The sequence below is a fragment of the Bacillus sp. FJAT-45350 genome, from assembly GCF_002335805.1.
Taxonomy (GTDB): domain Bacteria; phylum Bacillota; class Bacilli; order Bacillales; family NISU01; genus FJAT-45350.
Map to the genome: position 1 here is coordinate 2620611 of NZ_NISU01000001.1, position 57671 is coordinate 2678281.

The window sequence follows — 57671 nt, forward strand, 5'->3', positions numbered from 1 at the left end:
TATCGTATTCCTTTCGTAGCTCAGTTAATATATCTAGAGTTTGCTGACAATGTGTGTAGTCTTCCATATCAATTCTTACAAAATTATTATAGTTCCTTGCTCGCTCAACAATTCGACGCATGTTCTCTAGGCAGAATTCCTTACTTATATCTAGACCCAATTGAGTGAGCTTTAAAGATAGATTACAATCTACTTTTCCTTTAGCGATTTTATCTAATGTTTCAATACAATAGTTCGTTGCTTCTTCTGCTTCTTTTTTCGTCGTAACAAATTCCCCTAAATGATCTAATGTACAAGATAACCCTCTATCATTTAACTCATTAACCTTTTCAATTGCACTTTCTATTGTTGTACCGGCTACTACCTGTGATGCACCAAGCTTAAGACCCCACTTTTTAGCCGCTGCGTTCATTGGTCTATTTTGTGAGAGATAAATAAAAAAGGCTTTTAATGGCTTATTTAGTACCATTTGCTTCACCCCCGATAGAAAGTGAATCTAATACATTTCTGATATTGTTTTAGCTTGCATATAAAGAGGTAGGTAATCAGGTCCCCCAGCCTTCGAATCTGTACCTGACAATTTAAATCCTCCAAATGGGTGGTACCCAACAATGGCACCTGTACAGTTTCTATTAAAATATAAATTCCCTACATGAAAATCTCGCTTAGCCTGTTCTATATGAGCTCGATTATTTGATATGACCGCTCCTGTTAGTCCATATTCAGTATTATTCGCTATCTCAATCGCTTCCTCAAAGTTCTGAGCTTTACTAAAAGCTACAACTGGTCCAAATATTTCTTCCTGCATAATACTTGCATTCGGTGCGACATCAGCAAAAACTGTCGGTTCAATAAAGAAACCTTTAGAAGAATTCCCATTTCCTCCTGCTATTAATCGACCTTCTTTTTTACCTATTTCAATGTAGCTCATGATTTTATCAAACGCCTTTTGGTCAATGACTGGACCCATGTAATGTTCTTGAATGACTGGGTCTCCAAGAGTTAATTTATTCGTTAACTTCTCTACCCTTTGAAGCACTTCGTCATATACCTCTTGATGGACAACAGCACGAGATCCAGCTGAACATTTTTGTCCTGAGAAACCAAAGGCAGAAATAACAATTGCTTCAGCGGCTAATTCAAGATCAGCTTCCTTATCAACAACGACAGTATCTTTACCTCCCATTTCTACAATGACACGCTTTAAATGTTGCTGACCATGTTGGACAACACCAGCTTTTTCGTAAATGCTTACACCTACATCCCTTGAGCCAGTGAAGGTGATTACACTCGTTTTGGGATGTTCGACAATATAATCACCAACCTCAGCCCCGCTACCTGGAATGAAATTTACAACACCATTTGGTAAGCCCGCTTCTTCTAGCACCTCTACAAACTTTGCCGCTACTACAGGTGTCGTACTAGCCGGTTTAAGTAATACTGTATTTCCTGTTACGATAGGTGCCACAGTCGTTCCAGCCATTATCGCAAAAGCAAAATTCCATGGTGAAATAGTTACCGTCACACCAATAGGAGTGTAGAAGTAGCGATTATGTTCTCCTTCTCGGCTTAACACCGCTTTGCCATCCTTTAACTCAATCATCTGTCGGGCGTAGTACTCCAGAAAATCTATCGCTTCTGCTGTATCTGCATCTGCTTCCTTCCATGGCTTTCCCGCTTCTTTTACAAGCCAGGCTGAAAACTCATGCTTTCTACGACGAACAATTGCAGCTGCTCGTATTAAGATATTTGCCCGTTCCTCTGGGTTTACATTTCTCCATTTACGAAATACTCCATGAGCTACTGATATTGCTTTTTCTGCTATATCCTTATTTGCTTTCGAAACTACACCAATGATTTCTTCTTTATTTGAAGGATTTGTAGAAATTATCTTCTCGTTTGTTGTCACTCTTTCTCCATTTATAATCAGGGGATACTCTTTACCTAACTCAGATTCTACTTTCGAAATAGCAGCTTTAAATTCCTCGACATTCCGTTGATTAGTAAAGTCTGTAAAGGGTTCATGCCTATAAGGTGTAACCATAAAAAGCCCTCCTTAATAAAATAGTAAGTGCCTATAATACATACCTATGATCAAATAGTGTAAAATCAACTTAAAAGCATCTGAAAAATTACAAAATATGAATTACGAATTTTAGAGTCGTCTAAAATTCCTTCCATTCTTTAAAAATAGAAACCTAATTAATTCATAATTCATAATTCATAATTCATAATTCATAATTCAACCAGAGAGGGGTTGTTGTTATGGCTGTTGTTTTGTTTGATGGTGAGTGTCATTTATGCAATCGTAGTGTACAGTTCATAATAAAAAGGGATCCAAAGGGATATTTTCAATTTACAACTCTACAGAGTGGCGTTGGGAAAGAGTTGGTAAAAAAACATAATCTACCTTCAACTCTAGATAGTATCGTAGTCATTGATAATGATAGGTATTACGTGAAATCAGATGGGGCACTACACATTTGTCGTCATTTAAAGGGTGGTTGGAAGTCATTTTATCTAGTAAAGCTTCTTCCACATTTCATAAGGGATTTCTTTTATAGGATTATAGCTATGAATCGGTATAAGTGGTTTGGCAAAGAGGAAAAATGTCTTTTGCCATCCAAAGAACTTAAGAAGCGTTTTTTAGAGTAATAATTTAGAAGTTACAAGCCATATACCCTAAAACTATAATATTGTAACCTTTTTAGTCATGATGAATAGTGTCTTACTATTGTATGTTCTGCTCTGAGCTTTTATAATGTGAGAAATAGCTTTAACTAAGGAAAGGATTTTGATATGGCGAATACACATACATTTTCAAAAGGCGAAGAAATTGCTAATGCCATTACACATGGAATAGGAGCACTATTAAGTATTGCTGCCTTAGTAATTCTTATCGTGTTTTCTTCTCTCTATGGTAACCCGTGGCACGTTGTTAGCTTTACGTTATTTGGAGTAACAATGGTGCTATTGTATACATCATCTACATTTGTTCATGCTTTTCCAGAGGGTAAAGCAAAGGATGTTTTTGAAATTCTCGATCATTCGTCGATTTATTTCTTTATTGCCGGTACGTACACACCCTTTTTGTTTATTGCTGTAAAAGGTTGGCTTGGCTGGACGTTGTTTGGAATCGTGTGGGGAGTAGCAATTGCCGGTACGGTTTTCAAATGCTTTTTCGTAAAAAAATATTTAATTATATCAACATTAGGCTATGTATTTTTAGGATGGCAAATAGTGTTCGCTTGGAACCATATTGTCGCAAATGTCCCATACAATGGCATTGTCTTATTAGTAGTAGGAGGCGTGTGCTATACAGTTGGTGCTATCTTTTACATGTGGCGAGGGTTTAGATACCATCATGCCATCTGGCACTTATTCGTCCTAGGCGGAACAATCACCCACTTCTTCGCTGTCCTACTATACCTACTTTAGGGCAATTATGAATTATGATTTACTAGTTATAAATGTATAAACCAAAAAAGGGTGAGCACATGTACTCACCTCTTTTGATACTTAAATTCATAATTCATAACCCATAATTCATAACTACTAAAAGCTATCCATCATTTTTCACCGTTTCTACAATCTCTTGAATTGTTTTGTCTGCATCATTATATGGTACTTGGCACGTTCCTGCAGCTTGGTGACCGCCTCCATCATATTCTCTCATTAAATGTCCAACATGAGTGTTTGAGGATTTGTTGACAATGCTGTACCCGCATGCAATTGCACAGTTTTGTTTGCGGAAGCCGTCTACAATCCATAGTGAAATATTCTGCTCTGGGTATAGAGCATACACTAGGAAACGATTCCCTGGATAAATAGGGTCTACACCACGTAAATCAGTGATGATAACATTTCCATCCGTTTTTGTATATTCCTTAAGCATTCCTTGGAATTGCTCGTTTAATTCATAGTATCTTTTTACACGTTCTTGTACATCCGGATCTTGAAGAACTTCTTCACTTGTTGCATCGGAACATAAATCAACTAATTTCTCCATTAATTGATAGTTACTAATTCGATAATCGCGGAAACGTCCTAGACCAGTCCTTGCATCCATTATAAAAGAGAGTAAGTCCCAACCTTCTGGATTAAGAATATCCTCTTTACTAAATTTTGCAGCATCTGCCTTATCAACGCCCTCCATAATATCATCTAGCTTGGCACCAAACTTCTGACGACCACCGAAATAGTCATAAACGACTCTCGCTGCACTATCTGCAATACGAACCTCACCTTTATAAGTAAAGCCTTCGTCTTCAGAACGCTTTAACTCACTAGCATGATGGTCAAACCACATACCACAACCTTCAATATAAGGAACGTTTGTTAAAATATCATTTTCCGTAATCTCTACTTTTCCATCCTGCATATCTTTCGGATGAACAAATGTCATTTCATCGATCATATCTAACTGTTTTAAAAGCATTGCTGTAACAAGTCCATCAAAGTCAGAACGAGTGACTAATCTCATATTCTATTTCCTCCAATTCATCTATGTTTCAATCTATTCTACAAGTATATATACCATTTACTACTTTACGATAGAATTGAAGAAAATCCTAGTAATAATCACTATTTCTTAGCTATAAACCATCCTTTTACCTTATTATTCATATGACTGAATCAATTGAACATTGTATTCTTCCGTTGAGGATAAAGAACCATTGTATCCTGGGTCTCTGTAATACCAAGACATTTGACCAAAGTATTGCTGTAAGTCTTCCGATTGGAACGGATATCCATGCCTTGCGTAGATTTCATTTCTAGCTATTCTAAGCTCTCCCTTCGATAAACTGGATACTTCACTTCGAATTAGTTTTCGATAGTGACTATCTGGGAAGATAAACCCATCATTAACATACACATACGTAGGCCTTTCAACAACCCTAACTTCTTCTACTACCTGAACTTCCTTTACTACCTGCTTTGACTCTTGTTCTTCTTTTAGCTCTAAATAAATATAGTTGCGATCAATAGAGATGGAATCAGTCTCAAATATCTTACCGTTACTTACCTTTTGAGCATACACCTTTATAGATCCATCAAAAGGGACCGGACCAAATTCAGATGACTCACCTATTGTTAGGCCTGTGTTCTGCCCATTGACTAATAACTTAGCGGTTAAGTCATTTGAATCAATATGAACATACTCCCCTTGAACATTTAATGTAGCATTTTCCTGAGGATTATCTAGTAAAATCATTTCAACATCATCTTTTAAATCAACATATTCTGTAGAACGGAATGCACTTATTTGATATACACCTGGTAAATAGGGACCGAGTTCATTCTGACTATCACTCGAAACTAACACTTCTCGCTCATTGACGAAAACCCTACTATCTGGTCCACGTAGCTCTAATAAAACATAATAAGGCTTAGGTTCAAATACATATCGATTAAAAATGAATAAATTCTTACCTTCTTCTTTTATCTTGAAATACTGAAACGTCCCTCCTCCACTTGCAAGTTGCTCTTCAAGGTCTACTGACATTGCTTCTGCCAATGAAGGAGAGCTATCAAGTAACTGTAAAAAGGGCTGTAAATCCTCACTTGATACCGCTGTCCGTGAATCCATTGGTGAAATAAGCTTGGTTAGTGTACTTGCATCCCTTGAATACAACCCATCAATAAACTGAGAAACCGCTTTTTCCTTTGTAAAATGATTAGCTCCTAAGAAGTACCCACCAACAAGTATCACTACAATTACCAACCCAATTATTAATCCTACTGAAGAAGATTGCTTACCTACATTTTTTGAACTTCTATTCTGAACCGGCTCTGGTGGTGAATTTATTTCTCTCCGTAGTTCCTTACTTAATACTTTCTCACCACAACTAGGACAAAATGAAGCTCCTTCCTTTAATGAGTGCCCACAATTTTTGCAATACAAAACCTTCTCCCCCTTTTTTAGGCATACAGAAAGAGCAATGAACGGAGCCATTGTACTTTTTGAATAAGCTTGCTCTCGGTGAATACCTCAGAGCAAGCGTGCTACATACGAAGCCTTATAAACTGCTTTTTTTCTCAATTATCCCCCTCACTAAAATAAAAATAACTCTCTCTGAATCTCACTAATTAACCCATTCAACATACTCTCACCAAACATCACTCCTAGAATAATCATAATGATGTAAGCAAGTACTACCCCATAAAACGAGTCTAATCCACCTTTACTTTCCTTAGGATACGAGTAAATCGTTGATGTGATCGTTAAAAGGAAACAGCATAACGCAATAAATAATAAGAGAAATGCAAAAGCGTAGATTGATAGTGTCACTAAGATAACTGCTACTAACACAAGAAATACCGGGACAGTTACAAACGTACCAAACCGAGCAACAACATCACGAAAAGTTACTTCAAGTTTCATAAATTTAGTAACGACAAACATAATCCCACTTAAAGCGGCTAAAAAGAGGATAAACATAAACATTGGCTTTACGACTACATCAAAAATTGGTACATCCACGTAGCCTCTACCTACATTATTCGCAACTGAATATGTAAACAGAGGGAGAAGTAATGAAAATAATACAAGTGATATAATTCCATTAGACAACTGAGCTCCATTTGTTGTCCTACCAAAGCTCATTGGATTTTTCAACGCTCGGAGTGCAAAACTAAAGTATTGTTTACTCATCTCTTTTCCTTGCTTTACATACTCATTTTCTTTTACGCTTGTATTCACTGTATTTGATGTTCCTACCTGAGCAATTTGGTTACCACAGTGAATACAAAATTTCGCCCCTTCTTCTACCGCTCCACCACAGTGTGGACAATGCATCTTATCCTCTCCAATCTTTTTTGAATCTACTCCAATTAATGCAGTAAACCCAATCTATGAAGTAAGTAGTACTTCCGTTGACTATGAAATTTTCACTTTTGAATACACACTATAAGTACGACATTAGTCTCATTACTATGCTTACTAATCCAGATTTTTGTAAATAAAATTCAATATAAGAATTATTTACAAAACAAAAAAAGACTCCTATCCCATTAGTAAGGAAGTAGTCTTTTAAATTTACTATTTGTACACATATATTTTATTGCTTAGGCATTATTAGCTGCTTCATTTAACTCTTCTGCTGATTTAGCCACTTTCGATGTCGCTTGTCCAATTTCAATGATTGTATCTACAAGAGCAATAATTTGTTGATCCAATTCTTCTACACCAACTAAATTTTGCTTCATAGAACTAACAATATCATGAAACGTGCTCCCAGTTGATTTTGTCGTTACTTCACCCTCAGTGACATCAAGCTGAACAGTTTCAATTGTACTCACTACTTGATTAGTATACTCATTTGTTGCTTGGATAAGAGCTTGAATCTCAGTAATCGAACTTTTCGTTTGTTCTGCTAGATTACGAACCTCGTTGCAACAACAGAGAACCCTCGACCATGCTCTCCTGCTCTTGCTGCTTCTATTGCAGAATTTAGAGCTAGAAGATTCGTTTGCTCAGCTATATTTTGAACAATATTGATAACAGCATTAATTTTTTTAGAAGACTCATCTAACTTCGTCACATATTCTTGCATTACTTGGGTACGCTGGGCTATCGACTCTATTTTTTCTGTTAACTCATTCATTTTCACTTGACCGACTTTGGCAAATTCTTGAGCTTGATTAGAGCCATCTTTATTTTTAGTTACATTTGATTTAACATTTTCACTATTGTGTACAAGGTTATCAACAGCTGCATTTGTTTGTTCTGCTAAAGAAACTAGATTTTCACTTATTACAAGTATTTTTCCTTTTAGCTCTGACTTTACTTCCTCATAGTCATTTTCACGATTTTTCATATTTTCATTTTCATAAGCTTCTAGAACTAATTGTTGCTCTAAATTCAGGATTTTAGTAATCGCCTTAATTATCCTTCTTTGTTCTTCCTTACAATCAACGTTTTCATAAATGATATCAATAAACGTTGACTGTAAATTTTGGAAAGCCCCTAAATACCACTTTGGTTCTAAACCAATACGAAAGTGGATTTTCGCTACTATTAATCGCTTTTCAAAAAATTGCTCATCAATTACACCATTAAATAACTCTTCTAAATGAACTGATAACGTTTGTCTTAAACGATTTGTATTACTATTATCCTCTATAATCTTTTTTAACTGTGGAACTTCTAATATAGTATTATAAAACGTATTAATTAACTCATCTAAATTCTCTTTAATCAGTGGTTCTACAGCATGAATAAGCTGTAAATCTTCTTTATCAAATGAAATCATTTCCATTTGCTTTTTAATTTCGGAATTTTTTATATCCATTTTTACATTTACAGTTTTAGCTTTATCTAACCAAACTTGCATTTCACCCTTCTTCGGGAAAAATTTCATACTATTTCACAACTCCTTTAACACTATAGATACAGTGTGTGTTTTGATTATATATCACTGTCAGGATAATGGCACTAATTTTCTGACAAAATCGTTTTTTGTCGAATCTCTCTTTTTATCGACAAAGGGCTGTTTAGAGGGTATACGGCACTCTTTAAACAGCCCTTTCTTTACATCCATGTTTTAGCAATAACTTGTAACTCTTTAAACCTTTTCTCAAATTCATTAGCCGGTATTGGACGACTAAAGAAGTATCCTTGAAGCTCATTACATTGATTTTCCTTCAAAAATACTAATTGTTCTTTTTCTTCTACACCTTCCGCAATTACTTCTAAATTTAAATTAAATCAATTAGTGACTGTAACACATGTATTCCAATCTCATTATTAATCAATGGTTTCATTTCCTCATCAAAATAGTTCCCTCCCATTGATAAATAACGCTCTAAAAACCATATATATCGCATACCATCTCCACCTAAGATAGCTGTACCATATAAATCTGTCTGTCCGTCACCTGTTAGATCCTTAGTAAGAAACTCAGAAATACGATCGTGTTCCTCCCAATTTTTTGGCGGGTGAAGGTCATATCCATAAAGAGCATAATATTCATCATTATATTTTTCAAACAAATCTTTTCTATAAAAAAGTAAATGTGCGTCTCCGTCGTAAACCATTCCATACTTATGCCCATCGTATTCCATATACATTTCACGATAAATTGGAAGAATATCTTCTAGGTCTGATAAATTTTCTATATAGTTATCAAGTGGTAGAAGAAAATCCTTTTCGACATATTGAGGCACTGTCCCGGGAAATAATACAAATATGTCAAATACCTGATTACTAGAATAGAGGAAATCTTCTACTCTATCAGTTATTCTATCTGAAAGAAATGTTCTAACTGAACTCCAATCTTCTCAGCAATTGCTTGTTCTTCTTGCTGAAAGAAAGAAATTGCTCCTTGAGAATCTGAAATAATTCTTATTACTGGTAACTCTTCATCTCTTTCTAGTACACTATCAATTTCTAATCTTTCATTATTGCATCCAGCTAATAGTGCTACACACAACAATACGCCTACAAACCATTTTGAATGATCCATTTAACCCCACCATTCCCCAAACATATAAAATTACAAAACGTTATTAGCATAGTGAAAATATTATATTTCTTCAAAATTATAGAAATTTATACATATTTTCATTCTACTTCTTTACCTATCCGTTTACAATATTATTTCTTCTCAACTCATAGTTAGCCTTCATTCTGACTATCCTACATACTACATAGCTTAATCCCTATACGGAAAGGAAGTACAAAATGAATCCTGCTACAAACCCAATTAAATTTGACTTACACACACACCATGACCGTTGTGGACATGCAAGGGGAGAAATAGAGGACTATATAAAGGCAGCAATAGATGAAGGACTACAAGTTATTGGAATTGCTGATCATTCCCCTTATTTTCATAAAAAAGAAGACCATCCTAGTCCAGGAATAACAATGGCAAAGAGTGATTTCCCTAACTATGTAAAAGAAGTGCTTGCACTAAAAGAAAAATATAAAGAACAAATTCAAGTATTACTTGGAATTGAATGTGATTTCTTTGAAGGAAATATGGGTGCTTATCAAAATCAATTAAATAACTACCCATTCGACTACATAATTGGCTCAGTTCATTTCGTCGACGATATTAGCATTTTCAAAAAAGGAAGGTGGGAAGGTCTTTCTAATTCAGAGAAAAAGAGAACGAAGGATACTTATTATAAAATAATTGAACAGTCTGCTCGATGCGGGATGTTTCAAGTGTTAGGGCATATTGATGCTATGAAAGGCTTCTATCCAGAATTCTCTGCGATTGAAACAGAGGTCATTGACCAAACTCTGAAAGTTATTGGAGAAAAAGGTATTGCAATAGAAATCAATACATCAGGAAAAACAAAGGATTCAGGTGGCTGGTATCCATCAGATGAAATATTAGAAAGAGCATTACATCATCATGTTTACGTCACATTCGGTTCTGATGCCCATGATCCCTACCGAGTGGGTGACGAGTTTGAGCTTGTAAGAGATAGGTTAAAACAGATTGGCTTCACTGAATGGGTCTATTATGTTAATAAACAACAAGTATCAGTTTCCCTATAATCAGTGTAAAAAAATACGTCATAAAAAATTAACTATCTTTTGTCTCTAAAGCCTCCCTTACGAAATATACATAAAGTAGGGAGGTTACAGTTATGAGCTTACTTAAGAAAATACTCCAATTTCCAACCGAGTTAATAGATATCGCAACACACTCTTATGAGCAATATAAATATGAATCTAATGCGACATTTCATTGGAACCAACTTGAAGTCGATAAAAAGGAATTACAAAAAATAAAACAAGAAGTAGAAGTAGAAGCATCCCCTAAAGAAATTCCTACACTTTCAGAAACAGATAAAACTTTAGTCAAAGAGATAATGAAGACAACAAATAAAAAGAATCTAAACAATATAACTCGTACAAATGCTTACCTCACATTCTTTCAGAACAATATGGAAGTACACTGGGCATTGTTAGCCCATTTAGTGTCTAGAAATGGCGGTTGGAACATGACTGATTTAAAGGGGAGCATTTTACAAGAGGTTTTCACTGAAAAAAGGAGAACAGATTATTTTCTATTCTTAGAAAGAGCTAACTTTCTTATATTCCACGATGCTTATCCACAACTACTACTATATGAAGAAAGTAAAAAAAGGAGGAAAAATCTTTTTTACCTTCTTCCTTACTTTGGTGTTTCTTCATTTATGAAGCCAATTTGGGAACATTTTTTATATAACCAAGATTCTAAACTACTTACAATCGCCTTAATTATCAACGAACAACACTATATAGAAAAACCAGTTATTAGAAACCTCTACTTTGAATCAAATGTCATAAACACATGGCCTTTTCAAGCTCAGGAACTTTTACAATTTAATCTAGTTTTGTTTCCTTATATTTATAAAACATCAAAAATACGTCTTGCTGGTATATCAGTGACTAACTTCACATCTATTTCTACCCGTATTAATGTAGGAAAACGGCTCTACGGAATTTTATTTGGGATTAAACCTATCTTCCAGGATTGCCTTGCTTTTATTAATAATCATCCTCATAGCGGCTCTCGGTCAGATTATTGGCCTCATATATTTACTCCAAACAAAGGTAGCGAAACAAATAAAATTTATAGCCCACATTTAACTGAAGCCTGGAAAGATGAAGAAGCACAAGGCATCTCAACGAAAGATTGGTTTAAAAATACTGGTACATTTCATTATTTTTCATCCGTTAAAACTCCTAGAAATTTTGATGTAACATTGAAATACGAAAAATTGATAAAACAAATGCGAGCTGCCTCTGCTGCTTATCAATTTACTGATTCATTGAAGGGATAATTGAGAAAACATAAACAAGCAGCACCCTTTATTATAGGATGCTGCTTGTTTTTATTATCATTATTTTGCTAGAATCTTAGATTTTGCCTCGATACGACGGCGGTGTAAAATAGGTTCAGTGTATCCACTTGGCTGTTCGCAACCTTTGAATACAAGCTCACAAGCTGCTTGGAATGCAACTGAATTATCATAGTCAACTGCCATTGGACGATATTCAGGGTCATCCTCATTTTGCTTATCGACTACTTTTGCCATACGTTTCATTGTTTCTACTACTTGCTCTTCTGTGCAAATTCCATGACGTAACCAGTTTGCCATATGCTGACTAGAAATACGTAATGTTGCACGGTCCTCCATTAATCCTACATTATTAATGTCTGGTACCTTCGAACAACCTACTCCTTGTTCTACCCAACGCACAACATAGCCAAGGATTCCTTGTGCGTTATTATCTAATTCCTGTTGAACTTCATCAGAGCTCCATTCAGGTGTTTGCGTTACTGGAATCTCAAGAATTTCATTACGTAAATCTTTAATTCCTTTTGCTAGTTCTTCTTGAACATCTGTTACGTTTACTTGATGATAGTGAAGAGCATGTAACGCTGCCGCTGTTGGTGATGGAACCCAAGCTGTATTTGCACCAGCTTGTAATTGACCACCTTTTTGCTTCAGCATTTCTGCCATTAAGTCTGGCATTGCCCACATACCTTTTCCAATTTGGGCACGACCAGGTAATCCGCAATCTAGCCCTACATTTACATTTGATTTCTCATAGGATTGTAACCATGTAGACGTTTTCATATCACCTTTACGAATCATAGGGCCCGCTTCCATTGATGTATGCATTTCATCACCAGTACGATCAAGGAATCCAGTATTAATGAAGACAACTCTTTCCTTTACTTCATTAATACAATTTTTTAGGTTCAATGAAGTTCTACGTTCTTCATCCATTACCCCTATTTTTAATGTGTGGCGCTCTAACCCTAGCAAATCTTCCACACGATTGAATAAAGTATTAGCAAAACCTACTTCTTCTGAACCGTGCATTTTTGGTTTAACAATGTAAACAGAACCTTTAGTTGAATTTTGATGCTTTCCGTTTCTTATTAGCTCATGTTTTGATAGTAAGCTAGTAATTACACCATCTAAAATACCCTCAGGTACTTCTTCACCATTTTGGTCTAATACTGCATTATTCGTCATTAAATGTCCTACGTTACGAACGAACATAAGAGAACGTCCCGATAGTGTCAGTTCTCCACCTGATGGAGTAGAGTACGTGCGATCAGGGTTAAGAGCACGTGTTACTGTTTTACTTCCTTTTGCGAACGTAGCAGTTAAATCGCCTTTCATTAATCCTAGCCAATTACGATACACTTCTACCTTATCTTCAGCATCTACAGCTGCAACGGAATCTTCACAGTCCATAATTGTCGTAAGTGCTGCTTCCATCAACACATCTTTCACACCTGCAGTATCTGTTTTTCCAATTGGGTGCTCACGATCAATTTGGATTTCAAAATGTAAGCCATTATTTTTCAATAAAATTGCTTCTGGTTCTTCAAGTTGTCCTTGGTAGCCAACAAACTTTGTATCATCTGCAAGCTTTGCCTCACCACTTTGTAGCGATACTATTAGCTGACCATTTGAAATTGTGTATTTTACTGCATCTTTATGGGAACCTGTATTTAATGGAGCCGCTTGGTCAAGAAAGTCCTTTGCATAGGAAATTACCTTTTCCCCACGAACAGGGTTATATGACGCTTGTTTTTCAGCTCCATCTTCCTCACTAATAGCATCTGTTCCATATAATGCATCATATAAACTACCCCACCTTGCATTAGCAGCATTAATTGCATAACGTGCATTATTGACTGGTACTACTAATTGCGGACCTGCTTGAGATGCAATCTCTTCATCTACCCCTTCAGTTGCAATTTCAAAATCTTCTACTTCTGTTTCAAGATATCCAATCGCCTCTAAAAAAGATTTATATTTATCGAATTCAAATTTATCCTTGTTTTCTTTATGCCATGTATCAATCGCTTTTTGTAAATTTTCACGCTTTGCTAATAATGCACTGTTTTCAGGGGCTAAATCATGAATGATTTTCTCAAAGCCCAACCAAAATTCTTCCTTAGATAGACCACTTTCAGGAAGAGCTTCTGAATTAATAAATTCAAAGAGTTCTGTTGCAACTTGAAGATTTCCTACTTTCGTATAATTTTCCATAGTATGAATCCTCCTTCAAAATAATTAAGTATAATTCCGAATAGTTAAACTTTTCCTCGTGAACTATTATACTACAGTTAAATTAAAAATTCTTCTGTTATATTATAAAAATTAAGAATTATTTTATAAAGTTACGTAACGTATCTACAAAAAATACCAGCCCTGCTTTATGTACAAGGAATGGTATAATACTAATTTATAACTTGTATTTATTGATTCTTTCTTGAAGTACTGTGGAAAAATGTTGAAGTTTTTTTGCTAATTCTAACAATTCCTCAGTTGAACGAGTTTGTTCATTAGATGTAGCTGAAACTTCCTCAGCACTTGCTGCTGTCTCCTCGCTAATAGATGACATATCTTCTATTGCCGTTAGCATCCCATTTTTCTTTTCAGAAATTTTTTTCTGTAATGTATTGAACAATATTGGTTGTTCTATTCATAGTATTTTATAAATATAAATAACCCGGCCACAGATGGAATTTCCTGTGAACAGGGTTATTTAATTTCTAACAAACTTATTGTTTTAATGTTCACTCTCTATTAAGTTACAAGTGGGATTCTTTAAAAACAGTTTTTAAAATCCTAGTAACCTAGGAATCCATAAGACTGCATCTTCCCAATACGTTATTACAAATAAAACAAAAATTCCCATTAGTAAAAATGGTAGTATTGCTTTAACTAATCGCTCAAATCTAACTTCAGCAATTGAGGAAACAATAAATAGACCTGTACCTACTGGTGGAGTCAGTAAACCAATAGTTAAATTTATACAAATAATAACACCAAAATGTATAGGGTCAATTTGAAAAGCAATAACTAAAGGCATTAATACAGGAATTAAGATGATAAGTGCTGCAATACCATCTAAAACTGCCCCAAGAACTAGTAACATAATATTTACTAATAAAAGAAAAACAATTGGATTTTCTGAAAGGGAAAGCATTCCATTTGCTATTAGTTGAGGAATTTGCTCAAATGCAATCATCCATCCAAAAATATTAGCCATAGCAATTAAAAAGGTAACTGTAGCGGTACTAATAACTGTATTAATTAATATGGAAGGAGCTTTTTTAACTTTTAATTCTCGGTACCAAAATGCTCCTACTAAATAAGCAACCAAACATGCTACAGCAGCAGATTCAGTTGCTGTAAAAATCCCACTTAGTATACCAAATATAATAATAAAAGGTACAAGAAGTGCTGGTAGTACATTTAGTGTAGCTTTGAGCATTTCTTTTCCAGTTGAACGCTCACTTTTTGGAAAGTTATATTTATAACCTAAATAAGCTATTAGTGAGATAAATCCAATTCCATACATAATACCAGGAACTATCCCTGCCATAAATAGCCCACCAATTGATGTACCAGATAATGTCCCATAAATAATGAATATCATACTTGGAGGAATGATAGGGGCTACGATTGAAGATGAGAGTGTTAACGCAGCGGAAAACTCTCTTTTATACCCTTCGCGTTCCATTTCAGGTACCATAATTTTACTCATCATTGCAGCCTGTGCATTAGCAGAACCTAAAATTGAGGCCAAAAACATATTAGAAACAATTGTTACATATGCTAAACCTCCACGAACATGACCAATCATTACCTTTGAAAATTTAACAAGACGAGTGGTAATCCCACCACCATTCATCAATTCTCCCGCTAACATAAATAAAGGGATCGCTAGGAGACCAAAGTTTTCCAAACCTGAAAATAATCTCATTGGCATTGATTCAAGCAGTGCTGGATTACCGACAAATAGGAAATAAAGAACTGTTGTCATCCCAAGTACTAGAGAAATAGGTATACCCATTAATAGAAATACAAAAAATAAAATAATAACCAATGCTGTCATTCCTGCTCCCCCTTTCTAATTATGTCTAAGAGATTTGAAATGATATGAATCGAAGCAAAAGTTAGTCCAAGAGGTACAGCACTAAAGGGGATCCACATCGGTATTTGAGTTGCTGTTGACTTTTGAAAACTGACTCCTGGAGAAAAAATCCAAGTATAGCTATAATAAAGCACCAAAAATAGAAAAGTAAGCATCAAAACATGTCCGAAAACAAGGATTATTCTTTTTATTTTTTCTGGTACATACTCTATAAGAATAGTAACAGAAGCTTGGGACTTATATTTAAGTCCCAAGCTACCTCCAATAAAAGTAATCCAAATTAATAGAAATATAGATACTTCCCCTGCCCAGGATAAGGGGGAATTGAGGAAGTACCTAAAGACAACAGCCATACTTACAATAGCAGCCATAGAAAACATCAGTACAATAGCTAGGGTCTTTTCTATTTTTGATATCCCATTACTCAACGTTTTCATATAGATGTCCCCCCTTTAGATTTTTCTAATTTCTAAATGTGTCAATAAATTCTTGAATAAGTGGATCTGTTGGTCCATACTTTTCATCAAATTCTTTAATTTGCTCTTCAAAGACTTCAGAACCTAACTCATAAATTGTCATACCTTCTCCACGTAGAATCTCCTTAAATTCTTCTTCTTGAGCTGCCCTTGTAGTTACAGCATAGTCGGCAGCAGCTTTCATAGCATCACGAATAATTTGTTGGTCTTCAGCAGACATTCCTTCAAATGTTGCTTTGTTTACCATTGCAACAGACGGCCAAACCATATGATTGGTAACAGCACCATATTGAACAACTTCAAAATAGTTATTTGTGATAGTCGCATCTAAGTCCATATCCATACCGTCAATAACACCTGTTTGGACAGCCGCATATACTTCAGGAAGAGGAAGTCCTTCCGTTCCAGCCCCAGCTGAACGATAGAAATCCTGCATTGGAGGACTTGGAGTTACACGAAGTTGAAGACCATTCATATCAGAAGGTGTTAATACTTCTTTATCTTTAAAGAGCATTACTCTTTGACCTGCGAACAAATAATCTAACCCAACCAAACCTTGGTCGTCTAGAGTACCTAAAATTTTCTTAGCAACATCTGACTCCCTAGCTTCATGAGCTGATACTAAATCTTCAAATGCATAAGGTGTAAACCATGCTGCAAAAGAGGGTGAGCGAGAACTCATATATGCAGCTGTAATTAAACCAAAATCTACAGTTCCAGATTGAATTTGCTGTACCATATCCCCCTCTGTCCCTAATTGGCTAGCTGGATAAATTTCTAAATCCATACGACCATTTGAGCGCTCATTTAATTCTTCACCAAACCTCTCTGCAGCTAAATGCCACATATGAGAAGTAGGTGTAATATGAGCTAACTTAAAAGAGTACTCTTCTCCCTCTGATACCTCTGTTACATTTGTTGTATCTGAGTCTGAAGATGGTTCTGGTGATGAACTCTGTTCAGCACCACCACCACAGGCCGCTGCAAAAAGTACCATCGCAGAAGCAGCTACAATTGAAGCCATTCGTTTAAACTTTTTCATTTCTAAACCCCCTGTTTTTATTTGTACTAAAATTCAGAAAATTAATAATAGCTTAATAGACTGGCCAACCTAATAATGTAAATGCTTTTTTATATTTACCGAGAGAAACTAACTCCCTTATCCTAGTTGAAGAAATCATTTCACCATTTGAACAACATACCGGTTCTATCACTTTCACTTTAAAGTAACTTGATAACAGATTTACATTGCCTTCTCGGTTTTGACCAAAATGAAAATCTTTACCAACTAGAATTTCTACTGGATTTAGAAGGGCTATCTCCCTTATAAATTCTGAAGCACTTCGTGTTAGGTATTCATCATTAAAAGGAGCAATAACTGTATGGTCTACTTCAAGAAGACTTAATCTACGTAATTTTTCTTTAATTGGAGACAAGATTTGCTTTCCCTGAAAATACGCACGTGGAGGAGGATCAAATGTATAGACAGTGCTTGAAACGTTATACAACTTACTTCGCTGTACTGCTTCACGTATGACTATTTGGTGTCCACGATGGACACCATCAAATGCACCAATAGCTAATACTGTACCTGTTAATTTAGGAGTTTCATAATGTGTTTTCATAACTGATCCTCCACTATTAAGAAAGAGATGCTCGATTATCTTCTTCTGATTTTGTTACTCCAGCAGTTGCCCAATTGTCTTTTGGAATTTCTATAAGTAGAACTTTTATCTTTTCAGGATTCGCCCCTAAACTACGATTAATCGCACCTGTAACTTCTTGAATGAGTTCTTGCTTTTGCTCACGACTTCTTCCTTCAAGAATGTGAATTTTTGCAATCGGCATAGTCTCTCCTCTTTTCTACTTCTCAACTTTTAAACTTAACGTACCCAGCTGGTCATAATGTACCTCAATGTTATCACCTTCAAATACACTAACAGCTTCTGTAATTCCCCCTACTAGAATGACCATACCAGGTTGAAGTGTAAGGTTACTTCTACTTAGCATTTTTGTCAGTTCAACTACAGACCTAACAGGATGATTTAAGACAGCTGATCCAACACCTGATTGTACTTTTTCTCCATTTCGATACATATCAACCACCACTTTATCCCAAGATGTATGATACGGAGAGAAGGCTTGGTCTCCTAATATAAACTTCGTAGATGATGCGTTATCTGCCACTACATCTACTAATGTAAATGAAAAGTTTTTATAGCGACTGTCAATCACTTCTAACGCTGGAACTACACACTCAGTAGCTAACCAGACATCACGTGGTGTGACGTTTTCCCCACCTAACTCTTTTTTTAATACAAAAGCAAATTCCGGTTCTACTCTCGGATGAATCAATCCGTCTAAATGTAAAACTGGCTCAGAAAGTTCCATAGAAGCGGTAAGCCTTCCATAAATCGCCTCTTCTACACCTACGGAAACTTGTTTTGCTTTACTTGTTAATCCCATTTTCCAACCAATTAAACGATCACCACGTTTAATCGCTTCTTCTATTGATAGCCTTTGTATATCATAAGCATCCTCTACAGTTAGATTAGGATTAGTAATTGTAATTTTATCTAGTTCCTCACCTTGTTGATAGTGATAGTCAAGCTGTTTTGCTAATTCTTGTAAACTCATAATATCATCCTCCTAGACTTTCATTCCTTGTTTTTGAGCTATCTCACTTGCTACGTCGATAATCATATCTTCCTGGCCACCTACTACTTTTCGTTTCCCTAGCTCTACAAGAATATCTCTTGGATCCAGTTGGAAGCGCTCAGCAGCTCGGTAAGCATGGAGTAAGAAACTAGAGTATACGCCAGCATATCCTAATACGAGGCTTCCCTTTGTGATTTCTTGAGGTTTTGGTAGAAGTGGTGCTGCTATGTCTTCAGCTGCATCCATTATTTTGTAGGTATCCACACCAGTCTGAATTCCCATTCTATCCAGTACAGCTACCAACACTTCTGTTTGAGTATTCCCCGCACCAGCCCCTAAACAACGAAGACTACCATCTATACGAGTTGCTCCTTCTTCAATCGCTACTAATGTATTTGCCATTGCTAGAGACAAGTTATTATGACCATGAAAGCCTATATCGCACTTGAGGTTTTCCCGAAGTGCACGAATTCTCTCTCTCACCTGATGCGGCAAGAGTGTTCCTGCAGAATCGACAACATAGACTGTATCAGCCCCATAACCTTCCATTAGCTTTGCCTGGTGCACTAACGTTTCGATAGGAGCCATATGTGCCATCATCAAAAATCCAACAGTCTCCATACCTAGCTCCTTAGCAACAGAAAGATGCTGTCTAGATACATCAGCCTCTGTTACGTGAGTTGCTATTCTTGCCATTTTAGCTCCTAAATTAGACGCTTCTTTTAAATTTTCCACTGTCCCTATTCCAGGTAGTAATAGAACAGCTATTTTACTATGTTTACAAACTGAAACTGCTGCATCAATTAATTCCATTTCATTTACAGCAGATTGGCCATATTGTAAAGAAGAACCCCCTAATCCATCTCCATGTGCAACTTCAATATAAGGTACATTAGCTTTATCCAAAGCCTTTGCCATTTCAACTACTTGTTCCGTAGTATATTGATGAGCAATGGCATGACTTCCGTCTCTTAGTGCTACCTCGGTAATAAATATGTCACGTTCGGCCATAGTTTTTACCCCTTCCTTTCTGTCCTTACGTCGTTTTTATCGATTTTGTTTTTGTAATTTTATGCGTTGCTAATTCTTCAGCTACCTTAACTGCTGATGCTGTCATAATATCTAAGTTTCCTGAATAGTTTGGCAGGTAATCCCCCACTCCTTCAACCTCTAGGAAAACTGTTACTTTATCACCATCAAAGATAGGCTCTGTGCGTAATCGGTAGCCCGGAACATATTCAGACACTGCCTTTACCATATGTTCAATGGATTTTATAATTCCTTCCTTATTAAGTGTTCCTTTCTGTACATGACAATAGACTGTATCCCGCATTAAAATAGGAGGCTCAGCTGGGTTTAAAATAATAATGGCTTTTCCTTTTTGGGCGCCACCTAATTCTTCAATACCGCGAGCTGTTGTTACTGTAAATTCATCAATATTGGCTCTAGTACCAGGACCGGCACTTTTACTTGCAATCGTTGCCACAATCTCGGCATATTCTACCGAGCTGACTTTATTAACAGCATGAACAATAGGAATTGTTGCTTGCCCACCACATGTAATCATATTTACAACTTGTTCATCCTTGTGAGCACCTAAATTTACAGGAGGCACAACAAATGGCCCAATAGCAGCTGGTGTTAAATCAATAATTGTTTTTCCCGTCCCTTTTAATGACTCAACATGATGATAATGTGCTTTAGCAGATGTTGCATCAAATAATATATCAGCCAATTCTTGACGCTCTAAGAAGCCCTCTATTCCATTAACAATGACGTGATGACCATAAGCCTTTGCTCTTCGTATCCCGTCTGACTGAGGATCGATACCAATCATCACTGACATTTCTAAAAGCTTTGAGCGCTGTAATTTAAGCATTAAATCGGTTCCTATGTTCCCGGAGCCAATTATACCTACTTTCAATTTCTTCATATAAAGTACTCCCTTCTTATTTTACTCATGGGACAAAACGGACACTTACTTCTCCTAATACATCAATTTTTGCCTTAAAATACTGTCCAGGCTCCGCGTCGACAGCAGCTGATAATGCTCCAGAAAGTATCACTTCTCCTGGGTTTAGTGAGATGTCAAACTCTGATAGCTTATTTGCAAGCCAAGCGACACAATTAGCAGGGTGACCTAGTGCTGCTGCACCTGTACCTGTATTTATGAGTTCGTTATCTTTATAAAACTCCATATGTACTGCAGCCAAGTCAACTTGGTCCACACTTACAGGAGTATTTCCAAGAACGTACAATCCTGAAGAAGCATTATCAGCAATCGTATCTGACAACTTAATTTTCCAATCTGTTATGCGACTATCAACAATTTCTAGAGCTGGAAGTACAAAATCAGTAGCCTGTAAGACATCTTCAACAGTAACATTTGGCCCTTTTAACTCATCTTTTAGAACAAATGCTACTTCCGCCTCTACTTTCGGCTGCATTACTCGTTGAAACGGAATATCTCCACCATTTTGAATGACCATACTATCAAGCAAATGACCATAATCAGGCTCCCCTACCCCTAATAGTTGTTGCATTGCTAATGAGGTAAGTCCAATCTTTTTTCCAACAATTCGTTGACCATCGTTTACCTTTTGTTTTATAGTCTCCAATTGAACTTGATACGCATCTCTTGGTGTTAAGTTAGGCTCTAGCTCTGTTAACGGCTGGATTCCTTCCCTTGACTCTTCAGCTTTTAATAAATACTGTGAAAGCTCTATAGTTCTCGTCATTAGCATGTAAGCCACCTTTCCTTTTAACCTTTTACAATTTAATCGTTACATTTGATAATTCACTGTAAAATTCAAAGCTATGGTGACCACCCTCACGCCCTAAACCACTTTGTTTCATTCCTCCAAAAGGAGTGCGTAAATCACGTAAATACCACGTATTCACCCATATAATACCTGCTTCAATTTGATGCGCAACACGATGTGCTCTTCGTAAATCATTTGTCCATATTGAAGTCCCTAGTCCATAATGAGTATCGTTCGCTTGTTCAATGACCTCTTCCTCTGTATCAAAAGGAAGCACGGTTACAACAGGACCAAAAATCTCTTCTCGTACGCACCTTGAGTCCTTATCTAAACCTGTAATTATAGTAGGTGAAATAAAGTAACCTTTATCTATTCCTTCAGGACGACCTCCACCAGTTAAAATTGCACCACCATCTTCTTTAGCAAGTTCAATATAATAATTTACACGCTCATAATGCTCCTTGCTAATAACAGCACCTACTTTGGTACCCTCTTGAAAAGGATCTCCTACTTGAAGTTCTTTTGTACGACTGACGAACTTTTCAACAAATGTTTCATAAACTGCGCTTTCAACGTAAATACGAGAGCCACAAAGGCACACTTCCCCTTGATTCATAAAACTTGATTTTAACGTTGTATCAATAACTTCATCTAGGTCCGAGTCAGCGAATATAATATTGGGATTTTTCCCGCCTAATTCATAAGACAATTTCTTTAACGTTGGTGCGGCAGCTTTCATAATCGCTGTACCTGTTTTTGTTTCCCCAGTGAACGTAATTGCATCAACATCAGGGTGTTCTGTTAATGCAGCACCAGCAGCATCAGCGCCAAATCCATGTACTAGATTTATTACTCCATCAGGAACGCCAGCCTCTTTACAAATCTCAGCTAAAACAGTTGCTGTCATTGGTGTCCACTCTGCAGGCTTCATTACTGCAGTATTACCAGCAGCAAGACAAGGAGCTAACTTCCACGACAGTAAAAGTAATGGTAAATTCCACGGATTAATCATTCCTACAACACCAACAGGACGACGTAAAGAATAATGAATAGCTTTATCGTCTTGTTGGTATGCCTCTGTACCCATAGATGTAAGGTAATCAGCAAAAAAGTAGAAGTTATAAGCTGAACGAGTAATATCCATCTCAAGTGCTAGCTCATATGGCTTTCCAGTATCATAGGATTCAAGTGTCGCTAATTCTTCCTTTCTCTCTAAAATCCCATCCCCAATTCGACGTAATAAATTTGAGCGTTCCATCGATGTAAGGTGCTTCCATGGTCCCTTTAAAGCTTTCTTTGCTGCTGCAACAGCTAAATCAATTTCTTCCTTTCCTCCCTCAGCAACCGTCCCTATCACTTCTTCTGTAGCCGGATTGATATTTTCAAAGGTTTTTAAACTTGTAGAATCTATATAATCTCCATTAATAAAATGGCGGCAATCGATTGGTTCTATTTTCTTTAGGTTTGATTCCTTCAATTTCATAATTAGCCCTCCTAATAGGTTTATTTAAGATGTCCTTAATCAACAGAGTGGAAGCGATAACCTAGTAATTGGTGACATACAGTTTGCATGCCACCATTTATTGGCCAGTATGTTATTAATAAAAGAACGAATTTACTCTTCCTCTACCTCAACAACCATCTCAATTTCAATTGCGGTATTGTTAGGTAACTGAGCCATCCCTACAGCGGATCTGGCATGCTTACCTTTCTCACCAAACACTTCTACCAAAAGGTCAGAAGCCCCATTCATAACCTTTGGTTGCGCCGTAAAATCTTCTGTACTATTGACAAATCCAAGAATTTTAACGACTCTCTTTACTTTTCTTAGATCCCCAAGTTCGCTTTTAAGTACATTTAATAGATTTATCATCGACTGTCTTGACGCTCGATAGCCTGTTTCAATATCTAGTTCGCGACCAAGCTTTCCATGAAATTCATCTACCCCTTGACCCGATGTAAAGATTAAGTTCCCTACTCTCACATGACTAACATAATTTCCAACAACTTTTCTTACAGGGGCCAATTCAATTCCCAAGCTTAGTAGTTTCTCCTCTGGAGTCATTAACTTTTGATCCAATTTCCATTCTCCTCTCCTTGATATTTAAGAACCGAAGTGCATTTTCTCCAAGCATTAATCTCTTATGTTGTTCTGTTATATCTTGCATCTCATCGATCACTTTACCAGGTGGAATCTCACGTAATAAAAATGGATAATCAGACCCCATCACGATTTTATCTATTCCGAATCTATCAATTAAGTATTTAGTATTGAGTGGATCATAATTTAAAGAATCGAAGTAAAAATTATTTACATAATGACTTGGAGGCTTTGTGGTTAAACGTAAGTGAGGCCATACTTCCCACCCCTTATCAAGTCTCGGTAGAATATATGGAAAGGAGCCTCCAGCATGAGCAAAGCACACCTTTAGGTTTGGAAACTTTTCCATTACTCCGCTCCAGACTAGACTCGCTGCCGCTAAAGCAGTCTCACTTGGCATCCCAATTGTATACATGAAGTTATGTCTAGGTGTCCGGTCTTTTGCCATTGTCTCCCATGGGTGAATAAATAGTGGTACACCCCAATATTCTGCCATCTTAAAAAATTCTACTAACTCCGGTGAATCTAAGTTGTTACCATTTACATTCGTTCCAATTTCAATACCTGCTAGATTTAGCTCGTGCATACAACGGTCCATCTCTTTAATAGCAGCTTCACTATCTTGTAGCGGTACCGTCCCTAAGCCTACAAAACGATCCGGATGTTCTTTGACAGTCTCAGCAATAAAGTCATTTTGAATTTTAGACATAACCACAGCTTCTTCAATAGGAGCCCAGTACGAAAATGTTACAGGAATTGGGGATAAGACTTGAATATCTACTCCCTCACGATCCATGTCTTTAATTCTTTTATGTGAACACCAAACTTGGTCTGTTACTTCACGAAACACCTTTCCACCAACCATAATATTTGCACCACATGTACACGTTTGATTGAGAACAGGCCATTTTTCTTGCCCATACTTTTCAGTAAAATTAGGCAAATCAGGAGGAATTATATGAGTGTGAAAATCTACTCGCATTTCCAAACCCCCACTTCTTCTGGCATTACATGAGCACAATGTGGACATGTTCTTAATTTTTCACTTCCGTTAAATTCTTCAATCGCTTGTTTTACTTGTGTTTCAATATTAGTTAACTGCACCGTTACGCGATGCATTTCATTGTTGCATTCATCACAAAACCAAACAAAATCTTCCAGCTCACCTTTATCTCTTTTTCGCTCTAAGACAATTCCATACGTATCGGCTACACGATGGGGTGAATGTGGAACATTGGCTGGAAGCATAAACATCTCCCCTTCTTTAACAGTTACCACTTCTCTCTCACCATCTTCATTAATGCACTCTACATAGCAATCTCCCTTAACTTGGTAGAAAAATTCATCTGAAGGATCGATGTGAAAATCACGACGACGGTTTGGCCCTCCAAGTAACATTGCAATAAATTCTGAATCCTCCCAGAGCACTTTGTTATTTACAGGTGGCTTTAATAAATCCTTATTTTCCTCAATAACCTTCAGTATATTTAGTGAGCGTGACTGTAAAGACATTCACAAATTCCCCCTTAAAAAGTATAAACCTATAAAATGTAAGCGTTGTCATTATTATATCGAATTAATATAGCCTAACTCTTTTGAAATGGACTGCGCTGTTTTCCGTACACTTTGAATAATTGATTGCCTTTCTCTTCCTTCCATATATGAAATGGGACCAACCAGATTTAATGCAGCTACTGTTTGCCCAGTGTACGAGCGTATTGGAGCCGCAATCCCATATAAACCTAACTCATTCTCGTTATTACTAACTGAATATCCTTTTTTTCTTATTTCTTCTAGTTCTGTTCTTAGTTTATTTACACATGTAATTGTGTTTGGAGCACGGTGTAGTAAGCCCTTTGAAATTGTTGGTTGAATATATGATGGGTTAAAGGATAATAAAACTTTCCCCGTACTAGTACAATAAGCCGGCTTTCGAGCACCAACAAATGTTGGAACATGAACTGATTGTTTTGACGATACCTTTAAAACAAATCTCACCTCGCCAGCGTCAAACATTCCAATATGAACTGTTCCATTAAATCGTCGAACAAGTTCTTCCACTATTGGAATAGCTTCACTGTAAATATCTTGCTGATACATGACGTGATTACTCCATTCTAGTAACTTCCAGCCTAATCTATACTTTTTTCTACTATCTTGAATAAGAATGCCCTCTTGGCACAAGGTACTGACAAGGTGATGAACAGTACTTACATTCATTCCTAATTTTTCAGCAATCTCCCGGTTTCCTAATACTGGTGAATCTGCAGTAAAACAATCCAGAATTTTTGCAACTTTAGTGACAGAGGAAATCATATTTTATTGCCCCCTTATTCAACCTCTTCAATTTCATCCTTTTACTTCCATTCTCCAACCTTCCCCAAAAACCCTTTTACCACTATAAAAATGATATAAAATATTTATTGTTTTGTTAATGGTTTTGATACTTCAGTTGCTCCATTTAAAGCATCATCAACCATTGAAAACGTTGCTTTTCGTTTGTACTGATTATAGAATATCGCTCTTTTACGAACTGGGTCACCTGTGTAGTATCGTTCGTATTGTAAAGTACGCTGGCCAAATGCCTCTCCACATAAATCCCATGCTAGTTTAAATAAGCGGACACGTTCTTCCGCAGATACTCCGGCACGGCCTACAAAGTATTTATCTAAGTCTCCACGGATTTCAGGATTATCAAAATCAGCACCTGTTGGGGACATTAACAATCCTCCTGCTCCTATAACTTGTATTACCTCTATTGCTCGTGGATATAATGTTGGTAACAAACCACGAATTGTTTCAAGCGCCGCTGCAGCCGGCCTTACTTCACCGCTTGGCATAACTTCATATTCATTCTCTGCTGCACTAAGGAGTGAACGGATTGTTTCAACTGACTGGACTAACTCTCCTAAATCGGTTTGTACATTTAAATACCCATCTACTCCAATAGAATCAGCTAAACGACAGGCTACTTCAACTGCAAAAGCTAATTTAACATAACCACGAACTCCGGATTGGTGAGCTGGCTGTTGAGCAATTCCTGTTTTCGGATAAAGAAGATTTGCTGCTTCAACATTGTTATATAGGAATACTCTTTCCCACGGGACAAGTACATCATCAAAGGATAAAATTGCATCCATTTCTTCAAACCTTGATGCTAACGGATGGTCGAACAATGAACGTTTTCCATCTTGCATCGGCTCACGACATAGGAGACGTAGTCCTGGTGTATCAATTGGGATAGCAAATGCTAATGCATACCTTTCATCGCCTGGCTGGAACCCTGGGAATGAATAAATGATGACCTCATCTGTAATCGGCGCAAGAGTAGCCAACATTTTCGCACCCCTAACAACAATACCTTCTGATGTCTCCTTCACTGTACCTAAGTGAGTAAATAAATCTTCTTGTTCATATGAAGCTTTACTTCGATCATTTTGTGGATTAATAATTGCATGAGTTAAAAATAAATCATTGTCTCGAATATACTTGTAGTAGTTTTGAATATTTTTTGACCAATTTGGATTGTACTTATCTAAAAACCAAGAATTACTTGCCATAGAAGTAACAACTACATTTAAAAAGTCAGGTGTTCTCCCCATTAATCCAAATGTAGCTCTTGCATATTCTTCGAAAAGTTCTCTACGTGCTTTTAATTCCTCTGTAGATTTTGGATTTAAGAAAGCATTGTTCACTCGTTCATTCGTTTCTTCACAAATGTGGGTTAATTTATCCTGATACTCTAGATCATGTTGCATATCATAGAGTTTAGCAATTTCCTGTATCGGCTGCCGAAAAACATCTTCATTATAAACATCAGTTATTTTTCTACCACCTAACCATACTTCTGGTTTCCGAGATTTTAACGCGTTTATATACTCTTGACCTGTCCTAATTCCCATTTTCATTCCCCCTAATCTTTTCTTCTTTTTCAACTAGAACCTTTCGGTTACACGGAGTTTCCTCCTAAACATCTGAAGTAGAAATTCAATGTTTATTACTATCTACACTATACTTATTTTCTTAATGTTTAGTATTTAGTAAATTTCATATTATGAAATAAACTAATATTTTTTTGATTTTTTTAAATTTTCACTATTTTTTATAACCTCTACTAAATTATGTAAATTAAAAAAATAATAACATATTTATATTGAAGAAAATCTTGCAACCAGCCTATTTGATTGCAAGATTTTCATTTAGCTTGAACTAAATATTAGTAGTCTCCAATATAAAAGAGTATGCACCGACTTATTATAAGGTTTTACACTATTACTTCTTTCTTACTATCCTCTGTTGATGCCCTTCTATTATGAACCGGGCTTATATTCACAGCACTTACTTTAAACTCTGGCATTTTACATACAGGGTCTAGTGCTGGATTTGTTACCCGATTAATCGATTGTAAATCCCCCCAATGGAAGGGAGAAAATAATGTATCTTCCCTAATAGAATCTGTTATTTTGCACTTCATAACAGCTTTCCCACGTTCTGATTCAATTTTAACGAGCTTCTTATCTTCTAGCTCTAAACGTTTTGCTGTAGCAGGATGTATCTCAACAAATGCTTCTCGTGAACGGTTATTGAGATCTGCACTTTTCCTTGTTTGAACACCAGATAAATAATGTTCCATTACCCTTCCTGTTGTTAAATAATAAGGATATTTTTCGCTTGTCTTTTCTTTTGGAAATTGATATTCCACTACACTAAAGTTTGCTTTCTTATTTTCAGTATAAAATCCTTCAGAAAATAAACGTTTTGTTCCCTCATGCTCTTCCGCTGGACAAGGCCAAAATACCCCATCCTCTTTTACACGCTCATACGATATCCCATAATAATCTGCTACTCCACCTTGACTTGCTATTCGTAGCTCATTAAAAATATCTTCAGCCTTTTCATACTGAAACCACTTTCCTCTTCCTAATGATGTCGCTAGTTCACAAAGAATTTTCCAATCGTCCTTCGCCTCACCTGGTGGCTTCCGTTTCGCTGAGCGATAAACCACTCTTCCTTCTAAATTAGTCATCGTACCCTCATCCTCTAGATAGGATGTTGTCGGAAGGATTAAATCTGCCATTCTTGCTGTTTCAGAAACAAACATGTCTACTACTACTAGAAAATCTAGTTTTTTCATTGCTTTCTCTACAAATAATGCATTTGGACTTGATACAACAGGGTTTGAACCCATCAGAAATAATGCTTTAATCTCTTCTTTATCCACTTTTTCTAGTAGTTCATATGCAGATACTCCTTTTCGAGGAATTTCTGCTTCATCTATATCCCACACGTTTGCTATATGCTTGCGATGGTCGTCATTTTCAATTGAGCGATAGCCTGGTAATTGGTCTGCCTTTTGACCGTGCTCACGCCCCCCTTGACCATTCCCTTGCCCTGTTATTGCTCCATAACCACAAGCGTATTTTCCGATTTTCCCTGTAGCTAATACTAAGTGTAAAAATTGCTTTACTGTCTGGAAACCACTTGCATGTTGTTCAACGCCTCTAGCGGTAAAAATCATTCCTGTTTCAGCTTTACCATATTGTCTCGCTGCTTCTTGAATATCAGCTAGGGGTACATCACATAATTCAGAGATTTCTTCTACATTAATATCTCTGATTTTTTCTTTTAAACTATTGAATCCATTTGTACGATTTTTTATAAAAGCTTCATCTATATATCCTTCTTCTACAATTACCTTCAACATCCCAATCGCTAAGTTTGCATCCATCCCAGGACGAATCTTCAAATGCAAATCAGCCATCTTAGTAGTCGCTGTTTCCCTAGGGTCAATTGCAATTATGAAAGCTCCATTCTTTTTTGCCTTTCTGAAATAAGGCATAATGGTCGGCTGACATTCAGCAATATTCGTTCCAGCTAAAATGATACATTCGGCATCCTTAATTTCTGTTAGCTCATTAGTAAGTCCTCTATCAATACCAAATGCAGCATTTGCTGCAGATGCTGCCGCGCTCATACAAAACCGACCATTATAATCGATATACTTCGTTTGCAATCCTACCCTAGCAAACTTTCCTAATAGATAGGCTTCCTCGTTAGTTAAGGAGCCTCCCCCATAAACACCAATTGAATCGTTGCCAAATTCATCTTGTAAACTTGTAAACTGCTCAACAATCATCTCATAAGCCAAATCCCAAGAAATTCGAACAAATTCACCATCTATATTTAAAAGAGGGTGGGTCACTCTTTCATTATTTATCGCATGCTGATGGGCTTGAGTTCCTTTAATACATAGTCTTCCTTCTGACGTTGGATCTAGCTTGTTAGGTTTCACTTTAAAACGATTTCTTTTTATGATTCGTTCTTCAATGAGCTCCATTGAACATTGCATACTACAATATGGACAACGAGTCTTTAGTATTGTTTCTGCACTCTGCTTCATTTGCTTTTCACGGAAATACCGTAGCATATCACTCATATATACACCCTCTTAAAGAAAAACGCATAGCGTCTTTTTCTTAAATATACAAATACACATTCTCTCCCTCTATTACTGCCTCATAAACCTTAACACATCCAGTATCTGGTTTTTGAACAAGACCATCTTTCAAATTTATTTTTCTATCATGTAATGGACAGAAAACATGCTCTCCACTGACGATACCTTGTGATAATGGTCCCTGCTTATGAGGACACTTATTATTGACTGCACGAATTGTTCCATCATTTAATCGAAATAATGCAATACTACGCTTCCCAATAATAACCTCTTTCCCAACCTTATCAGGAATTTCCGATAACTTTGCCACACTCACTTTATTCAACTGCTTTGTTGTACCCATTGTTTCTGCCTCCCCGCATTTTTTAGAAATCAAAGTTAGATGATGACCAGTTCATTACTATTATTGAGGTACTACAACATTATTTTTAAATAAATCATTTTGTAACTCTGTATCTTCTACAATCTCTTTCCACGGGTCTTTTAGTACAGATAAAGCTATTTCCATACGGTCACTTAATTCTTCACGTTGTTTGTGATCTTCTACAATAGCTTTTTGAATTGAGTCAAGACCAACACGTTCAACCCAATGAGATGTACGTTCTAAATAACGTGCAGTTTCTCTATATAATTGTAAAAATGCAGCAGTCATTTCAATTACTTCTTCTGTCGTTTCTACCCGACAAAGGAGGTCTCCTCCACGTAAATCTGTACCACCATTTCCTCCAACATAAAGCTCCCAAGTCCCTTCAAGTCCAACAATCCCAACATCTTTAATTCCCGACTCAGCACAGTTACGAGGACACGCGGATACTGCCATTTTTACTTTATGTGGTGTACTTAACCTTTCAAATTTCTTCTCTAGTTCAATTCCAAGCCCGATAGAATCCTGTGTTCCAAATCGACAGAAGCTCTCACCGACACATGTTTTCACTGTTCGAAGTGTTTTTCCATATGCATAGCCTGATGGCATATCAAGGTCCTTCCAAACGTTTGGAACATCCTCCTTTTTCACTCCTAATAGGTCAAGACGCTGTCCCCCAGTGAACTTCACTAATGGAACATCATACTTTTCAGCTACCTCTGCAATACGCTTTAAATCTTGAGGATTTGTCACACCACCATAGATTCTAGGAACGACTGAATAAGTCCCATCCTTTTGAATATTTGCATGAAGTCTTTCATTAACAAACCTAGATTCTCTTTCATCTTCATATTCAGTTGGGATGACCATACCTAAATAATAATTTAATGCTGGACGACATTTTGAGCAGCCCTCTTCATTCTTCCACTCAAGTACATTCATTACCTCACGAGTATGAGTTAAGCCTTTGTCACGGATAGCTACTACTACTTCTTCATGAGATAAATCTGTGCAGCCACATACTGTTTCTTTTTCCTGACCAGCGTAGTCATCACCAAGAGTATCAGCTAAAATATCCGCCACTACTGGTTTACATCCACCGCACGAACGTCCTGCATTTGTACAGCTACTTATTTCTGAAACCGTACAAAGACCATCATTCTTTATCGCATTGACGATTTCTCCTTTAGAAATACCATTACACCCACATACCTGGTCAGAGTCTACCATTGCTGCAGCACCTACGTCAGAACTACCTTCACCACCATGTAATAGACTAATAGGAGCTATGCTCGAAATATCTTCTCCTTTATTTATCATCGAAAGTAGGGTCGTGCCTTCTTTTGTATCTCCAAATAAAACAGCACCAACGACTTTATTATCACGAATCATTATTTTTTTATAAATTCCTTCATACTCATCAAAGATTCGTACACCCCTAGATATACCATCATCAACAAATTCTCCAGCAGAAAATACATCTACACCAGAAACCTTTAGCTTTGTTGATAGGATTGAGCCTTTGTAACCCTCACTTGGATTCGTTTCACAAATATGCTGTGCCAACACTTTTCCTTGCTCATATAGTGGTGCTACTAAACCATAGACCAGCTCTCTATGTTCTGCACATTCACCGACTGCATAAATATTGTCTTCACTTGTTTGCATGAAATCATTGACGACAATACCACGATTCACACCAATTCCACTTTCAACGGCTATCGAAACATTCGGCTTAATCCCTACAGCCATTACAACTAAGTCAGCTTTTGTACTAGTCCCATCTTTAAATCGAATTCCTTTGACTCGTTTTCGTCCTACTATTTCCGATGTGAATTTTTTCATTAAAAATTTCATACCTTGCTTCTCTAATTCATTTCTTAATAATACTGCCGCATCCCTATCAAGCTGTCGTTCCATCAAATAGTCATGGATATGCACCACTTCTACATCCATTCCTAAATTTAATAAACCACGTGCTGCCTCTAAGCCTAGTAAGCCACCACCAATCACTACTGCCTTTTTGTATTTATTCGAAGATTCAATCATTTCTTCGCAGTCTTCTATACTTCTGAAAGCAATAACTCCGTCTAAGTCAGCACCTGGTACTGGAAGTATGAAAGGGTTTGAACCTGTCGCAATGATTAACTTATCGTAATCTACTACTCTATCTTTATTAGTGACCACCTTCTGAACTTTTTTATCAATCGTACGTACCTCTTCATCTGTATATAGTGTTATGTTATTTTCTTCGTACCAGTTAAGGTCATTAATTGTAATGTCATCAATCGTTGTATCACCTTGCAAGACTGTCGAAAGAAGAATTCGGTTATAGTTAGGGTGAGGCTCTTTACCAAATATCGTAATTTCGTATTTCTCTTTGTCTACTTTTAAAATTTCTTCAATACATCGGACACCTGCCATACCATTCCCAATTAATACTAATTTTTTCTTATTCATTAATAACAACCTCCTACAGCGAATTGGTTACAGTTTAATTAATCTGAGTATTTCACATTGTCACTATATATTCAGTAATAATGTCAGGTTACTTACCAGATAAATTCTTTTAAGCAATCGTGCTTTTTCTTTCCTTCTCTTCTATATCAACCGAAGATAACTCATACTCATCAGCAAAAGAGCCTTTTGGTTCCTCAAGCCAGAAATAACAACATAGAAAACTTAAGAACGCGCCACCCGCTAAAATAAAGAAAAACTGTTGTGGTGTAACAAGCGTATATAGAACTAAGTAAACAGTCGCTCCTACATTTCCATATGCACCAGACATACCAGCAATCTGACCCGTCAGTCTCTTTTTAACAAATGGAATAACAGCAAATGTCGCCCCTTCTGCACCTTGTATAAACATTGATGTGACAACCGTCATCACAACTGCTAGAACTAAAGGCCAGCTAGAATCAATCATTCCCATACCTACAAGACCTAAACTAATTCCAAACATATAGACAAGCATTGTATTTCGACGACTATTCATCCGATCCGATAAATATCCACCGAGAGGTCTCGCGATTAAATTAATAAATGCAAATGACGAAGCAATCAACCCAGCCTGAGCTGGAGACAATGAAAACATAATTTGAAAAAACATAGGTAACATCGAGATAATTGCTAACTCAGCGCCAAAATTGGCAAAGTAGGTACTGTTTAACGCTGCTACATTTTTAAACTTATAACGATCATCTTCAGGCACACCTTTTTTCAAAATTGGAACATTCACTTTTAAGATGTTGTATACCTGATAAATACAAAACATTAAACATAGTGAGTAAGAAACATAGAGAATTGTATCTGATACCATCCCAGTATCATGTAATCTCCATGCAACTAATGCTAATGCGACATAAAGTGGCACCGTCCATAAAATCAATAACGCCATATCTTTCCACGTACTAACTTCTAATGCTGCAATATTCTTTGGCTTCTCATACACTTTACCTTCAGGAGTATCTCTTGCTAAGATGTAAAAAATCACACCGTATATTAAACATGCAAGCCCAGTAAATGCGATTGCATATCTCCAACCGTTATCTCCACCAAACATCGTTAAAGCAAACCATGGTAAGAGAATTGCACCTGCAGCAGAACCAAAATTACCCCAACCACCATAGATACCTTCTGCCATACCCACACTTTTTGGTGGGAACCATTCAGACACCATTCGAATTCCGACCACGAAACTTGCTCCAATACTACTAAGGAGTAAACGAGAAATTAGTAGTTGCATAAAACTATTACCGAAAGCAAATGCGAATGTCGGTATAGCCATGGCAATTAATAAACCACTGTACACTCTTCTAGGACCATACCGGTCAAGAAGCTTTCCAACAATGATACGAGCTGGAATCGTTAACGCAACATTGACAATCGCAAGGGCTGCAAGATGATCCCCTGTTAACCAACCAGTTGTTTCTATCATTGTTGATGCTAACGGAGCCATATTAAACCAAGTAAAGAAAGAGATAAAGAATGCTATCCAAGCAAGGTGAAGCATTTTTGTCTGTTCACTTTTGAATGTGAATATGTCCTTAACAGTCATATAAATCCCCCTAAAGATTTAGTTTTCTGATAATCATATATTGATTTTTCCATAATTTATCTTGTTTGTATCATTTTCCGTTAGAACATCTTACAAGTTTTTTACTATTTCTACATTGTAAAATAATCTATCTATACAAAATCCGACACCAATTTCATACGCTATCGTTTTACCGTTTTATAACCTATAAAATAATACGGTATCCCAATTCACTAGAAAATAAAGAAGCTCGTTTGAACGTAGTATCTACGTCAAACGAGCCCCATTGCCTTATACTATTTTACTTTAAACTGTTTACTTAACTCTAAAAGCTGTGTACTAGCTTCATTTAATTTGTCAGCAGATTGAGCCACACTTTCTAAAGCCGCCCCTTGCTGGTAAGATGCTGCATTCACTTCTTCAACAGAAGCTGATGCTTCTTGAGCAACCTCAGAAATATTCTTAATACTTTCTAAGACATGCTCCTTGTTATCAGCCATTCTTTCAATTTCATCTCGAACTGATGAAATTGAATCGATAATTTGATTGACCGATTGTTCGATATCTTTAAACGACTTATCTGTCTCATTAACAGCCTCGTTCTGAAGCACTGAAATTTCCTTCGTTCTCGAAATTTCACCCATCGCTCTTTCCGATTGGTCAATAATACTGTTAATAGTTTCTCTTACTTTGACAGTTGCTTGAGAAGATTGATCAGCTAATTTACGTACTTCATCCGCTACAACTGCAAAACCTTTACCATTTTCACCTGCTCTTGCAGCTTCAATACTTGCATTCAATGCTAGTAGGTTTGTTTGCGCTGATATATCATTAATTGTATCAATAATATTTTCAATCTCTGAAATTCTTGCTGATAAATCAGATATTACTCCCTCTACATTTAGAAATACGTCATTTGTTTCTTTTGTCTTTTCCTTCAAGACTTCTACCCGTTTCCCACCATGTAAGCTTACTTCTCTCGTTTTAGAAGTTAGTTTCTCCATATTTACTGTTTCTTGCTTTACTTCCTCTATTTGATTAGATAAATCAATCGTCTGCTTTTTCGTCTCTTCGACATCATCCACCTGACGTGATGAACCAGAAGCTATTTCTGCTACAGAGGCTGAAATCTCTTCACTCGAAGCAATACTTTCTTCAGATAGAGCATTTAATGTTTCAGCTGAATGACTTACTTCATTTGCTGAGTTCTGAACAGCTTCCAGAAGCTCCTTCATTTGCTGTGCCATATGATTAAAATCCCTCGTTAACTCACCGACTTCATCTTGGCTCTTCGATGTTGCTTGAACTGTTAAATCACCGGCTGCTATTTTACTTACTTGTTCTCTTAATTGTTTTATCGGTTTTGTAATTCCAATAGAAAATAAATAAGAGATTACAAGGGAGATTACTATAGCAATACCTGACACAATAAGAATCACATTACGAAGCTCATTTGCATCAGTTAAAAGGTTTTTGTATACGTAGACAACTCCTATTTTCCAGCCTGTTTCAGAAACCGTCTCATAGTACATCATTCTCTCTAAGCCTTCATAATCATAATAAATAGACCCTATTTCTGGTCCGGCTAGCATTTGTTTAATTGTCTCATTTTCCGATAAATCTTCCCCAACTAAAGTTGGGTGAACTAAAGCTGTACCTTCTGTATCATATAAAAATACAAAACCATCATAATTCACATCAATCGAACTCATCATATTAGCTAATCCATCTAATGTAATATCAAGTCCAATTGCACCAAGAACATTTCCTGTCGAAGGGTCCAAAACAGCTTTCGCCGCTGTAACAACAATTGAGCCTTCTTCACTTAAATAGGGGTTTGTCCAAATAACATTATTGACATCCTGTTTAGCCTCTACATACCACGGTCGACCAGTTGGGTCAAAATCAGGTGGTAAATCAAAATGTGGTGTTAATCGCATATGTTTTGCTTCACTAGCTACATACGCGTAATCAATACCATCATTTAAACTAATTAGTGAATCAAATTGACTATCAACATTTCCCCATAATATATCTTGTTCTTCTTCATCTGCTGTTAAATAATCAATAAAGGATTGATTTTGACTAAAGAGATAAAGTTGATTTGAGTAGCCTTCTAGTATTAAATCCCCATAACGTGTGAGTTCTCTGACAATGTTCTCCCCTTCATTTATTGCATTCGTTTCAATCACATTTTTTGTTTGAGAATATGTAACAAACAGCACAATTGATAAGGTTGAAACGAGTATCGCAACAATTAAGAGAATAAGCTTATTCTGTATCTTCTTAAACATAATTACTTAAAATCCCCTTCACCTTTTTTTAGAAATAATAACAAAAATTATTCATGAATAGTATATCAGAATCACCTTAAACATCCTATATATTTTCCACTATTTTGCTAGTGTTATAATCTTCTGATAAATAATATTCCAATATTTACATTTAAATTAACGATTACAAAAAGAGTAAATTGTTCAACTTAATGATATGGAAAATGAGGTGATATAAAGCTATGGTATATGTATTATTACTTGTTGGATTTGTCTTATTAATTAAAGGGGCTGATTACTTTGTAAATGGTTCCTCGAAAATAGCCAAACTATTACGCATTTCTCCAATCATCGTAGGACTTACGATTGTAGCATTTGGGACCGGAGCCCCAGAAGCAACAGTAAGTATCATCGCGGCATTAGAAGGGAATACCGATGTCACATTAGGGAATGTTGTCGGGAGTAACATTCTAAATATCTCCCTTGTTGTCGGAATAACTGCATTTATTTTCCCTTTAAAAGTAGAAAGTGCCACAATCCGAAAAGAAATTCCCTTTACCTTTTTGGCAGGGATTACACTAATTGTCTTGATGAGTGATCAATTCTTAGAGTTCTCACCAGTTAATATGATTACACGGAGCGATGGAATTATCTTTTTGCTATTCTTCGCTATCTTTATGTATTACGTTATTGAGGCTGCCAGGAATAGTCGAGAAGAAAACTTTGCGGAGCAAATAAACCCTAACGATACAGGAACATGGGGGAAAAATATTCTTCTAACCGTAGGTGGGTTAGCTGCTATCGTGTTGGGTGGTTATTTCGTTGTAGAAACTAGTACAGAAATCGCTTTTCGATTTGGAATGAGTGAAACATTAGTCGGGTTAACAATTGTAGCGATTGGGTCCTCACTTCCTGAATTGATAACTTCTATTACTGCAGCATTAAAACAACAAAGTGAAATTGCATTAGGTAATATTGTTGGAAGCTCGATATTTAACATTCTTTTTGTCCTTGGCTTATCATCGATTATTACACCACTTCCTGTAAGCGATAAAATATTCTTTGATGTAATCGTAATGATATTCCTAACCATTGTATTGTTTGTCTTCTCAAGAACTCAGTGCAAGGTTGCAAAAGGCGAGGGGCTAGCCCTTACTGTAGGCTATATTGTCTATCTTATTTACATTATTATTAGAAATTAAAATCTCCGTTTGCATATGACAAACGGAGATTTTAATTTCATTCTATCTCTTCGCTAGTAGCTCTAAATACTCAACTACTTTTTTATCAACATATCCTGTACCTTGAACCCTTTCATCAAAGTTTTCAATTAAATGAAAGGAATGGAGCGCTTCAATCACGTCTTGTTCTGATGGTGTATTAGTTTTAATATAGTCAAGCATTATTAACGCAGAAGCAATTTCATCTTGCAACTGCCCTTCCACCTTAAGAATATCCTCAGGGCTAGACTTTTTAAAATAAAGCTGATGAAGCTGTAAGATTCTCTCTAATTCCTTAACTGGCTCCGTATGGTCATCTACACGTAAATCAATATACCGATCGTTAAATCCAGCATATCCGCCTTTTTCTTTTACAACGAGAAGAGCTGCCGATTGTTTTCCACGACTATCTCCACCAGCTGCATCTCCTGCTAATAATGCCTTCGTTAATCGCGTAGCAAGGTCACCTTTCGATTTCTGGAAGATATTCGCCATAGCTTGTACAGTTTTTTCATCAACAAGAATGTTACCTTGGCAAGCAAAATTCGGTCCATTTATACCTCCTGCCCACGAATAACACTCACTCCCAGTAAAGGTGGCACTATTTCCTTGTGCATCTACTAACCCAACTTGACGAACAGTCTCATTTTCATCTTCACTTGTAATAATTTTTAACGTTTCTTCTGCCGTTTTACCCTGTTCCATTAATTCAAGCCCACGACTACCATAAGCTGGGTTAGCCCACGATTGGGTTGCCACTGCTCCCACACCAGCCTTTGCCCATGGCACAACCGAACCTACTGACAAAAATTTCGATGCTACCGCTACACCAAGCTCTTTTGTTACAGGGTCAAAACCAACAATTGAAAATGTATTTATTGACTTACGATCACGCTTAATCATTTCATGTCGTACTCCTTTCAATAATATACTAAAAAGTTAACTCTTTAAGAAAATAGCACTACCCTTCATTAATCCCTACATTCTTAAAGCCAAGTTGGAGCTAAATGTATCATTATTTTCTAATTCTTCCTATAATTAAAAAGGCTCAATAATTATTATACTGAAATTTCTTTATAAAATCACATATTACTGAAGGATCCTTCGAGTAGAAACTACAAAAGCAAGGAGAGAAACCTTTCAGGCTACTCTCCTTGCTTAATACTTAAGATATTTCTTATCGATTAACCATCCATTGCGGCTTACCAAAACCTTGAAAATCTTGGTCAATTATTTCTTCAAATTGAAGTGATTCTACAACCTCAATGATATCTTTGGCAAATTGTGCATCAAGATCAGCTGTTTTCATAACAACACGATTTCTGAAGTCATCAGGCATTTCCTCTAATGCTAGCGCTGATAATAAATCCATCTGTGCTGCTAATGCAAAGTTACCAGGTACAGCTGCAAGGTCTACTCCATCAACTGCTCTTGGTAATTGGCCTGCTTCGATTGGTGAGAACTTTAAATTTTTTGGATTTTCTGTCACATCTTTTTCTGAAGCTGTTAGTTGGTTAATCTCACCATCTACTGAAATTAAACCAATACCTTCAAGCAACATTAATGTTCTTGCTAAGTTTGTTGGATCATTTGGTAGAGCGAGCTCACTACCTTCTTCAATTTCTTCAATACTTTCAAATTTATTTGAATAGATTCCCATTGGAGCAGTTGGAACTACGATTAACTCAGAAAGCTCTATGTTATGTTCAGTTGCGAAATTTTCCATATAAATTTTATGTTGGAACAAATTTGCATCTAGCGAACCGTTTCCTAAAGCGATGTTCGGTTGAACATAATCACTAAATTCAATAACTTCAATTTCATATCCTTTTTCTTCAAGTAAAGGTTTAATAGCATTACTTACCATATCTGCATAAGGGCCAGATGTTGCTCCGATTACTAATTCCTTCTTTTCTTCAACAGGCTCTTCACTAACATCAGATGTTGCTTCTTCATTTCCACCACAAGCAGATAGTATTCCTAGCAGTAGAATAATAGATAATAAAACTAGCTTTTTCATATTCAATTTCCCCTTTTTCTCTTCTTTTATTTTTTATCAACAAATCTAGCAACTCGATCACCAGTGAATTGTAGAATTTGTACAATACAGATTAAAACAATGATTGTTGTTAACATAACGGTGTCATCGTAACGATAGTATCCAAAACGAATAGCAAGATCCCCTATCCCTCCACCGCCAACAATTCCAGCCATAGCAGAATACCCCACAAGGCTAATCGTAGTTATCGTTACGCCCTGAATAAGTCCTGGTCGCGCTTCTGGAAGGAGAACATCCTTAATAATCATCCACGGTGTAGCACCTACAGAAACAACTGCTTCAATAACGCCTTTATCAATTTCACGTAAAGATGACTCAACCAATCTTGCAAAAAACGGAATTGCCGCTACTGATAAAGAAACCGAGGCGGCTTTTGGTCCAATTGTTGTTCCTGCTATCAATTGCGTTAAAGGTAAAAGAGCAACGAGTAATATGATAAATGGAATAGAACGAATTAAATTTACAAAAAATCCCACAACACTCTTAATAAATGTGTTTTCTAGAAAAAGTCCTTTATCGGTGACAAATAACAAGATTCCAAGTGGTAATCCAAAAACCAATGCAACACTTAGTGCAATAGATACCATAAGTACCGTCTCAAGAAATGCTTTGTTCATTTCTGGAAGTAAATTAACTAGCGTTTCTAATAGCATCTGCAATTACCTCCAAATTTTCAGTACGTGTTCGGATTACTTCAATAGCCCGTTCTACTTCAGAATGCTCTCCAATAAGCTCCATAATAAAAATCCCTAGAGGTACTTCTTTTATGTACTCAATCTTTCCATGTAGAATATTCCCATTCACTTGAAACTGCTTAAAAACATCTGAAATAACAGATTCTTCTGCTATTGCTCCTTTAAATTGAACTTTCACAATCGTACCTTTACGTTTTTCTATTAACTGTGATGGTAGTTCAAATTGTAAAACACTATTAATGAAATCCCTTGTCAACTGTTGTGTAGGAGAAGCAAACAATTCATATACAGTGCCTTCTTCAATAATCCGTCCATCTTCCATTACTGCCATACGATCACAGATTTCCTTTACTACTTCCATTTCATGTGTAATTAACACGATGGTTAACCCAAGTTCTCTATTAATCTTTTTTAATAGGGACAAAATTGATTTTGTTGTATTTGGGTCTAGTGCAGAAGTAGCTTCATCACATAGTAGTACTTGAGGGTCGTTAGCAAGCGCCCTCGCTATGCCAACCCTCTGCTTTTGTCCCCCACTAAGTTGTGCAGGATAATGACCACTTTTGTTTGATAACCCTACCATTTCTAATAATTCTGTCACTTTTTTATTTATCTCAGCTTTAGGTTTCCCAGCAGCTTTTAACGCGATCGCTATATTTTCAAAAATTGTTTTTGAACTGATTAAATAAAAGTGTTGAAATATCATTCCAATTTTTTGCCTAGCTTCTCTTAAGGATTTTTTATTTAACTTTGTTAACTCCATTCCATCAATCTTAATTTCACCTGATGTCGGTTTCTCTAATAAATTTAAACAGCGTAATAGTGAGCTTTTTCCAGCCCCACTATAACCGACAATTCCAAATACCTCTCCTTTATTTACAGTTAGAGAGACATGGTCTACTCCCATTACGGTTGTTTTTTTTGTTTTATATTCTTTAACTAAATCTGTTACCTCAATCAAAACGTAGTCCCTCCTAAAATTAATTAAATTAATCCCAAATTCTTAGATTTTGTAAAAAAATAGACCCCTTCATCTGAAAGAGGCCTAATATCACGCACATTATAGCCTTATCTTTCAGAATAAGTTAATTATTCTGCAGGAGTTAGCACCATCCCATAATTTGGAGGTTGCTGGACTTCACCGGGCCTGTCCCTCAGTCGCTCTTGATAAGTTATTTTTATAAAATTGTTAAGTTGATAATATAACCAAGTAATCAGGTTGTCAATATCGTTTTTTCGCTTTAATACACAAAAGAGCGCTTTCATTATTGATACTACAACAAATAAACTATTTATTATTTATTTTCTAAAAAACTAAATCAGTTCTATTAATTAAGAGGCTAGGGTTGGGCACCTCTTTGTTTTGTAATAACAAAACGTCCTTTCTATCTTTTATTAGCTCTACTCTTTTACAAAGCCAATATTACCAATTTTTGTTTTAATGTATCATATAGTCCCTTTTTCTATTATACTAGAGTAATATAATCACTAAGAATTTATGGAGGGTTGCATCAATGAAACAACTATTTAATAGTGGCCATCATTCTTACATCGTCCTTGCTATACTATTATTATTTCTTTTTCCTACTAATAGTTTAGCAAACTCATCGATTGAAGAAAAATGTGGATATAGCGCCCAACCTGGTGTGAATCCAGATTATCAGACAGTAAACTGTTTACTAACAGAAACAGCACTGGACTACAATGTTCCACCGGAAATTGTAAAAGGGATTGCAGAAGTAGAAAGTGGTAACTGGAGACAATTTCATCCAGATGGTACCCCAATCATTACAGACGATGGTGGCATTGGAATTATGCAGATTACACTGTATCAAGATTATGATCAAGAAAGATTAAAAAATGATATTGTGTATAACATTAAATCAGGCGTGGAAATGCTAGATTCTATGTTTGCTAGAGGTGACTTACCGAAGATTAACGGACATGAAAGACATATCATTGAACATTGGTATTTCTCTGTAATGGCATATAATGGAATAAAACCTCTAAATAGTCCTATCGTACAAGCTACTGGCGAACGAAATCGCAAGGCATACCAAGAAAAAGTATTCGATGTCATTGCAAATCGTAGCTTGGTAACGTTAACTGAACTACCTTTAGATAGTAGTCATTTTCAATATGACTCGAATAGTAGCAATAATATTACATTCACTAAAGATGTTACTACGTCTGCTAAATTAACAGAGAGTAAACATTTTCTCAAAAAAGGTGAAAGAGCAACAATTACAACGAATAATGTTCGACTACGAGAACAACCGACAACAGCTAGTAATGAAGTTACTCGACTACAATTGAATCAAACTGTCAAAATTTCAGACTCGTTTATGTATGAACTAAATAAGAATAGCAGAAATCAATTCGTTTGGTATCCAGTTGAATTAACTGATGGTAAAACTGGTTATATAGCAAGTAGTTACCTAGAGCAAACTACAGCACCTATCGAAATTCCGACAAGAAAAAGCACGATTATTTTGCATCTAAATAACACGACTGCACAAGTAAACGGTTCATCTGTTAAACTCGACGCTGCTCCCTATACAACAAATGGTCGTACACTTGTCCCTCTTAGATTTATAAGTGAGAATCTTGGAGCAAATGTACATTGGGACGGGCCGACTAGAACAATAACGATTCAAGTAGACGGAAAAACACTGACATTACGAGAGGGAAGTCGAACGATTTCAGTTACGCAAAATGGTTCACATACAAATCATACAATTGAAGTAGCTCCTATTATTCGAAATGGTGTTACCTCCGTACCAATCCGTTTCATTTCAGAGCAGATTGGTGCTAGTGTTGATTGGAATAGTCAGGCACGAAGAATAACGATACAACAATAACTAAAAGCAACACCACCTATCAAAGTTAATAGGGGTGTTGCTTTTTAAGTCTTATTTTTAAATCGTTACCCTTTTTGTCCAAGAATCATAATCTACTTCTGCACCTAGTTGCTCTGAAACAAAGCGAAGAGGAACGAATGTACCATTGATTTTTTCATCTTTTTCTCACCCTTATCGCTTATTTAGACCACTTTCGCTAATATTTTATGGTGATATGACAATATTCGTCTTCACTCTTCTCTCACGACCATCAGATGGTTTATTTAAGACCTTTCCATCATAGTAAAAAGCACTTGACCCTCCACCATCTAAATTATAGGCATCTCGAATATTGAATTCTAACAATTTATCCTGCGCTTCCTCTAATGTTACGCCGTTACTCCACCCTTCTCTCCGACCATCAATGACCATAAAAAAGAGGTCACCATTATCAAAATGTCCAATTAATGTTCGGGGATGTCTCGTATTAGCCCAATTAGAAGGAATTGACAGCTTTTTCCCGTCTTTTAATAAGGTAGGAGTAAAACTTGCACCTTGTAGTACATTCATAGCTTGAATGTCTTCTCTAGAGGATACTTGTCCACCTACTAGATTGCCATTATTATTAAACCCTATAAAACTAAGGCTTAAATCAAAATATGTAACAATTTCTCCATCAACTACAGTTATACCAATAGGATACAGCTTCCCATTTTGACTCGTAAACCCTCCAGCATTTATTGCTAAAACTCCACCAGTCCGCTTTGCCGCATGGCTAGTCGTTTCCCCATTACTAGCTATTTGGTCCTCAGCTAAGACCATACGAATTGCATTGGGATTATGTAACCGAATTTTTGCCATGTACCCTCTGTATCCAGACTCTTCGAGTGAATATACTTTTACAACTGAGTTCTCACCATAAGTCTGTCCAATGGGATTTCCTAACATAGTTGCTAATAGTCGTTCAATTAAATCAGCTGATTGTTGACTATGATTTACGCTAGCCTCAACTAAAGAATTCAGTTTTTCCTGTTGTTTTAAGTAATCTAGTAACTCAGCTTTTGCATTTTCTTGAATTAATTCTATTATTCTTTTAGATGATTCACTTATGTAGGTAGTTTCCGTCATTAACTCTCTTGATTCAAAAAGATTTTGTTTCATTGTTTCATTCTGTTTCTTAATTTCCCCTTGAGCTATAACAGTAGTTTCGATAACTTCATCAGAGTGTCTCTCAATTGATGCTAGAAATATACCGATAAACGGTGCAAAAAGTAATAGAAAAAAAAGCTGTAGTTTAATGAGCACGAGTCGCTTCCTCCAATTTAACTAATTGAGTTCGCAAGTCATTTAAACGTTTATCCAATTCTATCATTCTCTCTTCTAAAGCGAGTCTTGTTTGGTCACTGCCTGTTAATGACTCCCCAGTTAACTCTAGCCCTTCATAAATATAGCTTAGTTCATCCTTGATCAATGAAATTTCTTCCGTAGATGACTGTAATTCTAGATTGAATTGCTCTAGCTGCGAAAGTATTTCTTCATTCTGAAAGCTAATACTTTCAATTTTTTCATCCATCTTTGTTTGATTTTCTTCAAAATAGTTGAAAGCTAGACTGTATCCTACATAGAATAAGCCAAGCCATAATAGAACACTTAGAGAAATATAGATTGACTTTTTATTTCCAAACCTCTTTCTTCTATCTCCAATTCGTCTCTGCTCTGGTGTTGTTTCTGAATTGCTTTGTGAACTCATTGTTAAATCCCTCTCCTGCTATATATTCAATCTGATCCTACAATCTACAGTACTAATAATCAAGAATTTGTTGACACTTCTCTATCATAAAGCAAATCGTTTATTCAATAAATTAAGCCTCATTCACTTATGTAATGAGACTTAACTCTAACTATTCTTATTTACACATCAACCTGTATTCAAAACCCCTGCTGCAATTCCACTGATCGTTAATAATACTTCTGTTAATAATTCCTCATCTTTATGTTCAGCGTCTCGCAGCATTTGTATCATTTCTACTTGAAGAAAGTTAAGCGGATCCACATATGGATTTCTTAATTTTACAGATTCTTGAATGTTAGGTGTGTTATCTAACAATTCTTCATTTCCAGTAATTTGTAATAGCAAATCCTTTGTTCTATTATATTCCTCGGTTATGTCATTAAAGATACGTTCACTGACGCTACTGTCTTGCACTAAGCTCGTGTACTCTTTAGCAATTAATAGATCAGCTTTCATTAACGCCATCTGAAGGTTATCAATTGTAGAATGAAAGAATGGCCACTTTTCGTACATCGTTTGCAGTAGCTTGAGATTTCCATCATTTTTAGAAATAAAGGACTCTAATCCTGTACCTGCAGCATACCAAGCAGGAATAAGCTGTCTACTTTGTGTCCAAGCAAACACCCATGGAATCGCACGTAAATTTTCAAAGGAATGACTATTTTTACGACTCATAGGTCGAGAGCCAATATTTAATGCTCCTAATTCCCCTAATGGTGTTGCTTGATTAAAGTAAGTTAAAAAGTCTGGGTCCGCGAAAACAAGCGATTGATACTTTTTCAAAGCAGATTTCGAAATATCCTCCATTGCTTCTTCCCATTTCTTTTCGCGATTATGACCAAGCTCTGACCGTTTTGAAATTTTCGCTGAACCTTCAAGTATCGCGGACGATGCCTGTTCTAGACTACGATACGCTATATCTTCAAGCAGATAACGATTTGCTAGAACTTCTCCTTGTTCAGTTATTTTTACTCCATCACCAAGTGTTTCTGCTGGTTGAGATAAAATACTTCTGTTTATCGGACCACCACCACGCCCTAATGAACCTCCTCGACCATGGAAAAACTTCAAACCAATTTGAAAGTCTTTTGCCATATTATGAATTTCTTGTTGAGCTTTAAAGAGCTTCCAATTTGCGGTTAAAGTCCCCCCATCTTTACTACCATCAGAGTAACCAAGCATTATCTCTTGTTTGTTTCCACGCTCATGTAAATGTTTGCGGTAAACCTCTAGTTTAAAGAGCTTTTGCATTATATCAGGTGCTGCTGTTAAATCACCTATCGTCTCAAATAACGGAGCTACATGGAGATGACTTTCCACTTCTCCGTTTGAATGTAGTCGGTAAATTCCCGCTTCCTTCGCTAAAACTAGCACTTCTAATAAATCACTTGCAGATTGAGACATGCTGACAAGATAGACTTCAATTGACCGCTTTCCAAACTCTGTATGTGCTCTTTTAATCATTTGAAAACAATTAATTAGCTCTTGTGTATCTTCAGAGTAATCCTCGTTCGGTAAAAGAATCGGTCTAGGATCTTTGAGAACCTCTTCTAGAGCAGCGACCTTTTCCTCTTCAGGAAGAGATGCATAATCATCTGTAATTTTTACAGCTTTTAAGATTTCAGAAATCGCTGATTCATGCTCTCCGCTATGATTTCGGATATCTAATGTTGCTAAATGGAAGCCGAACAATTGAACTTGACGAATTAATTTACGAATAGTTTTAAGTCTATGGTGTGAAGGTTGATGCTTGTCTACACTTTCCTTTATCAATAATAAATCATTGAGTAATTCCTCGGAATTTTTATAGCCAACTTCAGTTCTTCCAACATTCTTTATTCGCTTCAACACAATCGCAAACATTCTTCTATACAGCTCTGTTTTAATTGGCCATACTTCATTTGGTTTTAAATACGCCTTTTCACCTTCTAGAACTGACTTCTCAAGTTTCTCACTAATTGATACGCGAGTAACAGAATGGCTAAATCTTTTCATTAACTCAGTGATAAGATTTTCATATTTTTTTAATACTAGCTTCCTCTGCTTATGTAATGTCTCCCACGTAACATCATGTGTCACATTTGGGTTACCATCTCTATCTCCACCAATCCAAGAACCAAAACGAAGAAAATTCGGTACGTTCCATTCTGTAGCAGGATAATATTCATCAAGCTGTTCTTCTAACTCTTGATGAATCGTCGGTAACACATCAAATAACGTTTCGTCAAAATAGTAAAGACCATATTTCACTTCATCGGCTACGGTTGGCTTTCTCTGTCGTAGTTCGTCCGTTTGCCATAAAACAGTTACTTCATTATATAAGCTTTCATCTAGATTTTTCTTTTCCTTTTTTGTTAAAAGAGGGTTATCAAACTGACGTAAAATAATAGAAATTCTCTTTTGTGTTTCTAGAACCGTACGCTTTGTCGCCTCAGTTGGATGTGCAGTAATCACTAGTTCAAGTGATAAATCATTCAACACTTGTTGAAGTACTTCTCCTGAAACTTGATTCTCTTTTATTGAATTTAACGCACTTTCAATCGAAAAAGGCTGCACTACTCCATCACCCTGTAGCTGATATTCACGACGTCGTCGCATACGATGGTTTTGTTCTGCAATATTAATAAGGTGGAAATAGATTGAAAATGCTCGAATAACCTGTTGTCGAACTGGTGGCTTTAGCTCTTTTATCTCTTCTTTTAATTGCTTATACGTTTCTTCTTGATATTCTTCTCTTAACGATATCGTTATTTTTCTTATAGATTCAACTTTTTCAAGAAGTGAAGACCCACCATGATGAACAAGAATTTCACCTAGAATGTTACCTAGCTTTTTCACATCATTTCGTAATTGGGAACGCTGGTCTGTTACGATCATACCATCACCTTACTTCCTATAATTGTTAAATCCATTTTAACACAACGGATCGGTATTAATGTAACAAAAGGCTGTTCAAAAAAGATGAAACACTTTTTTAAACAGCCTTTTCCATTCCATTAAATCGATAATATTTCACGAATGTCCTTTTCTGATAAGGAAGACAGAGAAGCTTCACCGCTTTGGATGACATTATCGAATAGAGCTTTTTTCTTTTCTTGAAGTTGCATAATTTTTTCTTCAATCGTCCCTTTTGTCACGAATTTTACAACCTGAACAACGTTTTTTTGTCCAAGCCGATGTGCTCGATCAGCAGCTTGCTGTTCTACTGCCGGATTCCACCACAAGTCATACAGAACTACTGTATCAGCACCAGTTAGGTTTAATCCAGTCCCACCAGCTTTAAGTGATATAAGGAAGACCGTCTCTGTTCCTTCATTAAAATCATCAACCATGTTGAGTCTGTCTTTCACAGGTGTATTTCCATCTAAATAAAAACATTCCATTCCCTTTTCTGCTAAAATATCTCTAATTATCTCTAGCATACTTGTAAACTGTGAGAAAACGAGAACACGACGCTTGTTTTCATGACAATCCTGTAAAAATTCTAACAACTCATTTAATTTTCCGGACTCTCCTTGATAGTTTTCAAGGAAAAGAGAGGGGTGACAACAGAGTTGTCGTAATCGAGTGAGTCCTGCGAGAATTTTAATTCGACTCTTATCAAAGCCTTCAGAACTTAGCTGAGAGAGTGCCTCTTGCTGAATTCTCTGTAAGTAGCCTACATAAAGCTCTCGTTGGTCTTTTGTTAATTCAGTAATTCTTGTTGTTTCAATCTTTTCTGGAAGTTCTTTTAACACTTCTTTCTTCGTTCGCCTTAAAATAAATGGCATAATTCTCTTTCTAATCATTTTTTCAGATAAGTTATTAAATGCCTTCTTACTATTGAAGAAGCCTGGCATAATAACAGAAAACAACGAGTATAACTCATCTATTCGGTTTTCAATTGGTGTACCACTTAGAGCAAATTTCGTATCGGCTCTTATTGTCCTTACGGCTTTGTATGTTAACGAAGCAGAGTTCTTTAATGCTTGTGCTTCATCTAATATTAATCCCGAAAAATGTATATCCTCAAACTGCTCATAATCCCTTCTTAGTAAAGGATAAGAAGTAATAAAGATATCATAACTATCTATTTCAGTTAATTTTTTCTCTCGTTCGGCTTTCTTGCCATCAATAATTGAGACAGTTAATTCTGGAGCAAATTTATCTAATTCTTTCTCCCAATTATAAATCAGCGAAGCAGGTGCTACTACAAGAAATGGTGGTCGCTTTTGGTCTTTCATACGTTCAGATAGCATGAATGTAATAGTCTGTAACGTTTTACCAAGTCCCATATCATCAGCTAATACGCCACCAAAGCCGTATCGAGCAAGTGAGGTAAACCAATTAAATCCTCGCTCTTGGTAGTCCCGAACTACATCTGCCAAAGTCGATGGTACTTCTTCGTCAATGGTATCTGGGTTCGAAATCATTTGAATCAGCTTTTTAAAGTCTTTACTCTTTTTCACCTTTTCTTTATCATTGAATAGTCCATCAAGCTGAAATGCTGTATGTGAAGGCAGTTTCACCTTACCATCAACCATATCTTTCGCTTTTAGATTACTCATTTCTATGAGTCCTTCTATATTCTCCCACTCACTAGATTCTAATGGTAGGATAGCTCCATTATTTAACTTATGATATTTCTTCTTTTCAATTAACGAACGAAACACATTCACTAGCTCATCTTTTTCTATATCACCTGTTTCAAAGCCAATCTCAAGTAAGTTTCCTTCACTAAAGTCAATCGTTACTTTTGGAGCTTGGTTAACGTCAACATACAAATTTTTTACTGAGTTTGTCATATAAATATTCGTCAAGTCTGAAAGCTTGGGCAAATAGTGATAAAGAAAAGAATGATACTCCTCGTCACCTTCAATGAAGAAATCCGTTCCATTATAATAGAAAGGAACCTCTTCTATTATAGCCAACACATTTCCTTCCTTTTCCATATTACGTACAATGATTTTCTCTTGTTTCTCTTCTGTAGATTCATCCAATGGGTTAATCTCACGCTCACCATAAGCAAATATTACCTTCGCAAGCATTCTATCTTCCTCGATATCTAAGTAAACAGAAGCATTCAAAGGCTCCTCTACAAAATCCTCACGAATCGAGTCATCAACCTCCAACAACTCATACCCTTTAAGTATAGGAAAAACTGTACCGGATAGCTTTTCAATATCATTTCTTGATAAAACTAACTGACCGTCTACTTGCTTCATCATGTCATGAATAACGAAAAGGTGATTTTTTTGTTCATCATTTAAATGATAAAACCGCTCACCGAAGTACACATAATTTGATTGCGGAATTTGTATCAACGAATCATAATGCTCTGAATAACGAAATTGATAGCTCTGACCTTCCTTCTCAACTGAGAAAGCCCCTGGGAATCGATTCTCAACTACTGAAAGTGGAACTTCCCCAACTATGCTATTTTCTATTACAACATCATCACATGCAGTGACACGTTGTAAGAAGCGTTGATTAACAATTGAAGGTATCGACATCACTCTACCATTCGCTGAAGGTCGATAATAAAAATTATCCCTATGGGCAGTGTCGTCATTTTGGATAATGTCTAGCAACAATTGAATTAACCGATAATCTGCTTCTTTAAATTTATGCTGAGTTAAATCAAGTGTAAACTTTGAGGTAAAACGATGTAGGTTTCCTTTCCCAATACTCTCAAGCACTTGCTTAATATCCTTCACTACATATAGTCTTTCAACCCCTACTTTCATTTCAATAGATAACTTAGCAGTGTTGCTCATAAAGTGAGGCCCTTCAACTCTTAGTATGAATTTGACGCCTAGTTCTTTTTTAACCTCTGGGAAAGATGCTTGTTGGGTAAAATAAGCAATTAAGTCATTTGCCACCTTCTCATTTTCATTCGACACCTGTGGTCCCATTAACATGGGAGAGTCATAGTTATTAAGGGAATAAAACATTGCGGCAATATGTTTACAGGGGTCATTGTACTGATGGAAATACGGACATTCACAACCAGCAGAAAGAAACTCACCATCCATATCAAAGAGTACTTCTGTCGTATACACTCTACTACCTTTAACTTTTCCAGTTACTTCTACTACCTCATCTAAAAGTTCAGTACCAACAATTCGGACACGATTTTGTTCATAATATAGTTTGCCCCTTCTTGCTATATGGGGTTCGCACAATTCTTGAATTAGCTCTTTAGAAACTTGATTCATACCCAACTCCAATCGCTCAATATGACTTATAATCATAGTTTAAACGGAAAGTTCATTATATTCTAGATTAATAATTATAAAATTAGACAGCGTTCTACTAAAAAACCTACCAACAGTTTGAATGAAAAATTGTTGGTAGGTTCCACTATACAATATATGAACTAACTGTTATCTCCTTACTCGTTTGTTTCCTGTTCCCACTTAGAAATTTCCTCTCTTACTCGAGGCGCCACTTCTGTCCCTAATAATTCTATTGACTTCATAACGTCCTCATGAGGCATTGTACCAACAGGGCAATGAAGCATAAAACGAGTGATTCCTACATTTTTACGTAGATGAATAATTTTCTCTGCTACTGTTTTTGAATCTCCTACATATAGAGCCCCTTCAAAACTTCTTGCAGCGTCAAAGCTCGACCGGTCATAATGCCCCCAACCTCTCTCACGCCCAATCACATTCATTACATGCTGAGTAGATGGGAAGAACTTATCGGCAGCTGTCTCTGTGTCCTCTGCAACAAAGCCATGGGAATGCGACGCAATTGGTAATTTGGAAATGTCATGTCCAGCTCTCTCAGCCGACCTTTTATAAAGCTCTACAAGTGGGGCAAACTGAAGCGGGCTTCCGCCAATAATTGCCAAAACCAGTGGCAACCCTAGTTTCCCTGCACGAATAACAGATTCCATATTCCCACCGCTGCCAATCCATACTGGGAGTGGGTCTTGAACAGGACGAGGATATACACCTCGGTTTTGAATCGCAGGACGGTGTCCACCTTTCCATGTAACTTTTTCAGTTTCACGTAGCTTTAACAGTAGTTCCAATTTCTCATCGAACAGTTCATTGTAATCTTGTAAATCGTATCCAAACAATGGAAAAGACTCGATAAAAGAACCTCTCCCTGCCATAATCTCTGCCCGACCATTAGAAATAGCATCAACAGTCGAAAAATCTTGGAATACACGTACTGGATCAGCAGAGGAAAGAACTGTTACTGCACTTGTTAATCTTATCTTTTTTGTTTGTGCTGCAGCTGCTGCTAGAATAACTGCCGGTGCAGATGCTGCAAAGTCTTCTCGATGATGCTCCCCGACACCAAAGACATCCAAACCTACTTTATCAGCAAGAACAATTTCTTCAACAACGTCACGTATTCGCTTTGCATGACTAATTACTTCACCTGTTTTCGGATCTGGGGTTGTTTCAACGAAGGTGCTTAATCCTATTTCCATAATAAAGTTCCTCCCATTCAAGTCTCATTTTTGTATTACTTATGTATATATTATTTTGGAGGTTTGTGTTTTGGAATGCAAGCTTTTATGATTGTTGAAATTTCCATGAGGACCACTAATGATTTGAATATAAAATACTCAACTCCAAAAAGGCGACCGCTTTAATTGAGCGATCGCAACTGAGTACTATAATAAAAAAGATAAAGTAAATATTACAACAGATAGATAAAAAAGAATCTCAAACCAAGGTTTTCGGTGACTGTTAATTAAGGTAATCGCCTTATAACCACACCTAGCAATAATTATAATCAGTGCAAGCTGAATAAGTACTGTAGGAATCATCAGTTCCCTCCTATTTAGTAAACTTAGTTTCTTTACATGTTTATGTAGGAAGGGGACATTCCATTAATTATAATTTAAATGTATTATTAAATATTTTAATATTCACTATGAATAAATAAACACCCACTTTTCATTAACTAAATGCAGTACTCTAATAACTATAAAATCGACTAATAAAATAATGGCATAAACAATAACTGCATCGAAATATGAGCAAACATATGAGATAAAATTGCATATTCCAATCCTTTTTTCCAGTATAAGTAGCCAAAGACTAATCCGCCAATTGAATTTAATAATAGACCCCTAATAACGATTGTAGATGTTAACTCTCCGAAAATTAATTCCGTACCTGGTAAGTGACCAGCAGCAAAAAGTAATGAAGTTAACATAATCGCAAACCAATAAGAATTATCAGAGATTCGTTTCAAAATTTTCAGAATTATCCACACGATGAGCGACATTAAAAATAACCGCATTAAAATTTCCTCAAAAACACCGCCGTAAAAAACCCCCGCCAATAAACCTAATAGTGAAAACTCAGGTTTATTTTCTGCTAGTATGGGGATTTGATTTTGGAAATAAAATCGATCGGCACCTACAAAAATAAAGCCTAGTAATATACCACTTAAGATTGATAGATAAGTAGCTTTTTTATTAATGACGACTTTCTCCTTACTGAAAATCGCATCTAAAATGTGTAATGAAAACCCTGTTTTACGAGCTAATTTAATGCCGATAAAACTTAAAATGAAAGCTGCAATAAATAATTGTAATCCAACAACAATGGATACTAGACTTAGTGCCATTGGTAATGAATTGATAATTTCATCATATTGATGAGGAATTGTAGTTTCAAGGACATCCAATTGGTAAGGCAAGACTACAAATCCAGCTATAAAACAAATAGCAGCTAAAAATATTGAAATTTTTAAATCTAATTTTTTCACTTGATACCTCTTCTCTATTGTTTAACTCAATAAGGATTAAAAGACTTTTACTTCCTTCGTTAAATTAATTACAATTATTTCAAATATATATAATATTTACAATCATTTTCACACATGGCGTTGAAAAGCATTAGGTTGCATACCCAAATAACAAAAATATAGTAGAGAAAATCACAACATCCTGCATGAAATGAATAAACCATGCTGCGGCAAAGCCTTTAGTTTCATACATGCTTCTACACAGATACCATCCAAGAAGACCACTCATGAATACACCGACAATACCACTTGGAGCACCATAATAATGAGCAATTCCAAAGAATACCGCTGCTATGAGAACAACATAATTTTTCGGTAAAACCTCTTTAAGTGTTCCTAATATTGCACTTCTATAAATTACCCCTTCACAAAATGAATTTGCCAATGCTAATAAGATAATAACAGGAAAGATATTTAATAATTAATTCTCCTAAAATGATCGTAACAAGTATGATGGAAAATTTCAGAAAAGGTTTAAAGCCTTCTACAAAAAAACAAAATAAACATCCTTCGATTAGAAGGAAAAGCTGTACAAACGATAACCAAACAGGAACATACCCTAATGTTTCATTTAAAATAATTCTTGGTAATATCGAAACTATTAAAATAATAATAAGTGTGAATACAAACCTTTTGTTCAAATACCTTCCCCCATTAGATTTAAAATTTCACTTTTCCTCATTGCACATAAATTTTTTTTTAGTATTCCGCTTCATTCAACAACAACTATTTCAAATATAGTTAGTATTTACAATCTATTATTCAACAAACGGCGAGCGTTAGTAAAAAAATCTACAACCTTAAAGAAGCCAAAGTATGCATTATTTTATTCACTTTAATACAAACTTTGGCTTCTTGTTATTCTGGAGTGATGTTACATTACATTAGTAAATGTAATGGCGATGTGTGGTAAATTTCTTGGCGAGCAATAGTAAAAAAGATGGCAAGGGTGGTAAAATCTTGTGGCAGTAATCACCCAATCTAGACCTACTGTTAAAAATCATATTAAACATAAAAAATCCTTACTACCTGCAATATGATAGTAAGGACTTTAATTTTTTAAGCCATCGCCTCTTCTTCCTTCTTAAAGAAGCTCTTCATCGCGTGATACACATCTGATTTTTCCTTCAGTATATAATGACGGAAGCGTTCGTCTTTGATGTTCTTGTATGCGCTCATTAGTGTGGAGTGACGGCTGTATTGATTTGGTTAGCGGGCATATACCCGTTAAATTATTAATATTACCAAGGATTTATAGATTTATGTATATCTTTTTAATAAAGAACACTACTCAGGGAAGACTAATGTTTATGTTTATTTTAATTCCATAATTATTTCCAAAATGCGTTTCACCTTATGAAAAACCGTATTCAGCAATCGTTCCAGATTGTAATATAAGGTTTACCAAATCATATAAACTAGTAAACCTTATATTTTATTAATAAATATCTGATTCAATAAACCTTGGCTTAAAGCAATCTAAGAGAAAACATAAAACATTTTCTGGTATATCTATATCGAAGGAATCAGGGTTTGCAATTCCACTATCGCCTCCATTTGCATGTATCTCTACATACATTAGATTAACTTCATCCCTGCTTGGCATACATCTAAACCCGTCAACAAAAGTGTTCTTAAACTTAATCGGATTGTTATCTTCATATTCCCAAACATAAACATATCCTTTATGATGTAGAATTCTTAAAGAATTGTAAGATTTACTACGAAATTCAATACCACTTTTGTCTAATGATGAAACATGCTTATCAACATTATTAAAGAATATCAACATTTGTTCTTGTGTTATACCTATATCATTTAATTTCACAAAAACTCCCCCTCTATTAATTGTCCAAACCCTACTGTAACTTAGTACTAATAATACCAATACTTGCTGTTAATAGAAAGAGTGTTGATATATCTACAGCCTTCTAGTTTAAAATAGTAGCATATTATATTATGTTATTTTGTCATATTGGGGTAGCGACAGGTAAAAATGCGGATTTACAACGTATAGGAATCAATTTTTACCAAGCCAGAGTTAAATTTCTTCACCAATAGTTCCAGATTGTTGAAGAACGATTAGTCTACTACATAGCTTATTCAATATTTATAATCAATCACTAGTGTTGCATTAATTAATTTCAAATATTAAAAAGACTCAAAATCTTCAATAATCTCATTTTACGCACAGAAAAAGTCCTTTATAATGGATAAGTCAGGTGGTAACCCGTCCAAATCCACTAAAAAAGGACTCACACTATGGACAAGATTACACGAAAAACTTCATTTGGACAATGGTTTTCACCCATTAACCTTCAATTATTTGAAGAAAACGTGAAAACGTTGAAATTAGATTACTATACAAAAAAGTTAACGACCGAATCATTTCTAAAATTACTTCTTTTTGCACAACTTCAAGAAATCGAAAGTCTTCATGCACTGGGCGATAGTCTTTTTGATGACAAGCTGCAAAAAGAAGTTAACCTAGATTCTATCAGTATCTCTCAGCTATCACGGCGATTAAATAATATGAATCCTGACTTATTTCAAAAGCTTTTCTTAGATCTAGTAGCACAAATTCATGTCAAAACACACCCTACAAAACTGATTATGCCGTTAAAAATCATTGATTCAAGCACATTGCCACTTAATTTGACCCATCATAAATGGGCTAAGTTCCGCAAAACAAAAGCGGGAGTTAAGGTGCATTTGCGTCTTGTGTTTATGGAAAATGGACTTTCCTATCCTGAAAAAGCTGTTATTACAACGGCAAAAGAACACGATCGTGGTCAACTTGAAGTGATGATTGATAACAAAGAATGCATGTATGTGTTTGACCGTGGTTACCTTGATTACGAGCGATTTGATCGCATGACGGATGATGGCTACTTTTTTCTTTCAAGACTACGTAAAAATGCGGTCGTACGCGAAGTTTATGAATTTAAACTACCAGAAGGTTCAGCAGTATTATCAGATCAAATGGTATTGATTGGTACAACTCAAAACCGTAGTGAAAATTACTTTCGCCTATTAAAAGTGAAGGATTCAAAAGGAAATGAGCTTCATTTAATCACTAACCGTTTTGATTTGAGTGCTGAAGAGATTTCTGAGATGTATAAATCACGCTGGGCAATTGAACTGTTTTTCAAATGGATAAAACAGCATCTCAACATTAAAAAGTTCTATGGTCACAGCGAATGGGCGATTCAAAATCAAGTGTTTATTGCACTGATTGTTTTTTGCCTGCATGTTCTCGTTC

At 36.1% G+C, this 57671-nt stretch carries 51 protein-coding genes, 4 pseudogenes and 1 riboswitch (2 of these 56 cut by a window edge); of the genes and pseudogenes, 7 read left to right on the forward strand and 48 right to left on the reverse strand.

What is annotated here, in order from left to right; genetic code table 11:
* Together CD003_RS13165 and pruA are read right to left on the reverse strand one after the other, a co-directional pair.
* A protein-coding gene (locus tag CD003_RS13165; RefSeq protein ID WP_096201562.1) for a proline dehydrogenase family protein crosses the window boundary here: on the reverse strand, window positions 1–469 show its 5' portion. 449 nt of this gene lie to the left of the window's left edge; 469 of the gene's 918 nt are visible here — the first part of the coding sequence; its start codon is at window positions 467–469; its stop codon lies beyond the left edge, outside the window.
* Between the two features lie 27 nt (window positions 470–496).
* A complete protein-coding gene (gene pruA / locus CD003_RS13170) occupies window positions 497–2044 on the reverse strand; it encodes an L-glutamate gamma-semialdehyde dehydrogenase (RefSeq protein WP_096201563.1) in 1548 nt (515 codons plus the stop codon).
* A 221-nt stretch (window positions 2045–2265) separates the two neighbouring features.
* Between pruA and CD003_RS13175 the strand changes: the two genes are divergently transcribed.
* Together CD003_RS13175 and trhA are read left to right on the forward strand one after the other, a co-directional pair.
* Window positions 2266–2655: a thiol-disulfide oxidoreductase DCC family protein gene (locus CD003_RS13175; RefSeq protein WP_096201564.1), complete on the forward strand. Its 390-nt coding sequence runs from the start codon at window positions 2266–2268 to the stop codon at window positions 2653–2655.
* A gap of 144 nt (window positions 2656–2799) precedes the next feature.
* Window positions 2800–3438 (forward strand): PAQR family membrane homeostasis protein TrhA, encoded by a 639-nt coding sequence (trhA, locus tag CD003_RS13180; RefSeq protein ID WP_096201565.1) that lies wholly within the window; start codon window positions 2800–2802, stop codon window positions 3436–3438.
* 124 nt (window positions 3439–3562) lie between these two features.
* Here trhA and CD003_RS13185 read toward each other — a convergent pair whose 3' ends face one another.
* The 8 genes and pseudogenes from CD003_RS13185 to CD003_RS13220 all read right to left on the reverse strand — a co-directional run bounded on the left by CD003_RS13185 (window position 3563) and on the right by CD003_RS13220 (window position 9467).
* A complete protein-coding gene (locus CD003_RS13185; protein WP_096201566.1) occupies window positions 3563–4483 on the reverse strand; it encodes an exopolyphosphatase in 921 nt (306 codons plus the stop codon).
* Window positions 4484–4618: 135 nt separating this feature from the next.
* Window positions 4619–5905 (reverse strand): TcaA 3rd/4th domain-containing protein, encoded by a 1287-nt coding sequence (locus CD003_RS13190; protein ID WP_179295547.1) that lies wholly within the window; start codon window positions 5903–5905, stop codon window positions 4619–4621.
* Between the two features lie 150 nt (window positions 5906–6055).
* Window positions 6056–6799: a zinc ribbon domain-containing protein gene (locus CD003_RS13195; protein WP_096201568.1), complete on the reverse strand. Its 744-nt coding sequence runs from the start codon at window positions 6797–6799 to the stop codon at window positions 6056–6058.
* 269 nt (window positions 6800–7068) lie between these two features.
* Window positions 7069–7820 (reverse strand): annotated as a pseudogene (locus tag CD003_RS22695) (methyl-accepting chemotaxis protein).
* Window positions 7821–7829: 9 nt separating this feature from the next.
* Window positions 7830–8363, reverse strand: a pseudogene (locus CD003_RS22700) (protoglobin domain-containing protein); the annotation flags it as partial.
* A gap of 170 nt (window positions 8364–8533) precedes the next feature.
* On the reverse strand, window positions 8534–8689 hold the full coding sequence (locus CD003_RS13210; protein ID WP_096201571.1) for an EAL domain-containing protein: 156 nt from the start codon (window positions 8687–8689) through the stop codon (window positions 8534–8536).
* 11 nt (window positions 8690–8700) lie between these two features.
* Window positions 8701–9243 carry an ABC transporter substrate-binding protein gene (locus tag CD003_RS13215; protein WP_096201572.1) on the reverse strand — a complete coding sequence of 181 codons (543 nt, stop codon included), beginning with the start codon at window positions 9241–9243 and terminating at the stop codon, window positions 8701–8703.
* On the reverse strand, window positions 9240–9467 hold the full coding sequence (locus CD003_RS13220) for a hypothetical protein (protein WP_096201573.1): 228 nt from the start codon (window positions 9465–9467) through the stop codon (window positions 9240–9242). Before CD003_RS13220 ends, CD003_RS13215 begins: the two co-directional genes overlap by 4 nt.
* A 218-nt stretch (window positions 9468–9685) precedes the next feature.
* Here CD003_RS13220 and CD003_RS13225 point away from each other — a divergent pair, with 218 nt between their 5' ends.
* Both CD003_RS13225 and CD003_RS13230 read left to right on the forward strand, forming a co-directional pair.
* Window positions 9686–10513 (forward strand): histidinol-phosphatase, encoded by an 828-nt coding sequence (locus tag CD003_RS13225; RefSeq protein ID WP_179295548.1) that lies wholly within the window; start codon window positions 9686–9688, stop codon window positions 10511–10513.
* Window positions 10514–10605: 92 nt separating this feature from the next.
* Window positions 10606–11787, forward strand: a complete 1182-nt coding sequence (locus CD003_RS13230) for a DUF2515 domain-containing protein (protein WP_096201574.1) — start codon at window positions 10606–10608, stop codon at window positions 11785–11787.
* Between the two features lie 60 nt (window positions 11788–11847).
* Here CD003_RS13230 and CD003_RS13235 read toward each other — a convergent pair whose 3' ends face one another.
* The 23 genes and pseudogenes from CD003_RS13235 to CD003_RS22710 all read right to left on the reverse strand — a co-directional run.
* On the reverse strand, window positions 11848–14022 hold the full coding sequence (locus CD003_RS13235) for a malate synthase G (protein ID WP_096201575.1): 2175 nt from the start codon (window positions 14020–14022) through the stop codon (window positions 11848–11850).
* Between the two features lie 196 nt (window positions 14023–14218).
* Window positions 14219–14443, reverse strand: a complete 225-nt coding sequence (locus CD003_RS13240; RefSeq protein ID WP_096201576.1) for a hypothetical protein — start codon at window positions 14441–14443, stop codon at window positions 14219–14221.
* Window positions 14444–14596: 153 nt separating this feature from the next.
* Window positions 14597–15877 carry a TRAP transporter large permease gene (locus CD003_RS13245; RefSeq protein WP_096201577.1) on the reverse strand — a complete coding sequence of 427 codons (1281 nt, stop codon included), beginning with the start codon at window positions 15875–15877 and terminating at the stop codon, window positions 14597–14599.
* Window positions 15874–16353 carry a TRAP transporter small permease gene (locus tag CD003_RS13250; protein WP_096201578.1) on the reverse strand — a complete coding sequence of 160 codons (480 nt, stop codon included), beginning with the start codon at window positions 16351–16353 and terminating at the stop codon, window positions 15874–15876. The genes CD003_RS13245 and CD003_RS13250 overlap by 4 nt, the downstream gene beginning before the upstream one ends.
* Window positions 16354–16378: 25 nt before the next feature.
* Window positions 16379–17434, reverse strand: coding sequence for a TRAP transporter substrate-binding protein (locus CD003_RS13255; protein WP_096201579.1), 1056 nt, complete (start codon window positions 17432–17434; stop codon window positions 16379–16381).
* Window positions 17435–17486: 52 nt separating this feature from the next.
* Window positions 17487–18017: an FAD synthetase family protein gene (locus CD003_RS13260; RefSeq protein WP_096201580.1), complete on the reverse strand. Its 531-nt coding sequence runs from the start codon at window positions 18015–18017 to the stop codon at window positions 17487–17489.
* Between the two features lie 16 nt (window positions 18018–18033).
* On the reverse strand, window positions 18034–18240 hold the full coding sequence (locus CD003_RS13265; protein ID WP_096201581.1) for a 2-hydroxymuconate tautomerase: 207 nt from the start codon (window positions 18238–18240) through the stop codon (window positions 18034–18036).
* 15 nt (window positions 18241–18255) lie between these two features.
* Window positions 18256–19029 (reverse strand): 2-keto-4-pentenoate hydratase, encoded by a 774-nt coding sequence (locus tag CD003_RS13270; RefSeq protein WP_096201582.1) that lies wholly within the window; start codon window positions 19027–19029, stop codon window positions 18256–18258.
* A 12-nt stretch (window positions 19030–19041) separates the two neighbouring features.
* Window positions 19042–20061, reverse strand: coding sequence for a 4-hydroxy-2-oxovalerate aldolase (gene dmpG / locus CD003_RS13275; protein WP_096201583.1), 1020 nt, complete (start codon window positions 20059–20061; stop codon window positions 19042–19044).
* A 25-nt stretch (window positions 20062–20086) separates the two neighbouring features.
* Window positions 20087–20983 carry an acetaldehyde dehydrogenase (acetylating) gene (locus CD003_RS13280; protein WP_096201584.1) on the reverse strand — a complete coding sequence of 299 codons (897 nt, stop codon included), beginning with the start codon at window positions 20981–20983 and terminating at the stop codon, window positions 20087–20089.
* Between the two features lie 25 nt (window positions 20984–21008).
* Window positions 21009–21788: a 2-keto-4-pentenoate hydratase gene (locus CD003_RS13285; RefSeq protein ID WP_096202350.1), complete on the reverse strand. Its 780-nt coding sequence runs from the start codon at window positions 21786–21788 to the stop codon at window positions 21009–21011.
* Window positions 21789–21819: 31 nt separating this feature from the next.
* The gene (locus CD003_RS13290; RefSeq protein WP_096201585.1) at window positions 21820–23295 is read right to left on the reverse strand and encodes an aldehyde dehydrogenase; all 1476 of its coding nucleotides are present in this window, start codon (window positions 23293–23295) and stop codon (window positions 21820–21822) included.
* 132 nt (window positions 23296–23427) lie between these two features.
* A complete protein-coding gene (locus tag CD003_RS13295) occupies window positions 23428–23877 on the reverse strand; it encodes a RidA family protein (protein WP_096202351.1) in 450 nt (149 codons plus the stop codon).
* Window positions 23840–24895: an amidohydrolase family protein gene (locus CD003_RS13300; RefSeq protein WP_096201586.1), complete on the reverse strand. Its 1056-nt coding sequence runs from the start codon at window positions 24893–24895 to the stop codon at window positions 23840–23842. The genes CD003_RS13295 and CD003_RS13300 overlap by 38 nt, the downstream gene beginning before the upstream one ends.
* Window positions 24886–25425: a 3-hydroxyanthranilate 3,4-dioxygenase gene (locus CD003_RS13305; protein WP_096201587.1), complete on the reverse strand. Its 540-nt coding sequence runs from the start codon at window positions 25423–25425 to the stop codon at window positions 24886–24888. Before CD003_RS13305 ends, CD003_RS13300 begins: the two co-directional genes overlap by 10 nt.
* A 54-nt stretch (window positions 25426–25479) precedes the next feature.
* Window positions 25480–26229 carry an IclR family transcriptional regulator gene (locus CD003_RS13310; protein ID WP_096201588.1) on the reverse strand — a complete coding sequence of 250 codons (750 nt, stop codon included), beginning with the start codon at window positions 26227–26229 and terminating at the stop codon, window positions 25480–25482.
* 104 nt (window positions 26230–26333) lie between these two features.
* On the reverse strand, window positions 26334–27815 hold the full coding sequence (locus CD003_RS13315) for a 4-hydroxyphenylacetate 3-hydroxylase family protein (protein WP_096201589.1): 1482 nt from the start codon (window positions 27813–27815) through the stop codon (window positions 26334–26336).
* A 362-nt stretch (window positions 27816–28177) separates the two neighbouring features.
* Window positions 28178–30349 carry an assimilatory nitrate reductase catalytic subunit NasC gene (gene nasC, locus CD003_RS13320; protein ID WP_096201590.1) on the reverse strand — a complete coding sequence of 724 codons (2172 nt, stop codon included), beginning with the start codon at window positions 30347–30349 and terminating at the stop codon, window positions 28178–28180.
* Between the two features lie 40 nt (window positions 30350–30389).
* A complete protein-coding gene (nirD, locus tag CD003_RS13325) occupies window positions 30390–30713 on the reverse strand; it encodes a nitrite reductase small subunit NirD (protein WP_096201591.1) in 324 nt (107 codons plus the stop codon).
* Between the two features lie 60 nt (window positions 30714–30773).
* Window positions 30774–33194: a nitrite reductase large subunit NirB gene (nirB, locus tag CD003_RS13330; RefSeq protein ID WP_096201592.1), complete on the reverse strand. Its 2421-nt coding sequence runs from the start codon at window positions 33192–33194 to the stop codon at window positions 30774–30776.
* 109 nt (window positions 33195–33303) lie between these two features.
* Window positions 33304–34791 (reverse strand): NarK family nitrate/nitrite MFS transporter, encoded by a 1488-nt coding sequence (locus CD003_RS13335; RefSeq protein WP_096201593.1) that lies wholly within the window; start codon window positions 34789–34791, stop codon window positions 33304–33306.
* Window positions 34792–35066: 275 nt separating this feature from the next.
* Window positions 35067–36017, reverse strand: coding sequence for a methyl-accepting chemotaxis protein (locus CD003_RS22705; RefSeq protein ID WP_373558574.1), 951 nt, complete (start codon window positions 36015–36017; stop codon window positions 35067–35069).
* Window positions 36012–37064: pseudogene (locus CD003_RS22710) on the reverse strand (HAMP domain-containing protein); the annotation flags it as partial. The pseudogene CD003_RS22710 and the gene CD003_RS22705, both read right to left, overlap by 6 nt.
* Window positions 37065–37285: 221 nt before the next feature.
* On the opposite strand from CD003_RS22710, the gene CD003_RS13345 reads away from it, so the two are divergent.
* On the forward strand, window positions 37286–38245 hold the full coding sequence (locus tag CD003_RS13345) for a calcium/sodium antiporter (protein ID WP_096201595.1): 960 nt from the start codon (window positions 37286–37288) through the stop codon (window positions 38243–38245).
* Window positions 38246–38287: 42 nt separating this feature from the next.
* On the opposite strand, the gene CD003_RS13350 is transcribed toward CD003_RS13345, so the two are convergent.
* From CD003_RS13350 to CD003_RS13365, 4 genes are all read right to left on the reverse strand, one after another.
* Window positions 38288–39166: a DUF1028 domain-containing protein gene (locus CD003_RS13350; protein WP_096201596.1), complete on the reverse strand. Its 879-nt coding sequence runs from the start codon at window positions 39164–39166 to the stop codon at window positions 38288–38290.
* 274 nt (window positions 39167–39440) lie between these two features.
* A complete protein-coding gene (locus CD003_RS13355) occupies window positions 39441–40283 on the reverse strand; it encodes a MetQ/NlpA family ABC transporter substrate-binding protein (RefSeq protein WP_096201597.1) in 843 nt (280 codons plus the stop codon).
* Window positions 40284–40309: 26 nt separating this feature from the next.
* Window positions 40310–40975, reverse strand: coding sequence for a methionine ABC transporter permease (locus CD003_RS13360; RefSeq protein ID WP_096201598.1), 666 nt, complete (start codon window positions 40973–40975; stop codon window positions 40310–40312).
* A complete protein-coding gene (locus CD003_RS13365) occupies window positions 40953–41978 on the reverse strand; it encodes a methionine ABC transporter ATP-binding protein (RefSeq protein ID WP_096201599.1) in 1026 nt (341 codons plus the stop codon). Before CD003_RS13365 ends, CD003_RS13360 begins: the two co-directional genes overlap by 23 nt.
* 104 nt (window positions 41979–42082) lie before the next feature.
* A riboswitch (SAM riboswitch) is annotated at window positions 42083–42191 on the reverse strand.
* Window positions 42192–42531: 340 nt separating this feature from the next.
* On the opposite strand from CD003_RS13365, the gene CD003_RS13370 reads away from it, so the two are divergent.
* Window positions 42532–43878 (forward strand): stalk domain-containing protein, encoded by a 1347-nt coding sequence (locus CD003_RS13370; RefSeq protein WP_096201600.1) that lies wholly within the window; start codon window positions 42532–42534, stop codon window positions 43876–43878.
* A gap of 57 nt (window positions 43879–43935) precedes the next feature.
* Here CD003_RS13370 and CD003_RS13375 read toward each other — a convergent pair whose 3' ends face one another.
* From CD003_RS13375 to CD003_RS13425, 11 genes and pseudogenes are all read right to left on the reverse strand, one after another.
* Window positions 43936–44028, reverse strand: coding sequence for a stalk domain-containing protein (locus CD003_RS13375; RefSeq protein ID WP_096202352.1), 93 nt, complete (start codon window positions 44026–44028; stop codon window positions 43936–43938).
* Window positions 44029–44082: 54 nt separating this feature from the next.
* Complete coding sequence (locus tag CD003_RS13380) at window positions 44083–45162, reverse strand: phosphodiester glycosidase family protein (RefSeq protein WP_096201601.1); 1080 nt, start codon at window positions 45160–45162, stop codon at window positions 44083–44085.
* Window positions 45152–45607 carry a hypothetical protein gene (locus tag CD003_RS13385; RefSeq protein WP_096201602.1) on the reverse strand — a complete coding sequence of 152 codons (456 nt, stop codon included), beginning with the start codon at window positions 45605–45607 and terminating at the stop codon, window positions 45152–45154. The genes CD003_RS13380 and CD003_RS13385 overlap by 11 nt, the downstream gene beginning before the upstream one ends.
* Before the next feature lie 168 nt (window positions 45608–45775).
* Window positions 45776–48526, reverse strand: coding sequence for a phosphoenolpyruvate carboxylase (gene ppc / locus CD003_RS13390; RefSeq protein ID WP_096201603.1), 2751 nt, complete (start codon window positions 48524–48526; stop codon window positions 45776–45778).
* Between the two features lie 119 nt (window positions 48527–48645).
* Window positions 48646–51846, reverse strand: coding sequence for a DEAD/DEAH box helicase (locus CD003_RS13395; RefSeq protein WP_179295549.1), 3201 nt, complete (start codon window positions 51844–51846; stop codon window positions 48646–48648).
* 176 nt (window positions 51847–52022) lie between these two features.
* Window positions 52023–53078, reverse strand: a complete 1056-nt coding sequence (locus CD003_RS13400) for an LLM class flavin-dependent oxidoreductase (protein ID WP_096201605.1) — start codon at window positions 53076–53078, stop codon at window positions 52023–52025.
* A 186-nt stretch (window positions 53079–53264) separates the two neighbouring features.
* A complete protein-coding gene (locus CD003_RS21920) occupies window positions 53265–53420 on the reverse strand; it encodes a hypothetical protein (RefSeq protein ID WP_179295550.1) in 156 nt (51 codons plus the stop codon).
* Window positions 53421–53590: 170 nt separating this feature from the next.
* Window positions 53591–54370, reverse strand: coding sequence for a CPBP family intramembrane glutamic endopeptidase (locus CD003_RS13405; RefSeq protein WP_096201606.1), 780 nt, complete (start codon window positions 54368–54370; stop codon window positions 53591–53593).
* 130 nt (window positions 54371–54500) lie between these two features.
* The gene (locus CD003_RS13410) at window positions 54501–54821 is read right to left on the reverse strand and encodes a CPBP family intramembrane glutamic endopeptidase (RefSeq protein WP_096201607.1); all 321 of its coding nucleotides are present in this window, start codon (window positions 54819–54821) and stop codon (window positions 54501–54503) included.
* Between the two features lie 647 nt (window positions 54822–55468).
* A pseudogene (locus CD003_RS22330) lies at window positions 55469–55615 on the reverse strand (sporulation protein YhbH); the annotation flags it as partial.
* Window positions 55616–55847: 232 nt separating this feature from the next.
* Window positions 55848–56237 (reverse strand): hypothetical protein, encoded by a 390-nt coding sequence (locus tag CD003_RS13425; protein ID WP_096201609.1) that lies wholly within the window; start codon window positions 56235–56237, stop codon window positions 55848–55850.
* Between the two features lie 434 nt (window positions 56238–56671).
* On the opposite strand from CD003_RS13425, the gene CD003_RS13430 reads away from it, so the two are divergent.
* Window positions 56672–57671, forward strand: partial view of an IS4 family transposase gene (locus CD003_RS13430; protein WP_096200279.1) — the 5' portion only. 116 nt of this gene lie beyond the right edge of the window; only the first 1000 of its 1116 coding nucleotides appear in the window; the start codon lies at window positions 56672–56674; its stop codon lies off the right edge, out of view.

Excerpts from the sequence above, each read along its gene's own strand:
- pruA (WP_096201563.1), bottom strand. The coding sequence starts at position 2,044 with ATGGTTACACCTTATAGGCATGAACCCTTTACAGACTTTACTAATCAA.
- CD003_RS13175 (WP_096201564.1), top strand. The coding sequence starts at position 2,266 with ATGGCTGTTGTTTTGTTTGATGGTGAGTGTCATTTATGCAATCGTAGT.
- trhA (WP_096201565.1), top strand. The coding sequence starts at position 2,800 with ATGGCGAATACACATACATTTTCAAAAGGCGAAGAAATTGCTAATGCC.
- CD003_RS13185 (WP_096201566.1), bottom strand. The coding sequence starts at position 4,483 with ATGAGATTAGTCACTCGTTCTGACTTTGATGGACTTGTTACAGCAATG.
- CD003_RS13195 (WP_096201568.1), bottom strand. The coding sequence starts at position 6,799 with ATGCATTGTCCACACTGTGGTGGAGCGGTAGAAGAAGGGGCGAAATTT.
- CD003_RS13220 (WP_096201573.1), bottom strand. The coding sequence starts at position 9,467 with ATGGATCATTCAAAATGGTTTGTAGGCGTATTGTTGTGTGTAGCACTA.
- CD003_RS13225 (WP_179295548.1), top strand. The coding sequence starts at position 9,686 with ATGAATCCTGCTACAAACCCAATTAAATTTGACTTACACACACACCAT.
- CD003_RS13230 (WP_096201574.1), top strand. The coding sequence starts at position 10,606 with ATGAGCTTACTTAAGAAAATACTCCAATTTCCAACCGAGTTAATAGAT.
- CD003_RS13235 (WP_096201575.1), bottom strand. The coding sequence starts at position 14,022 with ATGGAAAATTATACGAAAGTAGGAAATCTTCAAGTTGCAACAGAACTC.
- CD003_RS13245 (WP_096201577.1), bottom strand. The coding sequence starts at position 15,877 with ATGACAGCATTGGTTATTATTTTATTTTTTGTATTTCTATTAATGGGT.
- CD003_RS13250 (WP_096201578.1), bottom strand. The coding sequence starts at position 16,353 with ATGAAAACGTTGAGTAATGGGATATCAAAAATAGAAAAGACCCTAGCT.
- CD003_RS13255 (WP_096201579.1), bottom strand. The coding sequence starts at position 17,434 with ATGAAAAAGTTTAAACGAATGGCTTCAATTGTAGCTGCTTCTGCGATG.
- CD003_RS13260 (WP_096201580.1), bottom strand. The coding sequence starts at position 18,017 with ATGAAAACACATTATGAAACTCCTAAATTAACAGGTACAGTATTAGCT.
- CD003_RS13265 (WP_096201581.1), bottom strand. The coding sequence starts at position 18,240 with ATGCCGATTGCAAAAATTCACATTCTTGAAGGAAGAAGTCGTGAGCAA.
- CD003_RS13270 (WP_096201582.1), bottom strand. The coding sequence starts at position 19,029 with ATGAGTTTACAAGAATTAGCAAAACAGCTTGACTATCACTATCAACAA.
- dmpG (WP_096201583.1), bottom strand. The coding sequence starts at position 20,061 with ATGGCCGAACGTGACATATTTATTACCGAGGTAGCACTAAGAGACGGA.
- CD003_RS13280 (WP_096201584.1), bottom strand. The coding sequence starts at position 20,983 with ATGAAGAAATTGAAAGTAGGTATAATTGGCTCCGGGAACATAGGAACC.
- CD003_RS13285 (WP_096202350.1), bottom strand. The coding sequence starts at position 21,788 with ATGACGAGAACTATAGAGCTTTCACAGTATTTATTAAAAGCTGAAGAG.
- CD003_RS13290 (WP_096201585.1), bottom strand. The coding sequence starts at position 23,295 with ATGAAATTGAAGGAATCAAACCTAAAGAAAATAGAACCAATCGATTGC.
- CD003_RS13295 (WP_096202351.1), bottom strand. The coding sequence starts at position 23,877 with ATGACTCCAGAGGAGAAACTACTAAGCTTGGGAATTGAATTGGCCCCT.
- CD003_RS13300 (WP_096201586.1), bottom strand. The coding sequence starts at position 24,895 with ATGCGAGTAGATTTTCACACTCATATAATTCCTCCTGATTTGCCTAAT.
- CD003_RS13305 (WP_096201587.1), bottom strand. The coding sequence starts at position 25,425 with ATGTCTTTACAGTCACGCTCACTAAATATACTGAAGGTTATTGAGGAA.
- CD003_RS13310 (WP_096201588.1), bottom strand. The coding sequence starts at position 26,229 with ATGATTTCCTCTGTCACTAAAGTTGCAAAAATTCTGGATTGTTTTACT.
- CD003_RS13315 (WP_096201589.1), bottom strand. The coding sequence starts at position 27,815 with ATGGGAATTAGGACAGGTCAAGAGTATATAAACGCGTTAAAATCTCGG.
- nasC (WP_096201590.1), bottom strand. The coding sequence starts at position 30,349 with ATGAGTGATATGCTACGGTATTTCCGTGAAAAGCAAATGAAGCAGAGT.
- nirD (WP_096201591.1), bottom strand. The coding sequence starts at position 30,713 with ATGGGTACAACAAAGCAGTTGAATAAAGTGAGTGTGGCAAAGTTATCG.
- nirB (WP_096201592.1), bottom strand. The coding sequence starts at position 33,194 with ATGAATAAGAAAAAATTAGTATTAATTGGGAATGGTATGGCAGGTGTC.
- CD003_RS13335 (WP_096201593.1), bottom strand. The coding sequence starts at position 34,791 with ATGACTGTTAAGGACATATTCACATTCAAAAGTGAACAGACAAAAATG.
- CD003_RS22705 (WP_373558574.1), bottom strand. The coding sequence starts at position 36,017 with ATGGCACAGCAAATGAAGGAGCTTCTGGAAGCTGTTCAGAACTCAGCA.
- CD003_RS13345 (WP_096201595.1), top strand. The coding sequence starts at position 37,286 with ATGGTATATGTATTATTACTTGTTGGATTTGTCTTATTAATTAAAGGG.
- CD003_RS13350 (WP_096201596.1), bottom strand. The coding sequence starts at position 39,166 with ATGATTAAGCGTGATCGTAAGTCAATAAATACATTTTCAATTGTTGGT.
- CD003_RS13355 (WP_096201597.1), bottom strand. The coding sequence starts at position 40,283 with ATGAAAAAGCTAGTTTTATTATCTATTATTCTACTGCTAGGAATACTA.
- CD003_RS13360 (WP_096201598.1), bottom strand. The coding sequence starts at position 40,975 with ATGCTATTAGAAACGCTAGTTAATTTACTTCCAGAAATGAACAAAGCA.
- CD003_RS13370 (WP_096201600.1), top strand. The coding sequence starts at position 42,532 with ATGAAACAACTATTTAATAGTGGCCATCATTCTTACATCGTCCTTGCT.
- CD003_RS13385 (WP_096201602.1), bottom strand. The coding sequence starts at position 45,607 with ATGAGTTCACAAAGCAATTCAGAAACAACACCAGAGCAGAGACGAATT.
- ppc (WP_096201603.1), bottom strand. The coding sequence starts at position 48,526 with ATGATCGTAACAGACCAGCGTTCCCAATTACGAAATGATGTGAAAAAG.
- CD003_RS13395 (WP_179295549.1), bottom strand. The coding sequence starts at position 51,846 with ATGAATCAAGTTTCTAAAGAGCTAATTCAAGAATTGTGCGAACCCCAT.
- CD003_RS13400 (WP_096201605.1), bottom strand. The coding sequence starts at position 53,078 with ATGGAAATAGGATTAAGCACCTTCGTTGAAACAACCCCAGATCCGAAA.
- CD003_RS21920 (WP_179295550.1), bottom strand. The coding sequence starts at position 53,420 with ATGATTCCTACAGTACTTATTCAGCTTGCACTGATTATAATTATTGCT.